Source organism: Gemmatimonadaceae bacterium, assembly GCA_035533755.1.
Lineage (GTDB): Bacteria > Gemmatimonadota > Gemmatimonadetes > Gemmatimonadales > Gemmatimonadaceae > JAGWRI01.
The window spans coordinates 1-57,671 of sequence record DATLTC010000089.1; the positions used below are offsets into that span (position 1 = coordinate 1).

Sequence of the window (57,671 nt, forward strand, 5' to 3'; positions counted from 1 at the left end):
GTACAACACCATCTATTACATCGTCGAATCGCCGCGCGAGGCGGGGACGATCTGGGTGGGCACCGACGACGGCCTCGTGCAGCTCACGCGCGACGGCGGGAAGACGTGGACCAACGTCACGCCCAAGGGCATGGGCCCGGGGTTCGTCAACGCGATCGAGGTCTCGCCGTGGGAGAACGGCACCGCGTACATGACCTACGACGGCTACAAGTACAGCGACTGGGCGCCGCACATCTACAAGACCACCGACTACGGCAGAAGCTGGACGCAGCTCGTGAACGGCATTCGCGACGGCGACCAGGTGCGCGTGGTGCGCGCCGATCCGGCGCGGCGCGGGCTGCTGTTCGCCGGCACCGAGACGGGCGCCTACGTGTCGTTCAACGACGGCGAACGGTGGCAGAGTCTGCAGGCCAACCTGCCACCGGTGCCGGTGACCGACCTCCAGGTCCACGACGGCGATCTCGTCGCGTCCACCGAGGGACGCGCCTTCTGGATTCTGGACGACATCGCCCCGCTCGAACAGGGCGCCGAGGCGGTGTCGAGCGGTGAGACCAGGCTGTTCAAACCGCGCGATGCCTATCGCACGCAGTGGGGCAGCCCCAACGCAGGCCCGGAGTCTGGCGCCAATCCGCCGAGCGGCGCGACCATCTACTACACGGTGGGCGCCAAGGCCGATTCCACCAGCGTGAAGGTGGACATCCTGGGCGCCGACGGCGGCGTGGTGCGCGAGTACAGCAGCAAGGCCAAGCCCACGGCCGCCGGCCGCGGCGGGCGCGGCGGCACGAGCCCCATCGACGGCAAGCCGGGCATGCACCGCATGGTGTGGGACCTGCGTACCGCGCCGTTGAACTCGCCCCCCGGGCTCACCTTCTTCGGGCTGACCGAAGGCTACACGGTGGCGCCCGGCAGCTACACGGTGCGGCTCACGGTGGACGGCAAGAGTTCCAGCGAGCCGCTCACGGTGAAGCCCGATCCGCGCGTGACGCTCACCGCCGCGCAGTACGCCGAGCAGGTACAGGCGATGCGCGACATCCAGGGACGCGCCAACGCGATCTTCGCCGACACACACACGCTGGACGACGTGCGCGACCAGGTGAAGGCCGTCGTGGCGCACGCCAAGGACCTGCCCCGGACCTCCGACGTCGAATCCGCCGGCAAACAACTGGCCGCGCGGCTCGATTCGATGGCCGTGGAACTCGTGCAACCCCAACACACCAACGGCCAGGACATCATCAACTTCCCCAACGGCGTGGTGGACCAGTGGTTGTATCTGGCCAGCGCCGTGAACGACGCGTACATGCCGGTGACCGACGGGGAGAAGACGCGGCTGGGCGACCTGCAGCAGCAATGGACCGCCATCCAGGCCCGCCTCGACGATCTGCTCGGCGCGCAGGTGACGGCGTTCAACGCACTGCTCGGCGGAAAGACGGCGGTGCTCGTACCGCAGCCGAGCCAGAAACCGATTCCATAGAGTCTGACCATGTCGATGTCCCGATCCCATCTCTCGTCGGCGGCGTTCGCGCTGCTGTTGGCGCTCGCTCCGTTGCCCCTGCGCGCCCAGCGGGGGGCGGCGCGACCGGCGCAGCCCCGGCAGGCCGAGGACCCGCGCTTCTCGCAGACCGAGAAGCCGCCGCTGCACGCCACGCACTGGCTGGCCATCACCGGCAAGCCGTTGTCGGCCACGGCCGGCGCGCTGATCTTCGCCGAAGGCGGCAACGCGGTGGACGCCGCGGCGGCGATGCTCGCCGCGGGGTGCACGATGTGGGATACCATCTCCTGCGGCGGCGAGACGCAGGCGTTGATCTACGATCCGCACACCAGGAAGGTCATCGGCATCGACGCGCTCGGCGTGGCCCCCACCGGGGCCACCGCCGAGTTCTACCACAGCAAGGGATATCGCTTTCCACCCGAGTACGGTCCGCTGTCGGCCGTCACGCCGGGCACCGTGGGCGGCTTGCTCACGATGGTGGCCGAGTACGGCAAGCTGTCGCTCAAGCAGGTGCTCGCCCCGGCCATCCAGATGGCCGACGGCTACGCGATCGAGGCGCAGATCTGCAACACGATCGAGCAGTACAAGGACACGCTCGCCCAGTGGAAGTACTCGCGCGCCGTGATGCTCACGCATCCCGGCACGGCGCATCCGGCGCCGGAGCCGGGCGAGGTGTTCGTGCAGAAGGATCTCGCCGCCACCTGGCGCAAGCTCGTGGACACGGAGCAGCAGGCGCTCAGGGCCGGCAAGACGCGCAAGCAGGCCATCTACGCGGCCTACGACCGGTTCTACAAGGGCGACATCGCCCGCGAGATGGTGCGCGGCGTCCGCGAGGAGGGCGGCCTGTTCACGATGCAGGACCTGGCCAACTGGAAGGTGCGCATCGAGGAACCGTTGCACACGAATTACAAGGGCATCGAAGTGTACAAGCTCCCCATCTGGCAGCAGGGCCCGGTGATGCTCCAGGCGCTCAACATGCTGGAGAACACGGACGTGAAGGCGATGGGCTACAACTCGCCCCGGTACATCCATACGCTATATCAGGTGATGAACCTGGCGTTTGCCGATCGCGACTTCTATTACGGCGACCCGTACTTTCCGCCCGAGGAGCCGGTCAAGGGACTGCTGTCCAAGGCGTACGCCAAGGCGCGCTTCGGCCTCATCAACTGGACCCACAACGATCCGAACGTGAAGCCCGGCGATCCCTATCCGTATCAGGGCGGCGTGAATCCGTTCAAGGATCTGCTCGCGCAGTGGAATCCGGCCGACTTCGTACCCAAGGCGTCGCAGCCGCGCGGGGGCCAGCAGGACCGCGTGCCGCCGGTGAAGCCTGACTCGAACCCGGGACGGATGTCGGGCGCCGCGGAGTTCTTGCCCGATCACGCGACGCACGCCGATTCGGCGTTCGACAACGACTTCTACGCGGGGACCACGTCGATCGTGTCGGCCGACGCCGAGGGGTGGGTGGTGTCGGTGACGCCGAGCGGCGGGTGGGTGCCGGCCGTGATCGCCGGACACACCGGCATCGGACTCAGCGAACGCGCGCAGAGCTTCGTGACGTACGCCAAGGACGGCCCGTACAACGTGATCGAGCCCGGCAAGCGGCCCCGCGTCACGCTCACGCCGACCCTCGCGCTCAAGCACGGCGCGCCGTATCTGGCGTTCGCCGTTCAGGGGGGCGATTCGCAGGATCAGAACCTGCTGCAATTCTTCCTGAACGTGGTGGAGTTCGGCATGACCGTGCAGCAGGCCACCGAAGCGCCGAACATGAACAGCTACCAGATGCGGTCGTCGTTCGGGATGCACGAACTGGAGCCGGGCAAGATGCTGGTCGCCACCTCGCTCCCCGACTCCACGCGCGCCGCGCTACGCGCCATGGGCTACACGCTGGAGTTCGCGCCGCGCACCTCGGGGCCGATCAACGCGATCCTGTTCGACCTGCAGCACCACACGATGTGGGGCGGATCGAGCAATCACGGCGAGGATTACGGCATCGCCTGGTGAGGCGCCGGGATGTCCGGCGCGCCGTGTAGGGGTTCGCCGCACGTTGGGGGCACAAAGATCGCTTGATGCCCCGGGCCACGGTGTCGGACCGTGCCCCGGGAGGGTCAAAGGCAGAGAAGCGCCGCAGGATCGCGTTCACCCTTTGCCGAGGTCCCGATGCGTCATGCCGCACCGCTGGTCGCCGCCATGCTGGCCATGGTCCCGACCCCAGTGCCCAAGCGGCTGCAGGCGCGCTTCGACGCCGATCGCGTGTACGTCGAGGTGCGCGCCCGGAACGGCGCGACGCTCGAGATGTACACCGACACGGGCGGTGGGCTGCTCCTCTCGGCCGCGGCCGCGACGCGGTTGGGGCTCACCGTGCGCACGCCCGTCGCGCCTTCGGAGAAGCCCGCGTCGGGCCCCGGCGCGCGGGTGACCGACGTGCCCGCGTTCGCGCGCGACGAGACGGCGCCGCCCATTCCGTCGGACCGGCCGATCGCGGTGGTGTCCAAGGTGGCGGAGATTCCGGGGTGGCCCGAGCAGGGAGACGGGATCCTCGGCCAGGCCTGGTTCGCGGGCCATGTGTGGACCTGGAACTATCCGGCGCACCGCCTCACGCTCCGCCCCGATCGGTGGCGGCCGACGGGCGCCGCGCGGCGCATGCCGATCGGTTTCAAGTCGGCGGGCGGCAAGCGCGAGCTCAACTTTCCGCGCATCGTCGTGCAGGTGGACGGCCGGCCGCTCTCGCTGCTGCTCGACACCGGCGCCGAGACGCTGCTCACGCCGCAGGCGCTGGCCGCGATCCACGACGGCGAGCCGGCATTCCGCGCCACGAGCATGATCGCGCAGAGCGTGTTCGAGGGATGGGAGACCGCGCACCCCGATTGGCGGGTGATCGAGGACGCGCAGATGGTCACGCGCAGCCGCATGATCGAGGTCCCGAGCGTGCGGATTGCCGGCATCACGGTGGGCCCGGTGTGGTTCACCGAGCGCACCGACGCGAGCTTCCACAAGTTCATGTCGGCGATGACCGACGCCCGCGTGGAGGGCTCGCTGGGCGGCAACGCCCTGGCCGGCCTGGTGATGACGCTCGACTATCCGCGCGCCCAGGCCTGGTTCACGTGCAAGGCGCACTGCACGGTGGCGCGAGCGGGCACGTAGCGAAACCGGCGCGGGCGGCGGTCTCGCCGTCCGCCGCGATCAGGCTTCGTCGCCGGCGCCCGAGCGGCGCACCCACGTGAAGAACAATCCCGTCATCACGCTGAACGCGATCGCCGTGCCGCCGAGTTCCATCACCGCGCCCGCGATCTGGAGGTCCATCATCGCCGGCAGGTTCCGGAACGGTGGCGCGAGTTGATAGATACTGTACAACGGGAATTCCGCGAGCAGCATGATGATCGCGATGCCCGAGTGGATGAGCGTGCCCAGGAAGACATACAGCAGCTTCATCAGCACCGGGAAGTCGCGCCGCGGCACGCTCATGATCACGGGCCACCAGAACACGAGGCCGGCCACCAGCCACGCGAGGTCGAGGACGAACGCCCCGCCCTGCGACACCATCAGCCCGTCCACCACACTGGGTACGTGGGTGGCGGCCGCGATGATGTTGAACACGATCGCCGCCATGAGCGGGGCGGTGACCACCCGGAGCGCGAGACCCACGGCCCCCTGCGGCTCGGGCCGGGCCAGCAGGCCGGGTTCGAGGCCGAGCAGCAGGAGCGGACTGGCCCCCATCGTGATGAGCAGGAACTGCACGGCGTGCGCGCTGGCCAAATAGCCGGCCGCCAGCGGACCGAGCGGCCAGTCCAGCGCGAGCCATACCAGGGCCACGCCGATCCATCCGAGCACGTGCCGTCGCCGCGCCGAGGGCGTGTTGGCCGCGCGGCGCGTGAGCGCCCAATAACCGGCCGCCACGCCGGCCACCACCAGCCACACGCCCGGATAGGCGCGCCACTTCCAGCTCCACGGAAGGTCCTGCGCCGAGCACCACCACTGCACCTTGGTCACCATGCCGCGGGTCCTGCGTTCAGTGTGAGATCAATGCGCGCCACGCAGCAGCTCCGGCAGATCGTGCGCCCAATCCTGCTGGAGGGTGCCGAACGGGTACGCGCGATGCGCGCTGTCGTCGGGCGTGAAGGCGTACACCTGCGCCGCGTGCCCCACGGCGTAGCCGCTGTCGGACGCCGTGCTCGATTCCTTGACCGCCAGCGCGACGCCCACGGCGCGCTCCGCGGCCTCGATCTCGGACTCGCTGCCCCGCAGCCCGATGAACGAATGGTTGAACGAGTCGAGCCAGGAACGCAGACGCGACGCGGAATCGCGGGGCGGATCGGTGGTCACGAACACCACGCGGATCCTGGCGCGCTGATCGGCCGGGAGCCGGGCCATGGCGGCAGCGATGTTCGACATCTGCACCGGGCACACGTCGGGACAGTGGGTGTAGCCGAACGCGAGCAGGGTGAGCGTTCCGTGCGTCTCACGCGCGAACGAGAACGGCTTGCCCTCGGTGTCGGTGAGTTGGAAGTCCGGACGCGGAATGGCGTGCGGGAGCACTGCCCCGTGCAGATCCTGCGAGTTGCGCAACGGACCGCCGCACGCGGCGGCCGCGGCAAGGACAGTGGAGAGCAACAGGAGGCGCATGCGCTGCGTGAACGTCGACACCAGGACTCCGAGGCAGAGTGCAACGTAATGCCCGCGGGCGGCGGTTGGTAGCCGCGCCCGCGGGCATGCGTTCCGCGTCGAGAAGTCGTGAAGAATCGCGCTACTGGTCCACGCGCGGGTCGGGGCGCACCTCGAACGTCTGCGTGTAGCTCTGGCCGTTCACGGTCAGCCGCGCCGTGAACATCCCCGTGGTCTGCGGCGGCGGACCCGCCGCGGCGCCGCGCCCGCCGCGGCCCCCGCGTCCTCCTCCACCGAACCCGCGGCGTCCCCCGCCGAGCGGACTCCACGTCACCCGGTGCATGCCCGCCGCCGCCGAGAACGGCTCGGGCGGAACCTGCCAGAGCGGGGAGACGTTCGGGATGCCACCTGCCCGCCCGCGGCCGCGGCCCGCCGGCGCGGCTGGCGTCGCGCCCGGCTCGTTGCTGAACGTCTGTCGCACGGCGCCGGACGCGTCGAGAATCTCGAGCGTCACCGCGCCGGCGGCATTCGCCTTGAGGTAGTAGTCGATGTACGCCCCGTCCGGCGGGTTGGGCGCCTGCGGCTCGTCCTTCTGCAACGGCGTGCCGTTGTCGCCGCCCTGCCGGTAGTTGACGGCCGTGGCCGGCTTGAACAGATAGGCGTCGGACTGCGCGATGGTATCGTTGAGCTGGCGCAGCGCGCTGATGTCGTCGATCACCCAGAAGCCGCGGCCGTGCGTGGCCACGATCAGGTCGTTGCCGTACACCTCGAAGTCACGCGTGGACGTGACCGGGAGATCGAGCTGCAGTGCCTGCCAGTGGTCGCCGTCGTCGAACGAGATGAACGCGCCGCGCTCGGTGCCGGCGAACAGGAGCCCCTGGCGCATCGGATCCTCGCGCACCGTGTGCACGTACACGCCCGCCGGGAGCCCGCTGGTGATCTTCTCCCAGGTGCGGCCCATGTCGCGCGTGCGATAGATGTACGGCTCGAAGTCCTGCAACTGGTGGCGGTCCACGCTGGCATAGGCCGCGTTGAAGTCGAAGTGCGACGCCTCGATCATCGTCACGCGGCTCCACGCGGTGAGCGGCGGCGGCGTCACGTCCTTCCACTGCTTGCCGTCGTCGGTGGTCACGTGGATCAGGCCATCGTCGGTGCCCGCCCAGAGCATCGGCACCAGAATCGGCGACGGGGCCACGGTGTAGACCACGCCGCCGTTGCCGCGGTTGGGGTCGAAGTCGCGCGCCGACGCCTGGTCGAGATTCGACGGCGCGGAGGCATCGGGCCGCGTGAGATCGCCCGAGATCCGCGTCCACGACGCCGCGGTATCGGTGGACTTGAACACGTATTGGTTGGCGTAGAACAGCGCCCGCGGATCGGCCTTGGAGAGCACCAGCGGCTGCGTCCAGTCCGTCCGCACCTTCACGCCCTCCGGCACCGCCGGCGCGGCGGTGCCCGGCAGGTCGCGGTTGAGCGCCAGGTCGTACCGGCCGCCCGTGCCGCCGTAGATGATGCCCGGGTGCAGCGGATCGCCGGCCGTGTAGCCGCTCTCGCCGCCGGCGCCGATCGGCTCCCAGTCGCGCATGGAGATCTCGCCGAACTTGCCGCGCGAACACACGGCCACCGAGCCGCTGTCCTGCTGGGCGCCGGTCACCCAGTACGGGTACCGGTAGTCCACCGAGCAATGATAAATCTGGGCCGTGGGCTGGTTGAGCCACGAACTCCAGGTGACGTTGCGCGGGTCGGCGGTGCGCGCATTGCGCGTGATGATCGTGCCCTGATCGCTGGCCACGATCATCGTGTTGGAATCGTCGGGTGAGATCCACGCCTGATGGTAGTCATCGCCGCCGGGCGACCCGCGCAGGGCCACCCAGGTCTTGCCGCCGTCCATCGTGCGCGATACGGCGACGTTGGACACGTACACGGCGTCGGGGTCCTTGGGATCGCAGACCACGTGTTCGAAGTACCAGCCGCGTCCCCAGAGCGCCGGATCGGCGGACATCTTGGTCCACGACTCGCCGCCGTCGTCGGAGCGGAAGAATCCACCCTGCCCCGACGCGCCGGCGCCGAACGCCCCGGTGGCGGCCGGCGGCTTCTCGCCCGGCGCGAGTTCCAGATTGTCGATCACGGCGTACACGCGCCGAGGATGGCTGGCCGAGATGGCGATGCCGCTCTTGCCGATGCCGTTGGTGGGCAGGCCCTGCGTCAACTCCTTCCACGTGCTGCCGCCATCGGTGGACTTGTAGATGCCGCCGCCGGGGCCGTTGGACGGCGCGTACACGAACCAGGGCGGACGGCGCGTGTTCCAGAGGCTCGCGAACACCACTCGCGGATTGCTCGGATCGATCTGGACGTCGATCGCGCCCACGTTCTCATTCTTGAACAGCACCTTCTCCCAGCTCTTGCCGCCGTCGCGCGAGCGGAACACGCCGCGCTCGGGGTTGGGCCCGTAGAAATGGCCGATCGCGGCCACGAACACGATGTTCGCATTGTGCGGATCGACGGCGATCTTGCCGATGTGCTGCGTGTCCTCGAGCCCCAGGTGCGCCCACGTCTTGCCGCCGTCGGTGGACTTGTAGACGCCATTGCCGAACCCCGTGGAATCGCGGAGCGTGCATTCGCCGCTGCCCACGTAGACGGTATCGGGCGCCGAGGCCGCCACCGCGACGGCGCCGATGGACGCCACCGATTGCGCGTCGAACACCGGCTCCCACACGCGGCCGGCGTCGATGGACTTCCAGAGGCCGCCGTTCACCGAGCCGAAGTAGAACTCGTTGGGACGGCCCGGCACGCCGGTCACCGCATCGGTGCGGCCGCCGCGGAAGGGGCCCAGCATGCGCCAGCGGAGTCCCGAGAAGAGGGCCGGCGACTGCGGACCGGTGGTGGTGCGCAGCACGCCGTGGGCCAGCGCCACGGGGTCGGCGTTCGGCCGCAGCGCCGGCGCGGCGGCCCCGGGCACGCGCGAGCGCAGCCCCCCGCCGCCGAGGAACGGACCGGCGAGCGAGAACGCCGCGCCGTAGATGCCGGCGCGGACGAGGAAGTCGCGGCGCGAGACGGGGGACTCTTCAACCGGGTCGGCGCCGGCGCGGGCTGGATCGGTACCGACAGCGTCGGCGGACGGGCGTTCGTTGGCCACGGATGGCTCCCGATGCGTGATCGACACGCGGGACGAGGAGAGGTCTTAGCACTTTCTTGTGGTTCAACCGGCACATCCGGTGAACGCTCGTCAGATACGCCGCGGCGCACGCGGTGTCAAGCGGCAGCGCTCACTCCAGGTCCCGACCGATCAGCGCTTCGATCTGCGCGCCGGCCGTGCGCGCCTGCAGACGCGCCTGGATGAGCGCCGCGCGCGCCTGCACGAGCGCGGCCTGCGCGGCGAGCACGTCGACGAGCGCCTTGGCGCCCACGCGGTACTGGAGGTCCACCGCTTCCACGTCGGCCTGCGCGGCCGCGATCTGGAGCGCCTGCAGCGCGATCGTCTGCTCGGCGGTGCGGAGGGCGGCCAGGTTCTGCACCATGCCCTCGCGCGCCGCGAGCCGCGCGTCGTCCAGGCTCACCCGCGCATTGTCGGCGTTGGCGTTGGCCTGCACCACGCCCAGCTCTCGCTGGAAGTTGTTGAACAGCGAGTAGCTGACGCCGAAGCTCAGGTTGTTGTGGTTGGACTGCGAGCCGCCGCCCAGCACGAAGTCCCGCGACGTATAGTTGATGCCGAAGTTGTACGAGACGTACACCGTGGGCAGGTACGGGGAGAGCGCCGCCCACCGGCTGGACCGGCTCGCCGACGCCAACGCCGCCGCCTGTTGCACCGTGGGACCGTTCACCGCGAGCTGGATGAGCGCCGCGCTGTCGAGCGCGATGCGCGGCACGGCGGCGGTGTCGGCGGCCATCGCCGTCACTTCGAACGGCGCGCCCACGAGGCGCGTGAGCGCGGCATTGGCGGTGGCGATGTTCCCGCGGGCCGTGATCAGCGCCAGGCGGGCGGTGCCCACCGCCACGAGACTGTGCAGCGAGTCGGCCCGCGAGAGCTGGCCGCCCGCGATCTTGGCCTCGGTCACCGCCATCGCCTCGTTGGCCTGTTCGAGCTGGCGCTCCGCCGCCGCCTCGGATTCGCGCGCTGCGAGCACCGCGAAGTACTGCTGCTTGACGTTGAGGGCCACGGTAAACCGCTGCACGGTCTGGTTCTGATCGGCCGCCTGGAGGCCCGCCTGCGCGGCGCGATAATCGAGCCAGCGCTGCCCCCCGTCAAACAGCTCGAGGCTGGCCGAATATCCCTTGCCGTAGCTCCACGGATCGCCCGTATACGGCACGAGCTTGCCCTGGAAGAACGTCGCGCCGCCCGATCGGCTGGCTCCCTGGTTCAGGCTCAGATTGGGCAGGAATTGGGCAATCGCACTCTTCACGGTGGCGTTCGCCACCCGTGCCGAGTTGCGCGCCTGCGCCGTGACCGGGGAATTTCGGCGCGCCAGCTGCACGGCCTGGTCGAGCCCGATCGGGCGCGGGCCGGCGTCGGGCTGCTGGGCCGCGGCCATCGCCAGCGGCAGGGCGACGAGCGGGACGGCGATACGGGCGAGCAGACGCATGGCTTCCTCGGTGGAGGTGACGTGGCCATGCGTTGCAAGCGCCGTGCCGCTGCCGTGCGCCCGCAAGTGGTCGCTGGGCAAGACGTTGAGCGGGCGCCGCGTGAACGGCATCGCATCGCAGTGGCCGGATATGGGACGCGCCGTCCCATATCCGGACATCGGCGCCGAGATGCTACGCCGAGATCACGTGCCGGGCGAGCAGCAGCAGTTGGTCGATGGCAAACGGTTTCGAGAGGAAGGCGTGGCCGCCGGTGCCCGTCACGGCCTCGGTTCCCTGGCTCGACCCGCTCATGAAGAGCACGCGCATGTCGGCGCGCGTGGGGGCGAGCCGCGCCACGAGTTCGCGACCGTCCATCCCCGGCATGTGAAAGTCACTCACCACGAGGTGGATGGGGCCCTTATGCTCGGCCGACACGCGCATGGCTTCCCCGCCATGGCTGGCCTCGAGCACGGTGTAGCCGTGCCGGCGCAGCGCGCGAGCGATGCTGCCGCGCAACACGTCCTCGTCCTCCACCACCAGCACGGTCTCCGTCCCCATGAGCGTGCGCACATCCACGCTGGGCGGCGGCGTCTTGCGAATGGCGAGGCGGTCCTCCGGCAGTTCGGAGGGCAGGCACACGGTGAACGTCGTGCCCTCCCCCACCCGGCTGTCGGCGCGCACGTGTCCCCCGGCCTGCTTGACGATGCCGTAGACGGTGGACAATCCGAGGCCGGTGCCCTGACCCGGCGGCTTGGTGGTGAAGAACGGATCGAAGATCTGCCGCAGGGTCGCGTCGTCGATGCCGGTGCCGTTGTCGCGCACACTCAGCAGCGTGTAGTTCCCGGGCCTGAGGCCGGCATATCGCTTGGCGTCCTGCTCGTCGAGCGCGGCGTTGGACCCTTCGATGACGATGCGCCCACCGCTGGGCATCGCATCCACCGCATTGATCACGAGGTTCATGAGCACCTGCTCGAGCTGCATGGGATCGATGTGGACGATGCCGAGCGGCTGATCGAGCTGTACCTGCAGTTGTACCGCGTCACCGGTGACACGCCGCAGCATGGGCTCGAGTTCCGTGATGACCTCGCCCACCGCCAGGGCCCGCGGAATGATCGCCTGCTTGCGGCTCATCGTGAGCATCTGCCGCGACAACGCGGCCGCGCGCTCGCCCGCCGACCGGATCTCCTTGATCTCCTCGCGGCCCACCCCGCCCTCCGGGATCTCCAGGAGCACCAGATCGCAGTAGCTGCGGATCACGGTGAGCAGATTGTTGAAATCGTGGGCGATCCCGGCGGCGAGCCGGCCCACCGCTTCGAGTTTCTGCGCGTGATGGAACTGCTCCTGCAGCTCGCGGTGGTCGGTGGTGTCGATGGCGGCCACTCCGAGCCCCAGCATCTCGCCGCCGGCGCCGACGACCGGATACACGTTGAGCAGGAGGTACCGGGCGCGGCCGTTCGGACCCGGTTCGGGCCGCATCATGTCCAGATTGCGCAGCGGCTCGCGGGTGCGACCCACCTGGAGCAGCGCCTTCTCGATGTCCGGACTGAGATGGGGATTCACCTCGCGGAGCGTCTTGCCCACGTGCTCGGCGGCCGAGAGGCCGGTGATCGACGCAATGGCGTCGTTCACCTGCAGGTAGCGCAGTTGGGGATCGAGCAGCGAGAGACCGATGGGCGAACTGTTCAGCGCCGCGTCGAGAAGCGCCGAGCTCCGCTGGCGTTCCTGCGTTTCCCGCACCGCGAGGTCGTGCGCCCGCCGCTCGGCGCCCACCGCCTCGCCAAGCTCGGTGTTCGCCACTTCGAGTTCCTGCACCTGCTGCTCCAGCTCCACCGCCTGCTCTTCGAGCTGTGCCTGCTGCTCCACGACCTGCTCGGCCTGATCGGCAAACCGACGTCCCGACGCGACCACGATTCCGGCCATCAGGCCGCTGGGGATGAGCATCGCGATCACGGCCAGCCACGCGGCCAGGCGGCTGTTGGCGTGGCGGTCGTCGTAGAGCACGTCCTCGGCGGTCAGGAACTCGCCGAAGGCCGTCTCCACCGGCGCGAACAGCTGGTCGCCGAGGGCCGGCGACACGCCGCTGCCGAGCGTTCCGGCCAACGCCGGCGAGGCGAAATCGGAATTCCACGCGCCCACCGCCGCGGCGATGGCGCGCACCCTGGCCTGCTGCTGCGGATTGTCCGCGGTGAGGGTGACGAGCGAGTCGAGGTCGGCGGTGAGCCGCGCGCCCGCGGTGCGGGCGGCCGCGCGGACATCCTGGGTTGCCGACAGGAGGTGGTCGCGCACCGACGCCTGCCGCTCGAGCGCCGCCATCTCCGCGGTCCGCGCCAGCGCGGCCACCTGGCGGCTGTGGTCGGCCCAGTTGGCCGCCGATCGCTGGACCGCGAACACCAACACCTCGGCCACGCCGAAGGCCACGAGCGCCACGGCGAACAGCATCGAGTAGCGGCGGAGTCCGGCAATGCCGCCCTCGCGCCGGCGGCGGCGCAGGGGGCGCGCGGTTGCGTCCATGGGCCTCGGGTGGGATGTTAGCAGGAATCTTTAAGAGAGATCACTCATTTGGCGACGGCTCGCAAGGGCGCCGGCGCCCCCGCCGGCTCGGCAGGGCACGCACCACGTGGAACTTCCGCCCCCTGCGGCCGCTATCAGGGACATCCACGCACGAGTCCCGTCCATGCCCACCGACTTCGCCACCCCCATGCCAGTCCGCCTGATCGCATTCCGTCTCACCGCCTCGGCCGTCCTGCTCGGCGCCGTCGCGGCCTGCAGTTCGAGCGGCTCGTCCGTCACGCCGCCGCCCACCAAAACACCGCCGGTGACGATCACCGCCAATCCATGCTCGGTGAGCGGTACGCTGCAGCTGAGCGTGGCGCAGACCGCGCGCGTGGACTGCAGCAACGGCGGAACCACGGTGACGTTGGCCGGCAACGGCGCCAGCTATCTGGTGGTGCCCGAGTTCGCCACCGACCAGGCCACCAACGCGCTGGTGTCATACAGTCTCAGCGCGGCGAGCGGCGGGTCGGCGTCTATCGCCGCGCTGAAGATGTCGCCGCAGATGAGCCCGTCGGGCGCCGTGGGCACGCTGCCGCCGCTGCATCCCAATCCGCGCCAACTCGCGTTCGAGCAGGCGCTGCGCAAGCGGGGCCGCGCGATGGCGCTGGCCGGCGATTTCCGGGGCCGCACGGCGGCGATTCGCGCGTCGATCGCCCGCGCCGTGGTGCCCGCGCCGGCGGTGGGAAGCGTGCGAACATTCCATGTCCTCTCCAGCTTCGATCCCAACAAGCCGGCATGGAAGGCGGTGGGCGCGCAATTGGAGTACGTGGGCAACAACATCCTGCTGTACGACGACACCCTCTCGCCGGCCGGTGGATTCACGCCGACGCAGTTGCAGCAGTATGGCCAGTACTTCGACGCCACGCTCTACCCCATCGACACCTCGGCGTTCGGCCAGCCGTCGGACGTGGACAACAACGGGCACGTGATCGTGCTCATGTCGCCGGTGGTCAATGCCGACACGCCGGCGTCGGACTGCCAGACGCAGGGCTACGTGGCCGGGTTCTTCGACGAGGAGGACTTCAACACCGCCTCCGACCCCAACTCCAACCAGGGCGAGATCTTCTACACGATCGTGCCAGATCCCAACTCGACGGTGAGTTGCCAGCATACCGTGAGCTCCGTGGACCTCGACGTGCCGTCGGTGTTCCTGCACGAGTTGCAGCACCTGATCAACTTCTCGCAGCACGCCATCGTCCACGGCGGCTCGCCGGAGGCGGGATGGCTGGATGAGGGCTTGAGCATCACGGCCGAGGAGCTGGGTTCGGTGTACTACGAGAACAAGTGCCCGCCGCCGTCCTGCCGCACCGATCCGTCGCAGATCTTCCCCGACTCGTCGGAGGGATTCGTGCAGGGCTTCCTGTACGATTCGTACAAGTTCGCGCAGCTGCCCGACACGGCCAGCGTGACGCTGCACTCCGACGCCGACAACGGCTTCTCGTGGCGCGGTGGCGACTGGGCGCTGGTGCGGTGGCTGGGCGATCAGATGGGCACCGGCGTGTACCGGAAGCTCGAGGACACCTACCTCACCGGCGCGGCGAACATCGAGAATGCCACCGGGCAGTCGTTCCCGTCGCTGTTCGCGAACTTCGGGTTGGCGCTCTACACCGACAGCCTGCCCGGCCTGCCGCGCAGCACGGCGCCGGCGGCCGATCGCTTCGTGTCGCGCAACCTCAAGCAGCTCTGGGCGCGGCTGTACGCGACCTCGGCATCGGCGGATATTCCCACGCCGACGCCGGAGCTGGTCACGCCGATCACGTCGGACACGACCGCGCAGGGGATGGACCCCGGCGCGGTGGCGTTCTACCGGCTCGACACGCCGAGCACGGCGGCCACCGTGACCATCCAGTTCGCGGCGCCCGGCGCCCATCCGCTGCTGTCCGCGCTGCAGCCGCAGTTGGCGATCTTCCGCCTGCCGCCGGGCCAGTAGACCCGGCGGCGGTTGCTGGCCCGCGGTGGGCGCGGCGCGCTAGTTGTCGCGCCCGCCCGCGGGCGTACCGCCCTTCTCCATCCGGGCGATCAACGCGTCGGCCGCCGCCTTCGTGTCGGCGTGCGTCAGCCCGGCGGCCGCGCTCTTGAGCCTGGCCAACACCACTGAGTGGTCGGGACGCGTGAGGGCCACGCGGAACCCCGTGAGCACGTACCGGCGCACGCCGGCCCGTTGGTCGTCGAGATGCGCGGCCAGCGCATCGAGCGCATGCGCGTCGCCGCGCGCCGCCAGCACGCCCAACGCCTGCGCGGGCAGCGCGTCGAGCGCCAGCATCGCGGCCAGGTCGTTCACGCGCGCGGTATCCTGCAGGCGCGCGATGCCCTGGATGGCCGCGTGTTGGATGACCTCGCGATACGACGGCGTGCGCAGGGCCTGCGCCAGCACGTCGTGGGCGTGCGCCGAGTCGGCCTCGACCAGCGCCGTGACCGCGGCCGCGCGCACGTCGTAGCTATTGTCGTGGTCGAACGTGTCGTGGATGAGCGACACGGCGCGATCGCCGCCCAACTTGCCCAGGGCGGCCACCGCCGCGCCGCGCACCGCGGACGACGTGTCCTTGAGCGCCGCGTCCACGGGCCCCATGGCCACGTCGGACGAGAAGCCGCCCAGCGCTTCCACCGCCTGTTGGCGGGTGAGATAGTAGTCGGCGTGGGCCGCGGCGGTGGCGAGCGCCGTGGCGGCCTCGGAGTCCGCGGGCCGCTTGGCGAGCTCGCTGATGGCCCACCCGCGGTCCCACAGATTCTCGTCGCGCGTGAGTTGGGCGGCCAGCCACGCGGTGGGCTGGTCGAAGGTGAGCGCCTTGAGCACGTGATTGCCGTCGTCGAACACCACCATCGTCGGCGCGCTCTTCACCCCGGGGATCGTGATCGTCTGCTCGCGCGCGTCCAGCTGTCCGTGGTACATCACGTCGCCCTGCGCCGTGCCCACGCGCACCGTGACCGGCATCCGGAACACGTCCGGCACGTGGAACTGCACGCCCGCGCTGTCGGCGTGGAGCGTGTCGCGCTGCGTCTGCTTCACCTCGAGACTGAGCGTGGCCTGCGCGCTGTCGTAGCGCGCCGTGACGTCGAACGCCGGATAGCCGGCGCCGTACACCCACTCGCTCCAGAACCAACTCAGGTTCTCGCCCGTGGTCGCGAGGATGGCCTGCCGCAGATCGTCCGAGGTGGCGTTGCCATACGCGTGCCGCGTGAGGTAGGTGTGGATCGACGCCCAGAAGCGCGTCGGGCCCAGTTCGTCCTGCAGCATCTGCAGCACGAGCGCGCCCTTGGGATAGATGTTGTCCGAATGGTACGAGGCGAGCGCCATCGGCTTGCGGGCGTCGATCGCCATGTACTGGCGGTATTCGTCGGCGTAGTAGTCCTGCGCCGCGTGCGCGCCCAGCTTGCGCCCCCAGTACTGGCCCGGCATGAACTCGGCGAAGCCCTCGTTGAGCCAGAGGTTGGCCCAGTCCTCGGTGGTCACGTAGTCGCCGAACCACTGGTGCGCCAACTCGTGCGGGATGAGCAGGGTGAGATACCAGGGCCGGTCCTGATAGGCGCGCGCGTCGGGCAGCCAGTCGACGAGCGTGGTGGCGCTCACGTTCTCCATGCCGCCGAAGAAGTCGGCCACCGTGGTCTGCGCGTACTTGGCCCACGGATAGGGCACGCCGGTGAGTTCGGAATACGTGTTGATCATGTCCGGCGTGGCATGGAACAGCGGCCAGGCGCGCGCGCTGTCGGCGTGATAGACGTAGTAGTCCACGGGCACGCCCTTCCACGAATCGTGGATGCGAGCGAACGGCCCCACGACGAGCGACACGAGATACGTGGCCGACGGACGGTCCTGGTTCCAAGTCATCGTGTGCGTGGCGCCGTGCCGGACGTCGGACACCAGCCGTCCATTGGACACCGCCACGTCCCCGGTGGGCACGGTGGCGCTCAGTTCCCACGTCATCTTGTCATTGGGAAAATCGTACGTGGGAAACCAGAGGTGGTTGTCCATGTCCTCCCCCTGGCTCCAGATCTGGCGCGGCCGGTGGGCGAGGCCGTCGGTGGTGATGTAGGTGAGCCCATGGCCGTTCTCCACCTTGCCGCGATAGGCCACCGTGAACACGAGCGTGTCGCGGAAACCGAGCGGACGCGGCGGGAACACGACCAGCGTATCCCCATGGCGCCCCGTGCGCAGCGGGCGGCCGTCGCGCCCGGTGACGCTGGTATTGGAGAGCAGCGCGCCCTCGTCGAGGATGACCGAGTCGAGTCCCGCGCGCAGCGAGACGAGCGTGGTGGTCACGCGGCCGTCGAACGACGTCGAATCCCAGTCGAACGCGGACACGGCGATCCGCTGATGCACGAGGTCGTAGTTGTGCGAGCGCGCGTACTGATCCACGCCCATGGCGACGGCGTTGGATTGGGCCTGCGCGGCGAGCGGCGCAACGAGGGCGAGGCAGAGGGATGCGAGGGTGAGGCGCATGGACACACCAGGTGAAGGACGACCGGCCGGCGACATGATCGGAGTAAGATCGGTCGCCGGCCGGATCGCAAGTGGCGCGGCGAATCGAGACATCGCCGCTCGTGGCTACCAGATATTCGGCACGAGATCGCGCGGGCGGACCATCGGATCGCCCGGCTTGCAGCCGAACGCCGTGGCGAACGCCTGCATGTTGGAGAGCGGCCCGTTCACCCGCCACCGATCGGGAGAGTGCGGATCCACGGTCACGCGCAGGCGCAACTCCTCGGGGCGCGTGTGCGCGCGGAAACTCTGCGCGAAGGCGATGAAGTAGCGCTGCTCGGGGGTGAATCCGTCGATCAGGCCGGGCCGCCCGTCGCGCTGCAGGGCGTGCTCGAGCGCGTCGTAGGCGGTGAGCGCGCCGCCGTAGTCGGCGATGTTCTCGCCCAGCGTCAGCTGCCCGTTCACGTGGAAGGTATCCACCTGGATGTAGCCGTCGTACTGCTGGGCATCGAGCCGCGCCTGCTTGTCGAACGCCCGGGAATCGGCGGCCGTCCACCAGTCGCGCAGATTGCCCTGGGCGTCGTAGTGCCGCCCTTCGTCGTCGAACCCGTGCGTGAGTTCGTGTCCGGCCCAGCTCCCGCCCAGCGATCCATAGTTGGCGGCGTCGTCGGCCTTGGGGTCGAACGTCTGCGGCACCAGCGCACCGGCCGGGAACACCATCTCGTTCTTGCTCGGATCGTAGTACGCGTTCACGGTGGGAACGGTGATGTCCCACTCGGTGCGGTCCACCGCCTGCCCCGGCCGGTTCACGATTCGGTTCCACTCGAAGCGGTCGGCGTTGCGCACGTTGAGCACGAACGGCCCGTCGGCCACCTGCAGCTTGGAGTAGTCGCGCCACGTATCGGGATAGCCCACCTTCTCGCCCATCTTCGCCAGCTTGTCCAAGGCGTGGGCCCGCGTGGAGTCGGACATCCAGGCCAGGTGCATGAGCCGTTCCTTGAATGCCGCGCGGATGTCGTCGATCACCGACTTGGCCTTGGCCCGCGCCTCGGGCGGGAACGTCCTGGCCACGTACGCCTGCCCCAGCGCTTCACCCATCTCGCCGTCGGTGGCGCGCAGGCAGCGCTTCCAGCGCGGGAGCAGCTTCTTGGCGCCGCTCAGTCGCGAACTGAACGCGAAGTTCTCGTTCACGAACGCCGAGCTGAGCCAGGGCGCGGCGCTGGACAGCGCGTGGTAACGCAGATACGCCCGCCAGTCGTCCAGCGGGCGGCCGGCCACCAGCGCGCTCACGCGCTGGAGGAACGCCGGCTCGTCCACGTTCACGCGCGCCACCGCGGCGGTGAGCCCGATGTCGTGGAAGTACGCCGGCCAGTCGACGTTGGGCGCGAGCGTGTGGAGCGCCGCCATCGGCATCTGGTGGTCCACGGCCTTGGGATCGCGCCGCGCCACGCGCGTGAGCTGCGCCCTGGCCAACTCGGTCTCCACCGCCATCACGCGACCGGCGTCGGCCCGCGCGGCCACGCTGTCCTCGCCGGCGAGCACGAACATCCGGGCCACGTGCGCCACGTACGCCGTGCGCGTGGAGTCGGCGGACGCCGCCTTGTTCAGATAGTAGTCGCGATCGGGCAGCCCGAGACCGCCGCGGTCGATGTCGGCGATGTAGTGGGCCGCGTCGTGCGCGTTCACCGCGGGGTAGTAGCGGAAGAGCACGTTGGCGCCGTCCACCTGCAGCCTCGCGGCCGCGGCCAGGACCGCCGCCGGCGAGGCCACCGAATCGATGGCGGCGAGCGACGGCAGCAACGGCGTGAGTCCCGCCGCCTCGGCGGCGGTGGAGTCCATGCACGTGGCGTAGAAGGTGCCGAGCTTGTGCTGCGTGCTGGTGTCGGGCAGCGACGCGCGCTTGGCCTCGGCGTCGTCGAGCACCGAGCGCACCACGAGTTCGTTGCGATCCGCCATGTCCTTGAACACGCCCGACGACGAATAGGCGGCCGGGATCGTGTCGGTCCTCAGCCAGGTGCCGTTGGCGAATTCGAAGAAGTCGCTGCACGCCTTCACGGTGGTGTCCGTGTAGGCCACGTCCACCACCTTGAGCGGCTTGAGCGCCGTCGTGTCGGACGACGCGGGCTGTTGCGTGACCTTGCAGGACACCGACAGCGCGGCGACGACCGCGGCGAGCACAACGCGAGCACGGCTGGCATGGGCGGACATGGGGGTTACTCCTTCCCTGGGTCGACGTTCTTGACCGTGACGTAGAAGTTCTCGTCCACCTTGAAATCGGCCGGTGCGGCCAGCGTCGTGGACGCGGTCTGCCACTGCGCGGTGGGGTGGATGAACGTGTAGCGATCGGGCGCCAGCGTGACCTTCACCGGCATCGCGAACCCCGGGACGACATCCGCCCAGCGGTACGACACCGTGCGCCCCGCGAACCGGTACTCGAGCGTGGGGATCATCGTGGTGTTGAGGTACTCGTCGAACACCGGGCCCAGATCCATCCCGGCCTGCCGGCTGATGTAGTTCTCCACCTGCTGGCCGGTCACGGTCTGGTGCCAGAAGGTCTTCTGCAGGCCGCGCAGGATATCGCGCCACTTGGCGTCGTCGTTCACGATCTGGCGGATGGTGTGCAGCATGTTGCCGCCCTTGTAGTACATGTCGCCCGACCCTTCGGCATTCACGCCGTACGGGGCCACGATGGGGCGGTCGTTGCGCACGTTGTCCCGCACCCCGATCACGTACCGCGCGCCCGCCTCCTTGCCGTCGAGACACTCTTCGTAGAGGCTCTCGGCGTAGTTGGCGAAGCTCTCGTGCACCCACATGTCGGCCTGGTCCTTCATCGTGATGTTGTTGCCCCACCACTCGTGCGCGCTCTCGTGCACGATGATGAAGTCCCACTTCAGCCCGAGCCCGGTGTGCGAGAGATCGCGCCCCAGATAGCCGTTCTCGAAGTGATTGCCGTACGCCACGCCGCTCTGGTGCTCCATGCCCAGGTGCGGCGCCTCGATGAGCTTGTAGCCGTCCCGGTACCACGGGTAGGGGCCGAACCAGTGCTCGAAGCACCGCATCATGGACGTGGCCTGCGCCCACTGCCGCTGGGCGGCTTGCAGGTGATAGGCCAACGGCCAGAAGTCCATGGTGAGCGTGCCGTCCTCGCCATGATAGATCTGGCTGAAGTGCGTGTAGTCGCCGGCGTTCACCTCGACGTCGTAGTTGTTGATCGGGTCGGCCACGAACCACTCGTACGTGGTCGTGCCGTCGGCGTTCGGCGTGACGGTGCGCAGCCGGCCGTTGGACACGTCGATCATCGGATCGGGCACGGTGATCGCGATCCGCTGGCTGTCGGGTTCATCGGCCAGATAGTCCTTGTTGGGCCACCAGACGCTCGCCCCCAGTCCCTCGTTGGCCGTGGCCACCCAGCGGTGGCCCAGGCTGTCGTGCTGCCAGATGAATCCGCCGTCCCACGGGGGACGGATGGCCGCCCGCGGCTTGCCATGGTAGTACACGGTCACGGTATTCGAGGCGCCCGCGCGCTGCGGCGCCTCGAGCGTGACGAAGAACGCGTTGCCGTCCCGCCGGTACCGCAGGGCCTGGCGGTTCTGCAGCATGCTGTCCACCACCAGCGGCTCCTGGAGGTCTATCTGCATCTCCTGGCGCGGCGCGACCACGCGGTACGTGATGCCGTTGTAGCCGCTGATGCTGCTGTCGGCCGGGTCGACCGTCACGTGCAGATCATAGAACGTGGCATCCCACCAGGCGCGCGCCGGGCCGTTGGACCCGCGGAGCGTGTCGGCGTGGGTGAACACGGGCGCGGGACGCTGGGCGCGCGCGCCGAGCAGTGGAACGGCAGCGAGGACGGCGGCGAGGGCGAGGCGGCGCATGGCGGATCGAAGCTCCGGGAGCGGGGAGTCAGGACCCTAGATCATACTCTCCGTGCGCCGTGCTGTCATCGCGCCGGCTGGAGGGGGGCCTTGTGAAAGAGCCCTTCCTTGGCGCACGCCATGGGCCGCTTGATGCGGTCCTCCTTGTGCACCGTATCCGCCACGAGCTGGACGCCCAGCAGGGTGACCAGGACCAGCCGCCCGCCCACCCAGCGCGGGAGATCGCCCCAGCGGCGCGCCGCCCACCACCCCCCGACGATGCACGGCGCCTCGAGCGCGAAGTCGGCCCACCCCCACCGATACAGGTCGAGGCCCACCACCGGGCCCCCCGGCCAGAGCGCCTTCAGGCCCGTGAGGTAATCCACCAGCAGATGCACCACCACCAGTCCGGCCACGAGCAGCGCCGTCTTTCCGCTACGCGTGCGCCACGCCGCGCCCACGCCGAGCACGAGCGCTGTGACGCCGATCGCGGGCAGCGAATGCGAATAGGCGCCGGCCGCGTTGCAGAATCCGGCCGACGCGAACGCCAGGTCCATGACGTCCGGCGCGAACGAGGCGGCGATCAGCCAGCCCAGCGGCGCATCGCGTTTGACGGCACGCGCGCCGAGCGCGATGCCGAGGTGACCGAGAATCATGAGCGCGGAGTGTGTTGGGACGCCGGCGCGATTCCGGCCGGTCCTCCAACCTAACTACCCCAGCCGTCCAACCGGGTGCGCCCGCGTGCCGCCCGACCTCGCCCGGGCCTCGCCGGCAGCGCCCACCGCTCAGAGCTGCTCGAAGTGGAAGGCTGCCACCGCCCCGCCCGGCGCCGGCGCCAACGACGCGTGCAGCAACAGGCGATCCACCCAATTGCCCGGATGCGTGTGCGCGTACTGCACGGTCTTGATGCCGGAGAAGATGCCGATGCCGGCCCCGAAGATGACGTCGCTCACCCAGTGCGCGTTGTTGTACAGCCGCGAGATTCCGGCCGCCGAGGCCACGCCGTAGGTGAGCACGCCCACCAGCGTGCCGTGCGACGGCCACCGGTCCTGCGCCTCGGCCGTCACCGCCGACGCGATCGAGAACACGGCCAGCGTGTGGCCCGACGGGAACGCCTGCCAGTTGCCGTCCACGCGCATGCCGCGGCCGAACACGTAGCTGTCGGCATCGGCGTTGCGCTGGCGCGGCAGCGGCCGACCCACGATGCCCTTGAGCACGAACCCGGCCACCGACGCGATGGCGAGCGACTCGCTGGCGTGCAGCCCCATGTCGGCCAGCGTCCGATTCTGGAACAGCAGGCCGGCCGCGTACATCCCGGTGCCGATGTACACCGTGCCGGGATCGGCGATATTGCGGAACACGGCCGAGGCGCGAACCAGGCCCGGCTCGTTCTGGTTCTGCGGGAGTTGCAGGTTGTACGCCACGCGCTGATCCAGCGGCAGCGCGGCGGCCGTGGCGGCCACGAAGCCCAGGCCGATCCAGGCGTCACGCCGGGAGAAGAGCGGACCAGGCGCATGCGCGCCGGCGGCATGCGTCGAGTCGGCGGGCATTCGCGCGATGTCGGCCTGCGCGCGAGCCACGGCGGGCGCCGCCGCGAGTAGTACCGCGATCAACCGCACGCCCACCACCCGCGACCCATGACAACCGGCGCCCCGCCCCATGCTCGACCTCGGGTGTAATCGTTGAGCTGACCTCCGATGCGCAGGCCGCGTCACTTGGACCCCGGGCCGCCCGCTCCTGTTCCTTCGGGCTTGGGCAGTGGATTGCGCGGCAACATCGCGCCGCGCTCGGCGGTGAGCCAGGCCATCGCCGCGACGATCGTCGACATCTGTTTCATGTCGCCGGGCTGGACGCGGTCCACGACGTCCATGTTCGTGTGATGCGTGCGCGCCGCGTATTCCAGGCGATCCTGCACGAACTGGAACGACGGCAGCCCGAATCCTGCCGAGAAGGTCTCGTGATCGGTGGACCGCACGGGGCGCGGGCTGAACAGATCCACGCCCAGGTCGCGGAACGGCGCCAGGAACGCCTTGAAGATCGGCGCCACGGCGGCGTTGTCCTCCATCCAGATGCCGCGGATCTTGCCGCTGCCGTTGTCCAGGTTGTAGTACGCGTCGAAGGTGTCGTACCCCGGCTTGAGCGTGCCCGTGGCGGCATCGCCGATGTGTTCCCTGGCATACGCCTTCGACCCGAGCAGCCCCTCCTCCTCGCCGCCCCAGAGCGCGATACGGATGGTGCGGCGCGGCTTCGCGCCGACGGTTTCGAGAATGCGCATGGCCTCCATCATCGCCGCGTCGCCGGCCCCGTTGTCGGTGGCGCCCGTGCCGCCATGCCAGGAATCGAAGTGGGCGCCGATCATCACGATCTGGTGCTTGAGCACCGGGTCGGTGCCCGGGATGTCGCCCACGATGTTGAATCCGCGCGGCGTCGTCTCGTCGTAGAACTTCGTCTGCACGTCGAGCCGCATCTTCACCGGCACGCCCACGTCGAGGATGCGCACCATCCGGTTATAGTGCTCCACCGCGAGCGTGATCTCGGGAAGCCCCTGCCCCGCCGAGGCGTCGTGCGGGCCGCCCGCCTGCACCATGAACGTGCCCCCGTCGGTGTGCTGCGCATACCACGAGAGATCGCTTCCGCCGGTCACGGTATCGGCGTCCATCCCGCGATCGAGCAGCGCCACCACGCCCTCGTCCTTGTAGAACTTCAGCAGCTTGCGTTGGAACGCCTGCGCCGGTCCCGGCCGCCGCACCGGCGGCTTCCACCCCAGCGGCAGCGGCGTCATCATCTCGTCGATCATCTCCGGCGTGTACGTGAGGATGATCTTCCCGGTGAGCATCCGCACCGTGCGCGCCGGCTGCGTGAGCACGATCTTGCCGCGCAACGTGCCGCGATACTTCGCGAAGTCCGCCTCGGTCCGGATGTCGGGCCGCACCACGTCGGCCACCACCGGCCCGTTCGTGCCCGGCGTCCAGGCCTTGGGCATGGCGATGATCGGCTGCTCCTGCGGCGCCACCATCTCGGCGTCGAAGTGCACCAGGGCCCACCCCTTGCCGAACGGGAAGCGCTCCTCGTGGACGTTGGTGAGCCCCCACGACTCGAGGGTCTTCATGGCCCACTCGCCGGCCCGCTCGATGGCCGGACTCCCCTCGAGCCGCGGCCCGTACACGTCGGCCAGCCAGACCATGTGGTTCATGACCTGGGAGTGATTGAGCCCCACGTCGCGGATCTTCGCGATCATCGCGGTATCGATGGATTCGCCCTGCGCGACGAGCGGCGAGAGTGGCGCGACAAGCGCCGCACCCAGGAGGAGGAGGGGCGCGATACGGGACAGATGCGACATGGCGGGACAAGCCTGCAGGCAGGAGACGCATGAACCTACCGCCGTCCGGCCGCCGGCGTCGAGCCCCGTTCGACACGGCCACGGGTTGACATGAATCCCGGGTGAAACCATCGTGTTGCGCTTCCCACCCGCCGCAGTTCCCCCCTACATCCCTCCCCGAGGTTCGTCCCATGCGTGCCCGCATCACGTATGCATTCCTCGCCGCAGCGGTGGCCGCGCTCGCGGCGTGCGCCAAACAGGATCAGTCCACCCCCGCCGCTGCCGCGGCCGTCGCCCCTGCCGCGCCAACGGTCGTCACCATCCATGCCAAGGACTTCGCCTACGTGGCGCCGGATTCGATCGCCGCCGGCTACGTGACGTTCAACCTGGTCAACGACGGGACGACCCTGCATCATGCGACGATCTTCCGCCTGGACAGCGGCAAGACCGCGGCCGATCTCGATGCCGCGCTCAAGCATCCGGGCCCGATCCCCGCGTGGGCCGTGGCGCTGGGCGGACCCAACGCGCCCGTCCCGGGCGCCACCTCCGACGCCACGGTCGAACTCTCCGCCGGCAACTACGCGATGGTCTGCTTCGTGGACGTGCCCGGCGGCGTCCCGCACTTCATGAAAGGCATGCTGCGCGCGTTCGTCGTCACCCCCAGCCAGACGGCGACCGCGGCGCCGACCGTGGATGACTCCATCACGCTCAAGGACTACGGCTTCCAGTTCGCCAGGGCGCTCACCACCGGCCACCATGCGTTCGCGGTCACCAACGCGGCGGCGCAGCCGCACGAAGTGGAGATCGTCAAGCTCGCCCCGGGAAAGACCGGCGAGGATCTGGTCGAGTGGGTCCAGAATCCCCAGGGCCCGCCGCCCGGCGTGGCGATTGGCGGATTGGCCTTCGAGGCACCCGGCGTCACGGGCTACTTCTCGGCCGATTTCACGGCCGGCAACTACCTGTTCATCTGCTTCGTGCCCGACGCCAAGGACGGCAAGCCGCACTTCATGCACGGCATGATGCACACCGAGACGCTGAACTGATCTCGGCGCCGCTCACCCCACCGCTGGAACTCCGGGCGCGCGCTCTCCGTAAGGCACTCCATGCAGACCCCGGCCACGACTCCGCCCGCGAAGGTCCCGTCCGTGCCGGCACCGCAGGCCGGCGCGCCGGGCGCCGCGCCACTGGCCGGCCAGCAGACCCTCGCACGGCCGATGTCTGCCCGCGACGTCGCCGCGCTGCTGCATCGCCGCGACGAGCTGTCCAACCAGCTCTCGTCGGCGCAGTCCCGGCGCGCCAGTCTCGCCCGGCAGCTCCAGAGCCCGAGAGTGGTGAACGCCGCCGGACTCCAGGCCGAGGTGCAGTTCCTGGACAGCCGGATCCTGAACCTCGAGCAGCAGATCGCCGACAATGGGCAGCTCCTGGCCAGCGTGCCGGCCAGCTATCGCGCCGGCACGAGCGTACCGCCACCGTTCACGATCGTGCCGCCGAGCGCCATGCGCGACGCCGTGGACCTCGTGGTGCTCGCCCTGGTCATCCCCCTCGCGATCGCCTGGACCCGCCGGCTCTGGCGCCGCCCCGCTCCACCGTCACTCCCCGCCAACTGGGACGAGAGCGTGAAGCGCATGGAGCGCATCGAGACCGCGGTGGACGCCATCGCCATCGAGGTCGAGCGCGTGTCCGAGGGACAGCGATTCATCACGCGCGTACTCACCGCGCGTGCGCCGGCCACGGACTCCGCCAACGACGAGCCATCGGAGCCGCGCGCCCTTGCCGCCGGAGAAGCGCCCTTCGAGCCCATCCGCGCGCGGGACGCCGCAGCGGCACGGCGCGACGAACGCTAGGCGCGCGAGCGCGCGGCCGACGGTCGCGATGCCGCCGCCCCACGGGACGCGTTACATTGCGAAGTTGCACGAACGCTCACCCGCCGGACAGGCCGCCTGCACGAGGAGAAGGGCCGCACCCCATGAGCCGACCCCGTCAACTGCTCGTCGCCGCCCTCGTGCTGGCCGCCGCCGCGGGCTGCGGACCAAAGACCGGCGATACCTACGTCCGTGGGCACGGGCTCCGCGTGGCCGACCTCCCGGTGCACGACCGCGTGGCCATCTATCAGGCGGCGATCGGCAGCGCGTTCACCATCGGCGATCCGTCGCTGTACCTGCTGCTCGATCCGCGGCTGTTGCCTCGCACCGAGGGCTACGCCGGCACGGCGGGCATGTCGCAGGCGCTGCGCACCGCCGTCCTCGAGAGCCACATCGTGCAGGGCACCTGCCAGCCGCCCATCGAAGAGACGCCGCACATTGCCCATTGCCAGGCGCCGATGGCGGGGTACGTGGTGCGCTTCTCCGAGGTGTTCCGCATGCCGCGCGACACCATGGAAGTGTACCTGGCCGTGCGGCGGTACTCCACGCCCAGCTCCGTCGGGATCGGTCGGCTGGAGTTCGAGCGGGTGTACAAGGTGGTCAAGCACGGCGCGGCGTGGGACGCCGTGGCCGAGGGGCGCATCGAGCACGCGCCCGCCGGAGCCACGCACTGATCTCCCGCGCCCGGCAGCGCGAAACCTCAGCCGTGGGTGGACACGTAGGGAGTTGGTGACCCTCCCCGGGAGTTCCGTTTCATGATCAAGGCCCTGCTGCGACTGTTCGCCCTGCGCCCGTTCTTCACGATGGCGATCCTCGGCATCCCGGTCGCCCTGCTCATCGCGGTCGGACTGGTGACCATTTTCGCGCTCAAGTTCGTCGTGTTCATCGTGCTGCCCATCGTCTTCGTGGTCTGGCTCATGCGACGGCTGTTCCGGCCGGGCGGCAGCACGGCCACCTGAGCGCGGCGCGGCGGCGCTATCCCGCGGCGCGCTTTCGCCGGCTGATCTCGTCGCCGATCACCGCCAGTACGATCACCACGCCCAGCGCGATCTTCTGCACGTAGGGATCCACGTTGGCCAGATTGAGCCCGTTGGTGAGCACGCCGATGAACACCGTGCCCCACAGGGTGCCGCCGATCGTGCCGCGACCGCCGAACAGCGATGCGCCCCCCACGACCACGGCGGCGATCACGTCCAGCTCGTACTGCTGGCCCGCGTTGGGCACGCCGGCCCCGAGCCGCGACGCCAGCGTCAACCCGCCCACGCCCGCCAGCGCGCCGTTGAGCACGTACACCCACCAGATCACGCGCTTGGTGTTCACGCCGGCCAGCCACGCCGCCTCGGGGTTTCCGCCGATGGCGTAGATGTGGCGGCCGAACACCGTGCGGCCGAGCACGAACGCCCCCGCGAGCATGACCGCCACCATCACCAGCACCGGCGCCGGGATGCCCAACAGCACGGAACGCCCCAACGCCCCGAACGACGGCGGCAGATCGCCGATGCTTCGCCCGCTCGACACGATGAACGCCAGCCCGCGCGCGATGGTGAGCATGGCCAGGGTGGACACGAACGCCGGCACCTGCAGATACGCGGTGAGCGTGCCGTTCACGACGCCGGTGGCCACGCCCACGAGCACGGCCGCGACGAGCGCCGCCGTGGCCGGCAGCACGCCGTGCGACGCCGCCATCGCCCCGGCCACGCCGGTGAGCGCCACCACCGACCCCACCGACAGATCGATCCCCGCCGTGAGGATGACCGCCGTCATGCCCACGGCGAGGATGCCCGTCACGGCGATGCTGAGCGCGATGTTGACGGCGTTGGCCAGCGACAGGAACCCCGGCGCGATCGCCGCGAAGACGGCCGCCTCGACGACCGTGGCCACCACCAGCATGTAATCGGTCACGCGCTGCCAGCGCATCGGAGGCGCGTTCATGCGGCGGCGCTCTCGCCCAGAATCAGCGACGCCACCCGGTCGGGCGTCGCGTCGTCGCGCGTCAGCTCGCCCACGATGCGCCCGCCACGCATGGCGAGGAGACGATCCGCCATCCCCAGCGCTTCGGGCAGATCGGACGAGATCATCAGGATCGCGGCGCCCTCGTCCGCGAGGCGCCGCATCAGCCCGTAGATCTCGGCCTTGGCGCCGATATCGATGCCGCGCGTGGGCTCGTCGAACACCAGCAGGCGCGCGTGGCGCAGCATCCACCGCGCCAGCACCACCTTCTGCTGATTGCCGCCCGAGAGCTGCTGCACGGGCCGGTCCACCGTCGGCGTGCGCACGGCGAGCGCGTCGAGCCAGCGCCGCACGTCGGCGCCCTCGCGCGCGCGATCCACCACCCCGCCCCGCGCCAGCGTGGACAGCGAGGGCAGCGCGACGTTCTCGCGAATGGTGGCCATCAGCACCAGCCCCTGCCGCTTGCGATCCTCGGGCAGCAGCGCGACGCCGGCCGCGATCGCGTCGCGCGGCGACGCGGGCGCGTATGGCCGGCCATCCATCCACATCGCGCCCGCCCGCAACGGCGCCGCGCCGAAGATCGCGCGCGCCAGTTCGGTGCGGCCCGCGCCCACGAGCCCCACCAGCCCCACGATCTCGCCGCGCCGCAGGTGGAACGACGCGTCGCGCACCGGCCCCGAGGTCACCCCCTCCAGCCGCAACACCTCCGGGCCCGGGGCGCCCGCGGCCCGCGGATACCCCGCCGCCAACTCGCGCCCCACCATCAGCCGCACCACGTCGCCGCGCGTGAGCTCGGCCACGGGCGCGCTGGCCACCAGCCGGCCGTCGCGCAGCACCGTGGCGCGATCGGCGATGCGGAAGATCTCGTCCAGCCGGTGCGAGATGTAGATGATCGCCACCCCCTCGTCGCGGAGCTGCGCGATCACGCGGAACAGCGCGTCGGTCTCTTCCTGCGCCAGGATGGCCGTGGGCTCGTCCATGATCAGCACGCGGGCGCGCGCGGCCACCGCCTTCGCGATCTCGGTCATCTGGCGCGCCGCCAACGGGAGATCGCCCACGCGCGCGTCGGCGGCGAGCCCCGTCTGGCCCAGGCGGTCGAGCACGGCGCGCGCGGCGCGCGACTGCCGGTCGCGGTCCACCACGCCGCGCCGCGACGGCTCGGCGCCCAGAAACACGTTCTCGGCCACCGAGAGCTGGGGCACGAGGCTCAACTCCTGGTGGATCATCCGGATGCCGGCCGCGTGCGCGGCGTGCGGCGACGTGAACCGCACCGGCTGCCCATCGATGGCCAGGGTGCCGGCGTCGGGCGACACCGCGCCGGCCAGCACCTTCATGAGCGTGGACTTGCCGGCGCCGTTCTCCCCCGCCACGGCGTGCACCTCGCCGCCGCGCACGGTGAGCCCCACGTCATCCAGCGCGAGCACTCCCGGATACCGTTTGACCAGCCCCCGCGCCACGAGCTCCACGCGCTACGGCTTGGCGCTCGGAGCCATGGCGCGCACCGAATCCGCATCGACGATGCGCACCGGCACGCCGATCCGCGCCGGCGGCGCCTTGCCGGCGAAGTAGTCGGCGATCGCGTCGATGGTCTCCTTGCCGATCTCGCCCGGCTGCTGCGCCACGTCCGCCTTGAGCGGTGTGTTGCCGGCGATCGCCGTGCGCGCTTCCGCCCCGGCGTCGTAGCCCACGATCACCAGCTTGTCCGCGTGGTGCGACTGCGCGCTGGACAGCGCGCCCAGCGCCGACTCGTCGTTGATCGCGAAGATGGCGTCGAGCGTCGGATGCGCCTGCAGCATGTCGTCGGCCGCCCGGAGGGCGTGATCGCGCGTGCCCGAGCCGTTCAGGTCCGACACCACCTGGATGTTGGGGTGGCTGCGCAGCGCATCCTTGAACCCGGTCTCGCGGTCGATCGTCGACTGCACGTCGGGTTCGCCGATGATGCCCACCGTCCCGCGGTCGCCGAGCGCCTTGGCGATGTATTCCGCGGCCAGCCGCCCGCCGGCCACGTTGTCCGAGGCCACGTGCGACACCACCTGCCCGCCGTCGGCGGCGATGTCGGCGGTGAACACCGGGATCTTGGCGGCGTTGGCGCGCTGGATGGCGGGGCCGATGCCCTTGGAGTCCACCGGGCAGACGATGATCGCGTCCACGTGCTGGACAATGAAGTCGTCGATCTGCGACTGCTGCTTGGCGAGATCGCGGTCGCCCGAGTTCAGGATGATGCGATAGCCATGGGCGGCGGCGGCCTGTCGCAGCCCCGCTTCGAGTTGCCGGTAGAACTCGTCTTCGCGCGTGAGCAGCGAGACGCCAATCGTCTTCGTGGCCTTGCCCGCGCCCTGCTCGGCGGCGCGGCGGCAGGCCGCCGGGCCCACGCCGAGGACGAGAACGGCGAGCGCGCCCGCCGCCCGGCGGCGCCACCTGAATGCTTGCATGCTGGATTTCACCGTGAGAGGAGAAGCTGGTGCGGAAGCTTGCCACCGGTGAATCCAAACTTCAAGCTCAGGGCATGCGCTGTCTCAACTCGTACGGCACCAGGCTCGGCATGCGCAACGCCGCCGCCGGCCGGTCCGCCGGCTTGGCCGCGAGCAGGGCGCGCATCAGGTCGGAGAGATCTACGGCGGCGTGATACACCCCCCACTTGTTGCCCATGGTGAGGGCCGAGGGCCAGATGTGCAGCGTGTCGGTGTCCGCGTCGTACCGCATGGTGCTGCGGTACCAGGTGCGGATCCCGAGCTGCTTGGCGCGCGCCATGCCGCGCCAGATGACCGGCACCGGGAAGGTGCGCCACGAGGTTCCGTTGTGGCTGATGGCCAGCCACACGTCGTCCGACGCGCAATCGTTGCCGGGAGCGTAGCTGGCCATGAGCGCGAGGTACCCGTGCCGCCGCGGGAGCGCGATCACGTCCATGTGCCAGATCACGGAGCCGGGCTGGACGAGATCGACGTCGGACGCGGGCGACCACGCGGCTTGCTCGAACGTCTGGTCGGGCGTGGGTTGGGCGGTGCGCAGGTGCACCCGCGATTGGCTCGTGCCGCAGCCGCCCCCGGTCTCCACGTACCACATGCGCGCCACACGGTCGGCGCCGATCACGACGGCGGGAGAGACCGCGTTGTGGTTGGGCTCCTCGAACGCCAGTTGCGGCACCGTCCACCGTTGGCCGTCCCCGGTGGACATGACGTAGATCTTGTTGAATCCACCGCTCACCTCGCGATAGAACGTGACGAGGCGGTTGGTGCCGGGATCGAACGCCTGATCGGGGTCCGAGTTGTACCCGCCGCCTGCCGGGCTCGGCACCACCGGATTGGTGACGCCGGGCGGCGTGGCCCACTGCACTTCGGTGCGCGCCACGAGGAACGAGGGATTCTCGACCATCGCGTTCGACCCGAGGTACGGCGTGTAGGTGGCCCAGCAGCGCGAGCCGTTCCACGCCGCGGGGGCGCACGCCACGTCCGGATGCACGGCGTCGCTGGCCTGCGAGAACGCGTCGGGCGGAATGGGTACCGCCGCGAGGGACGACGTCACCATGGCTTCGATGCGCGCCAGCACCGGCGTCGTGTCGACGTCCAGGGCGTTGGTGGGCATCATCGGCCGCGTGTCGGCCGGCTTGCCCTGGATGACGCCCGTCTGATCCTGCGCGGCGGGCGCGCCCGCGCGGGTCGCGGTCGGGGTGGAACGATCGGTACAACCGGCCAGCAGAACAATCGCGAGGATCGCGATGCGGCGTCGCATGGCGCGCTCGATGTCGGCGTCGACGGTGGGAGCGTGGAGGGAGAGGCGGCGGCCGCGGAGTAGCCGCGCCCGAGCCTGCGCATCGCGGGATCGCGGGTCGTGCATCGGGGATCATGCCGGCCACGCGATGGCCCACAATCATACGCCGCGGACCCGCCGCGCGCACCCTCCGGGCCGCATCGTAACTAATTACATGGGAGCACCTTGCATCTTCGCCCCCGAGGCGCCGCCGGCGCATCGGGGCCGGCGCCCACCGACACGCCCGCCCACGGCGCCGATCAGCGTTTCTGACATGGCCTGGACCGCCGGCCGTCGAAGATTAGCGTTTCGATACGTTCCGATTACGACTTCATTAAAGTTGCTGCGCGATCGGCGCGCGCGCCGCATATTGGCTCGTCGGCCCGCACCATTCGCCGTCCCTTCCTGGTGGAGTAGCCATGGCCTTTCTCCGGTCCCGCTGGTTCATCGCCTCCGCCGTCGTCGTCCTGCTCGGCGTGCCGGCCACCTGGTTGTTCGCGCACCACGAGGGCGCGAGCGACCCGACGCTGGACACGACCGTCAAGCACGGCGACTTCCGCGTGCTCGTCACCACCTCCGGCGAGCTGCGAGCCCGCAAGTTCGTGCAGATCTCGGCCCCGCAGGGCGCCATGCAGGCGCAGATCTACCAGATGAAGATCGCGTCGCTCGTGCCCGAGGGCACGCTGGTGAAGGCCGGCGACGTGGTCGCCACGCTCGACCGCGCCAGCGTGGCGCCCAAGCTCGCCGACGTGACCCTCGCCGTGCAGAAGGCCCAGGCCGCTTACGAGCAGGCGATGCTCGACTCGACGCTCACCCTCTCCAAGGCGCGCGAGGACATCCGGTCGCAGGAGTTGGCCCTCGAGCAGAAGAAGATCGTCAAGGAACAGTCGATCTACGAGGCGCCCAGCATCCAGCGCCAGGCGGAGATCGACTACGAACAGGGCGATCGCGCCCTGGCGGAGGCCAAGGCCAATTACAAGACCCAGACGTTGCAGGCGCAGGCCAAGATGAGCGAGGTCGGCGCCGATCTCGGCCGCCAGAAGAACCAGTTGGCGATGGTGCAGTCGGTGATGGCCGGATTCACCATCCGCGCCCCCTCGCCCGGCATGGTCATCTACGTCAAGGAGTGGGACGGCAAGAAGCGCACCGTCGGATCGGCCATCAACGCGTTCGATGCCGCGGTCGCCACGCTGCCCGATCTCACGCAGATGGAATCGGTCACGTACATCAACGAGATCGACGTCCGGAAGGTGGCCGTGGGCCAGCCGGTGACCATCTCGCTCGATGCCGATCCGAGCAAGACGCTCGCCGGCACGGTGGCGAGCGTGGCCAACGTGGGCGAGCAGCGGCCGAACTCCGACGCCAAGGTGTTCGAGGTGCACATCAACGTCGACCGCGCCGACACCACGCTCCGGCCCGGGATGACCACGGGCAACGCGATCCTGACCTACGAGGCCAGGAACGCGACCTACGTGCCGATCGAGGCCGTGAGCAGCGACGCCGGCATCCCGATCGTCTACCGGCGCGCCGGATCGGACCTCGTGATGCAGGAGGTCCAAACCGGCGCGATGAACGACGACGACGTCATCATCGCCCGCGGCCTGAAGACGGGCGACGACGTACTGTTGGCCCCGCCCACCGGCAAGGGCCACCTGACGCTCGTGCGCCTGCCCGGATCGCGGCGCCCCGTCGCGCCGCTCGGCGACACCGCGCTTCCGGAGAAGCCCGCGGCCGCGGCCGCCGGCGGCCCGCGGCCCCGGCCGCGGGACTGACCGGTGCCCACGGAACCGATCCCCCACGTGTCGCGGCGGGCGCGGATCCTCGCCCACGCGGCGTTCAGCCTCCGCACGGCGATGGAAGCCGTGGGGCACAACAAGCTTCGCGCCGGCCTCACCTCGCTCGGCATCCTGTTCGGCGTGGCGTCGGTGATCGCCATGCTCGCCATCGGCCGCGGTGCCGAGCAGGAGATCATCGAGCAGATGCGCCTCCTCGGGTCCAACAACGTGATCGTGACGCCCATCGTCGTGCAGCAGGAGGAGAAGCTCACGTCGGCCGGCGAAGGCGAGAAGCGGCCCACGCGCTACTCGCCCGGGCTCACGTACGAGGACGCCCAGTCCATCGCCGACGTCGTGCCGCACGTCACGGCCACGAGCGGTGAGATCGTACTCAACACCACGCTCACGCGCGAGGGGCTGCGCCGCTCGGGGAAGGTCGTGGGCGTGGACTCCGACTACTTCCGTCTCCTCAACCTGACGATCGCCAGCGGCACCGGGTGGGCGGCGTCGCAGGTGGCGGACGGCAGTCCCGTGGCGATCATCGGCTACGGCGTGCGCACGCGCTTCTTCACCACCGAGGACCCGATCGGCAAGCCGCTCAAAGTCGGGAACGTGTGGCTGACCGTGGTCGGCGTGCTCGCCGATCGCCCGGTGAGCGCGCAGACCTCCCAGCGCCTCGGCATCCGCGACGCGAACATGGACGTCTACGTGCCCACGCAGACGATGCTCGTGCGGTACCGCAACCGCGCCGAACTCACCCAGCGCGACATCGAGGCCGCGTCGCGCACGGTCACGGTCACGCAGACCGGCGACACCACCGACGCCCAGACCCGCGCCGAGCGCGGCAACCGCAACCAGCTCGACCGGATCATCGTCCGCGTGGACGACGGCCGGTACATGCCCGCCGCAGCCGACCTCATTCGGCGCATGCTCGCGCGCCGGCACAACGCCGTGGTCGATTTCGAGATCACCGTGCCCGAACTGCTGCTGCGCCAGGAGCAGCGCACGCGGTCGATCTTCAACGTCGTGCTCGGCGCGATCGCGTCGATCTCGCTGCTCGTAGGCGGCATCGGGATCATGAACATCATGCTCGCATCGGTGCTCGAGCGCATCCGCGAGATCGGGGTGCGCCGCGCCACCGGCGCCACGCAGCGCGACATCCTGTTCCAGTTCCTGAGCGAAGCGCTCCTGATCAGCGTCGCCGGCGGCGTGGCGGGCATCATCACCGGCGCGGCGATCAGCGGCGGCATCCAGCACTTCGCCGGCATCAAGACCATCATCTCGCTGCTCTCCGTGGTGCTCGCCTTCGGCGTGTCGTTCACCGTCGGCCTCGTGTTCGGGATCGTGCCGGCGTGGCGCGCCGCGCAGCAGGATCCCGTCGTCTGCCTCCGCTACGAATAGGCCATGTCCATGATCCGTCACGCGCTCCGCGGGGGATTCCTCGCCGTCCTGTTCGCCGCGGCGCCGCCGCTCGGCGCCCAGCAGTCGCTCACCCTCCAGCAGACCGTGGAGCTGGCCCAGCGGCAGGGCCTGCTGGCGCAGGCGGCGCACGAGAGTCTGGTGGCGGCGCGGGCGCGCGACCGCGCCTACGGGGCCCGGCTGCTGCCGCAGGTGACGCTCGGCGGCACCATCCCCGACTACAGCCGCGCCATCGTGCCCGTGATCCAGCCCGACGGCTCGCAGCTGTTCACGCCGCTCCAGCAGACCACGTCGCAGCTCGGGCTCAACGTGACGCAGAAGCTGCCCTTCACGGGCGGCAATCTCAGCGTCTCGTCGTCGCTGCAGCAGTTCCGGATGAGCGGCGCCCAGCAGATCCACACCTGGACGGCCGTGCCGGTGACGGTGAGCCTCCAGCAGGGCATCCTGCGGCCCAACACCATCCGGTGGGACACCCGCGCGCAGGATCTCACCACCGAGGTCGCCGAACGCCAGTACCTCGAGTCGCGCGAGAACGTGGCGCTGCAGGCCGCCAACGCCTTCTTCGACCTCTATTCGGCCCGGTCGGCACGGGACAACGCCGAGCGCAACGTGGCCGTGAACGACACGCTGTACACGCTCAACAAGGGCCGATTCCAGGTGGGCAAGATCGGCGAGAACGACCTCCTCCAGAGCGAGCTGGCCGTGCTCCGCGCCCGCACGGCGCTGGACGCCGCCAACCTCGACTACGACCGCGCGCTCGCCGCGTTCCGCCTTGCCGTCAACCTGCCCGCCGGCGCCGACGTGCGCATCGTCGTCACGTCCGACCTCCCGCAAATGCACATCGACACGGCCATGGCCGTGCAGCAGGCGCTCCGCAACAGCTCGGCGATCGCGGGGCTGGAGTTGCAGGACGTGCAGGCGCGCCGCGCCGTGACCGAGGCCAAGCTCTCCACCGGCGTCGGCGCCACGCTGCAGGCGAGCTTCGGGTTCAACGCCAGCGGCTCGGGCCCCACCGCCGCCTACTCGAATCTGCTCCAGGCGCAGCAGCTGTCGCTCGGCGTGCAGGTGCCGCTCATCCAGTGGGGGGCGCACTCCGACGACGTCGAGGCCGCCCAGGCGGACCAGTCGCGCATCGCCGCCACGTCGCGCATCTCCCGCGAGCAGACCATCCAGAACGCGCGGTTCGCCGCCCTCCAGGTGACGCTGGCGGCGAGCAACCTCGCCGTGTCGGCCAAGGCGGACACCGTGGCGTCCAAGCGATTCGCCGTCGCCTACCAGCGATACGTGATCGGCAAGATCGGCGTCGACAACCTCTACATCGCCCAATCCGACAAGGACCAGGCGCTCCAACAGTACGTGCTGGCGCTGCGCGGGTACTGGTCCGCGTACTACGTGCTGCGCCAGCTCACGCTGTACGATTTCGCGGAGGACCGGCCCATCCGGCGCTGACGCGCGGCTAGCGGTCGCCTCCCGCCCCGCCACTGCTTCCGCCGCGCCCGCCGCGGCGTCCGCGCCCTCGCTCGCCATCCCCCAGTTGCCCCGCGTCCCGGAACGTGTGAGCGTATAGGATGACCGATCTGCTCGCGGCCCGCTCGCAGATGGCGATCTCGCTCGGATTCCACATCGTGTTCGCCGAGATCGGCATCGCCATGCCCCTGATGATGGTGCTGGCCGAATGGCGCGGGCTCCGAACCGGAGATCGCGAGTACCTGCAATTGGCGCGACGATGGGCGAAGGGGGTGGCGGTCCTGTTCGCCGTGGGCGCCGTGTCCGGCACCGTGCTCTCGTTCGAACTCGGCCTCCTCTGGCCCTCGTTCATGAAGTTCGCCGGGCCGATCATCGGCGTGCCGTTCTCGCTCGAGGGATTCGCGTTCTTCACCGAGGCGATCTTCCTCGGCGTCTATCTCTACGGCTGGGAGCGGATCTCGCCCCGCGCGCACCTGCTGGCCGGCGTCATCGTCCTCTCGAGCGGCGCCGCGTCGGCCGTCTTCGTGCTCATGGTGAATGCGTGGATGAACACGCCCACCGGCGTGACGATGTCCGGCGGACAGATCGTGGCCGTGGATCCGGTGGCCGGCATGCTGAGCCCGGCCGCGTTCCCGCAGGCCCTGCATATGCTGCTCGCCGCCTACGCGTCCACCGGGCTCGCCGTGGCGGGCGTGCATGCCTGGATGCTCCGGCGCGGCGCCGCGCCCGGCTTTCACCGCCGGGCGCTCATCGTGGCGCTCTGGGTGGGCGCGCCGGCCGCCGTCCTGCAGCCCCTCTCCGGCGACATCAGCGCCCGCCTCGTGGCCCAGACCCAACCCGTGAAGCTGGCCGCCCTCGAGGGGCAGTTCCACACGGAGCGCGGCGCGCCGCTGCGCCTTGGCGGCTGGCCCGACGAACAGGCGGCGACCACGCGCTACGCCCTGCAGATTCCGCACGGCCTGTCCGTACTCGCATACCATCAATGGAACGCCGAGGTCCAGGGCCTCACCGCGTTTCCACGCGCCGACTGGCCGCCGGTGGCGCCGGTGCACGTGAGCTTCCAACTGATGGTCGCGCTGGGAACGGCGATGGCGCTGGTGGCGCTCTGGGCGGCGTGGGTGGGGTGGCGCCGGCGCGACATCGCCGAACAGGCATGGCTGCTCCGCGCGCTGATCGTGGTGGCGCCGTTCGGGTTCATCGCCACCGAGGTGGGGTGGATGGTCACCGAGGTCGGGCGCCAGCCGTGGGTGGTCCAGGGGCTCCTGCGCACCGCCGATGCCGTGACGCCGATGCCGGGGCTCATCGTTCCACTCACCGTGTTCACGCTCCTCTACGTGGTGCTGGGCGCGGTGGTGGTGGCGGTGATCACCGGCATGGTGCGCGACACGGACGGCGCGGCGAACGGGGTGGACGCGTGACCGGCGCGTTCGCGCACTTCGGGCTGCCCGAACTGTTCGCCGCGATCATCGTCGTGGCGCTCAACGTGTACATCCTCACCGGGGGCGCCGATTTCGGCGGCGGCGTGTGGGACCTGCTCGCCAGCGGGCCGCGACGCGACCGGCAGCGCGATCTCATCGCCCACGCCATCGGGCCGATCTGGGAAGCCAATCACGTATGGCTCGTGCTCGTGGTGGTGCTCACCTTCACGGCGTTCCCGGCCGCATTCGCCACGCTGGGCACGGTGCTGCACATCCCGCTGGCGCTGATGCTCGTGGGGATCGTCATGCGCGGCTCGGCGTTCGTGTTCCGCAGCTACGGCAGCCGCACGTGGGAGCAGCGCCGGAACTGGGGACGCGTGTTCGCCGTGGCCAGCACCCTCACCCCCCTGCTGCTCGGCGTCGTGATCGGCGCCGTCTCCACCGGCGCCGTGGGCGAGGCGCAGACGCGGGTCGGCGCGGCGGGGTTCCGCAGCGTGTACGTGGCGCCCTGGTGGTCGCCGTTCCCGATCGCGGTGGGCGTACTGGCGCTCGCGCTGTTCGCGATGCTGGCCGCCGTCTATCTGGCGTACGAGACGCGCGACGAGGCGCTGCGCGAAGACTTCCGGCGGCGCGCGCTCGCGGCGGCCGCCGCGGTATTCGCGGCGGCGTTCGGCGCCCTGGCCGTGGCGCACCTCGAAGCGCCGATGGTGCGGGCCGGGCTCGAGAACTCGGTATGGGCCCTGCCGTTCCAGCTCGCCACCGGCGTGGCCGCGCTCACGGCCATCGGCGCGTTGTGGCGGCGACGCTACGCCGTGGCCAGGCTGGCCGCCGCCGCGCAGGTATCGCTCATTCTCTGGGGCTGGGCGTTTGCCCAGTTCCCCAATGTGGTGCCGCCGGGCCTGACCATCGAGAACACCGCCGCGCCGCGGATCACCCTCGAACTCGTGGCCTGGGCGCTGGGGGCCGGCGCCGCGCTGCTCATTCCGTCGCTGCTCTATCTGCGCCGCACCTTCGCGGCGCGACGGACGCGCTGACGCGCCGGCCCCCCGCCCTCGATCGCTAGAACGCCGCGCCGGCCGGCAACGGCGGCTCGGCCACGTACCGCACCGGGATCTCGCCGGTGAGCGTGCCCAGGAACGCGCGAATGTCCTGCACCTGCGCCGGCGTGAGATCCACCCCGAGCTGGTACCGGCCCATCATCACGATCGCCGAATCGAGCGAGCCCACCGACCCGTCGCTGAAATACGGACCGGTCTTCGCCACGTTGCGTAGCGTCGGCACCTTGAACACGAACAGGTCGCTGGCCGCCTTGGTCACGGCAATGCGCCCGCTATCGGCCGTGGTCGGCCACGCGCGCACCAGCCCCGCCTTCTGGAACAGCTGGCCGCCCACGTACGCGCCGGCGTGACACGCCGTGCAGCCCGCGGCGATGAACGTCTTGGCGCCCCGCTTCTCCTGCGCCGTGAGCGCCGCCGTATCGCCTTTCAGGAAGGCGTCCCACCGGCTCGGCGTCACCAAACCGCGTTCGAACGCCCCGATGGCGCGCCCCACGTTGTCGTACGTCACCGGATTGGGCTGGCCCGGGAACGCGGCTGCGAACGCCGCGCGATACTTGGCCGACGCCTTCAGATGGTCCAACACCGCGCTGCTGCCCGGCATGCCCATCTCCGCCGGATTGAGGATCGGCCCCTTGGCCTGCTCTTCAACATTGGGAGCGCGGCCATCCCAGAATTGCGCCACCTGTCCGGCGGCGTTGTACACGGTGGGGGAGTTGCGCGAGCCTTCCTGACCCTTGTGGCCAAAGCTCACCCGGCGTCCATCGGCGCCGTAGCCGTTGAGCGCGTGGCACGAATTGCACGACACATCGTGTCCATTGGACAGCAACGTCTCGTAATACAGCGTCCGCCCGAGCGCGATCTCGGCATCGCTCGGCGGCTGGCCGGGCGCGTCCATGCGCGCCGGCAACGGCGCGAACATCGCCAGGTCGGTGGGGGTGAGTTGCGCGTCCTGAGCCGTGGCTACCGTGCGGCCTTGCGTGGCTGCCGGGGCCGCCTGTCTGGATTCCTGCTGGGTACCGCAGGCCACCGCCACGAGGAGCGTGGCACCAATGACCGAGAATCGTATCGTACGCATGAGGGGCCTCCCTGAGCTGTCATCCTGCCGTCCATAGCAGAGGATAGACGGAAGGAGGGCGGTCCCCTGTCAGGCGAATCACGCCGCGCGTGTCAGGGGCGCACCGCACACGGGCGGCGGCGCCATGCGCCGCCGCCCGTTGCCTGCCCGCCACCACCGGCGGCTAGCGCAGCGGCACCGGCACCCAGTTGGTGTGCGGGAACAGGATGCCCGCCACCGCGCCGGCGATCACGCTGAGCCCGATGACCACGTCGTGGTCGTTGTGCGACGTGACCGGGTAGAGTGCCGCCCCGAGCGCGATGCCGAGGGCCGTGCCCACGAGGATGCTCTTGGTGTAGGCCGGCCGGGCCTGCTCCACGCGGAGGATGAGCGGCACCGCGATCGACCGCGTGATCTGATTGGCCCCGCGGGGCCGCAGCCACACCGAGTCCATCGACTGCTGCTGGAGCACGCCGGTGATGGCCGTCTGCGGCCCGTGAATGCGCAGGGTCACGCCCGACGGCAGCGGAGCGATGCCCTGTGCCGACGCGGGACGGGCCGCGACGGCCAGACCGACGAACAGGAGCGCGAGCGCGAGGATTCGACGCATCATGAAATTCCCTGGGAGTCCTGGATTGAGCCACGGGGCACTGTGAGGAATACGCACCACGCGCGGGAACGTTGCCGCCGCGTGCATCCCGCGAATGCGATAAGCCTCACGGGCGGACATCGCCGGGTCAAGGCCCGGCCCCCGGCACGCCGCGACGCGGATCACCCCACGTGGAACAGCTCCACCGCCCGCGCGTACCGCTCGCCGAGCACGCGCCGCAATGGCGCGCTCTCCCGGGTGGTGAGCCCGGGATCCCGGGCCAGCAGCGCCTCGGCCATCTCGCGCGCCCAGTCGCTCAACGCGGCGTCGCGCAGCGGATCGGCCACCTTGAACGTGGGCACGCCGCTCTGCCGCTCGCCGAACAGATCGCCCATGCCGCGCAGCCGCAGATCCGCTTCGGCGATCGCGAATCCGTCCTCGGTGTCCACAAAGATCTGCAACCGCTGCTTGGCCTCGCGCCCCACGTCGCCGAGCAGGATGCAGTAGCTCTGCTCCCCGCCCCGCCCCACGCGGCCGCGCAGCTGGTGAAGCTGCGACAGCCCGAACCGCTCGGGGTGCTCGATCACCATCACCGTGGCGTTGGGCACGTCGATGCCCACCTCGATCACCGTCGTCGCCACGAGGACGTCCACCTCGCCGTCGCGGAACCGCCGCATGATGTCGTCGCGCTCGTCGTTGGGCACCCGCCCGTGCAGCAGCGCCACGCGCCGGTGCGCGAACGCCGTCGTGCGCAGCGATTCGTACATCGTCGTCGCCGCCTTGAGATCGAGCTTCTCCGATTCCTCGATCACCGGATACACGATGTACGCCTGCCGGCCCTTCTCCACTTCGCGGTCCACGAACTGCATCACGCGGTCGCGCGACCCATCGGCACGGAAGATCGTCGTGACCGGCCGTCGGCCCGGCGGCCGCTCGTCCAGGAAGCTGAGGTCGAGGTCGCCATAGATGGTGAGCGCCAGCGAGCGCGGAATGGGCGTGGCGCTCATCAACAGGATGTCCGGCATCTCGCCCTTGCCCGTGAGCGCCTTGCGCTGCTCGACGCCGAATCGGTGCTGCTCGTCGATGGCCGCGAACCCCAGCCGCGCGAACTCCGTGGTCTGCTGCACCAGCGCGTGGGTGCCAATCACCAGCTCCGGCCACTCCTGCGCCAACGGCGGCTCGAGCTGCGCCAGCCGCTTGGCGATCGCCTTGCGTTCGCGCGGCGCCACGCTGCCGGTGAGCAGCAACGGCGCCACGCCGAGCGGGGCCAGCAGCGCCGTCATCGTGCGGTGGTGCTGCTCGGCCAGCAGCTCCGTGGGCACCATGATCGCCGCCTGGAAGCCGTTCTCCAACGCCAGCAGCGCCGCGAACACGGCCACGATCGTCTTGCCGCTGCCCACGTCGCCCTGCAGCAGCCGGTGCATCCGGCGGTCGCTGCACATGTCGCCCACGATCTCGCGCAGGGCGCGCACCTGCGCGTGCGTGAGCTCGTAGGGCAGCGACTCGCGCAGCCGCGTGGTGAGATTCCGCCGGTTCTCGAATCGGATGCCGCGCCGCGTCTCGCGCGCCAGCGCCTTCACGCGCTGATGCAGCAGATGCACGAAGAACAGCTCCTCGAACGCCAGCCGGTCGCGCCCCCGGTACGCGTCGGCCAGCGTCTGCGGGCGGTGCACCATGCGCAGCGCGTCGCGAATGCCCACCACGCCGGCGCGCTCCAGGATCTCCGGCGGGAAGTACTCGTGCACCTGCGGCAGCAGCGCGTCGAGGTGGGTGTCCACGATCGTGCGGATGACCTTGAACGACAGCCCCTCGGTGGCCGGATACACCGCCAGCACCCGCCCCTTGGCCGTGCCCTCGTCGTCGGGCCCGAGGTTGACGAACTCGCGCGGCGCCAGTTGGCGGCCGTGATAGAAGCGCACGGTGCCCGACGCCAGCAGCACGTCGCCCTTGTCGATGCTGCGGTCCAGGAACGGCTGGCCCGGCCACGCCGCCTCGATCATCCCGCTGTCGTCCTGCAGCACCGCCTGGAAGATCCGCAGCCCCTTGCGCGTGGGGAGCACGCCCTTGGAGATCACCCGCCCGATCACCGTGGCGTCCTCCCCCGTGCGCAGCGAGGCGATGCGCGACACCGTGCTCGCGTCCTCGTAGCGGTGCGGGATGAGCCACACGAGATCGCGCGCCGTGGTCACCTGCATCTTCTGGAACGCCACGGCGCGCCGGGGGCCCACCCCCTTGAGAAAGGTGACGGGCGTGTCGAGGGCCACCCGCGGACTCGCCGTCGCCATCCTATTCGTCGCTCAACAGCTCCCGCGCGAACTCCGCAGGATCGAACGGCGCGAGATCCTCGGCCGCTTCGCCCACGCCGAGGAATTTCACCGGCACGTCAATGGCTTCGTGCACCGCCACCACCACCCCGCCCCGCGCCGTGCCGTCGAGCTTCGTGACCACGAGGCCCGTCACCGGCACCGCCGACGTGAACGTCCGTGCCTGGACCACCGCATTCTGTCCGATCGTTCCGTCGAGCACGAGCAGCGTCTCGTGCGGGGCCCCCGGCAGCCGCTTGGTGATCACGCGGGCCACCTTGCGCAACTCGTCCATGAGCCCGCTCGACGTGTGCAGCCGCCCCGCCGTGTCCACGATCAGCACGTCCACCCCCCGCGTGATCGCCGCGTCGATCGCGTCGAAGGCCACGGCCGCCGGATCGCCGCCCGCCTGCGCCCCGATGAACTCCGCCCCCGTGCGCTCGGCCCACACCCGGAGCTGGTCGATGGCGCCGGCGCGGAACGTGTCCCCCGCCGCCACCATCACGCGCTTGCCTTCGGCCCGCAGCTGCGCGCTCAGCTTGCCGATGAACGTGGTCTTGCCCGCCCCGTTCACACCGATGATCAGGATCACGGCCGGCTTGGCCTCGGGCAGCACGAGCGCGGGATCGCTGCGCCCCGCCCGCAGCGCCGCCTCGACGCCCTCGGCCAGCGCCTCGCGGAACTCCTCGTCGGTCTTGACCTGCCCGCGCTTGGCGCGCGCCTCGACCTCGGCCACCAGGCGGAGCGTCACCGGCACCCCGAAGTCGGCCTCGAGCAGCAGCTCCTCGAGCCCCTCCAGCGACCCTTCCCTGACCCCGCCGCGCACCAGCACGCCCACGTCGCGCAGCGCCACGTCCTTGAGACGCTGCCAGATGGAGCGACGCGGCGTATCGCCGGATTTCCGGAGCAGGCGTGGCATGGCAGGCAATCTAACGGAGGCCCGGGCGCCCCATCACCGAAGTCCCGCGCGCCGGCGCAACACCCACTCCGCGCACAGCAGCAGCACGAGCAGCACGTACGGCCAGCCGGCGTCCCGCGCCGGGGGCGGCCCCCCGCGCACCACGGCGCCGCCCACCGTCCCCGAGGCCATCCGCGGCGGCCGCGGCACCAGCTCCGCCGGCGCGTTCACCACGAGCGTGGCCGTCCCGCCGACGACCGCCGCGTCGTAGGTGCCCTCGGGCAGGGGGCCCGACGTCGTCGTGGACGACGTCGCAGCGAATCGCAGATGGAGCGTGTCCGCGCGCCCGCCCCCGCGCGGCGTGAGCGCCACGATCACCACCGAGTCGCCGGCCGCGCCGCGCCGCCAGACGATCGGATCGCCGGCCCGCACCAGCCGCGCGTCGGGCACCGCCGCCCGGCGATCGGCCCGCTGCGACGCGAGGTAATCGAAGATGCTCCCCCAGAGCGCCGTGTAGGCATCGGCCGATCGCCCGCCCCGGAACTCCCAGCGCCACAGATCCGACGCCGCCACCACGACCACGCGGCGCGGCGCATCATCCCCGGCAATGATCGTGCGCGTGAATGCCTCGCGCCCGCGCCGGGCTTCGAGTCCGCGCCATGCCCCCCTGGGCTCCGCGCCCCCACCCACCAGCAGCGGCGGCAGCGAGTCCCATGGCAGGCCGCCCAGCGCCGGGCTGAGCGGCGACACCGGCGCGCCGCTCACGTACCACTCGTTGCCGTCGCCCACCGTGGGGACGATGAGCGCCAGCGGAGCCCGCGTGGCCTGCCGCGGCGGCCCGAAAATGGCCGTGTCGCCCTGCAGGATGGCCACCGGCGCATCCCGGAACGCCGCCCGCACGTTCGCGTCGGTCACCTTCTGGTAGGTGCCGTCCACCACCCAGTTGCCGGGCGAAACGTGGTAGAATCCGCGCGTGGGAAGCGCCACCGCCCCCCGCAGCACGGCCAGCGCGTAGCGCGCGTCGTAGTCCGGCGATGTGGACACGAACACCGCGCCCGGCTGACGCGACACGTCAATGCCCACGCCCAGCGAGTCGTTGCGCGGTTCGGAGTCGCCGGACGACGCCACCACCGCCCGCAGCACCGCCGGCCCTTCGGGCGCGTCCACGCGCACGCGGAACTCCAGGGCCCGCTCGGCAAACGGGGCCAGCGCGTCGAACCGGAGCACGGCCAGCACGCGCGTTCCCAGGAAGAGCGTGGCGGCGCCGGCGGCCGCCCCCGCGGATCCCGCCGCGATCGTCAACCGCGGCTCGATCGTATCGCCGCCCACCACCGCCCGCGGCGCGTCCAGCGAGAGCGCGGCCGCGTCGCGCACCGCGGCATGGCCGATCACCACCACGCGCGATCCGGCCGGCAGCGCGCGCAGCGCGGCCGCGCCGGGCAGCACGCCGTCGGTCACGACCACCACCGGCCGGCCGGTGGCCAGCGCCCTATCCACCACGGGTTGAACGTCGGAGTGCCGGTCGGCCGGAACCGTGGGCACGGGCGCCGCGCGCAGCGAGTCGCCGAACAGGAACAGCGAGTCGCCGCGCGCGGCGCGGGCCGAATCCACGGCCACGCGCCAGGCCGCGCCGCCGCCCGCGGCCGCCATGCTGGCCGAGGCGTCGAGCGCCACCCACGGCGGGATCACGCGCGACATTCCCACCGGCGCGTCGAGGAGCAGGGCCATGACCAGGGTCAGCGCGGCGGCCCGGAGCGCGGCCGGGAGCGGCGTGGCGGGCAGGCGGCGCGGGCCGCCCCAGCCGTACTGGAGTGCCGCACCCGCCGCGCCGACGAGCGCCGAGATGAGCCAGAGCATGGGGGGCGCCTAGTGGAGCACAGCGCCGGCGCCGGCGCGCCTAGCGCTGCGCGAGCGTCGTGACGTCGTCGCCGCTGCCCTGCAGTTCGGCGAGCACGCGGTCACGCACCTGATCGAACTGCGCCACCTGCGTGGTCGGGATCGGCTCGCCACCCACGTTGCGCAGCGCCAGCCGCGGATCGCGTTGCACGCCGTGCACGAGGAACTCGAAGTGCAGGTGCGGGCCGGTGGCCAGGCCCGTCATGCCCACGAAGCCGATCGTCTCGCCGATCGAGACGCGCGCCCCCGCGTGGATGCCGCTGGCGAACGCGCGCAGGTGCCCATACCGCGACGAGAAGCCGTTGGGATGCCGGATCTCGATGAGGTTGCCGTACCCGCTGGCCCACCCGGCGCGGACCACGACGCCGTTGCCGATGGCGCGCACCGGCGTGCCGGCGTTGGCCGCGTAGTCGATGCCCTTGTGGTCGCGCCAGAGCTTGAGAATGGGATGGAAGCGGTTGCCGAAGGCGCTCGAGATGTACTTGAAGCGGAGCGGCACCCGCAGGAACGCCGCCTTGAGCGACCGCCCCTTCTGATCGAAATAGTCGCCCTGCACCTTGTCGTTGGTGTAGTGCACGGCGTCGATCGTGGTGCCCGACAGCACGAGCTGCGCGGCCACGATGTCGCCGATGCGCACCGTGCCGTTGGAGGCCACCGACCGCGGCACCATGACGCGGAAGGAGTCGCCATTCTGCAGATCGCGGCTCATGTCCACGCGGTACTGGTAGACGTTGTCCGCCATCTGCACGACCACGGCGTCCTGCGCGTCGCGCGGGAGGAGCGAGTCGGCGGCCGCGTACACGGCCTGGTACAGGTTGGAATGGATGGTGCCCTGGATGACCAGGGTGTCGGTCTTCCACGGCAGGCGCTCGTCCTTCTCGGTCCAGCCGGCAGCGCCCCGGATCAGATGCAGGAAGTGATCGGCGGCCAACTGCAGCACGATCTCGGTGGGCTCGGAATCGGAGGGCGAGGCGTTGATCACCGCCACACGCATCCCGGCCGGAATGCGGCGCGGATTGATGGAGGTGGCCGCCTGGACGGCGTTGCCCGCCGCCGTGTCGCTGAGCCCGCCCCGTTCCAGCACGCCCACCAGCGTCTCCCCGCGGGCTACGGTGTCGAACGGCAGCTCCCAGCTGGGCTTGGCGACGCTATCGGAAAGCACCTGCGCCACCGGAGGAGCAATCGGCGGCGTCGCGCGCATGGCGAAGACGGCAAGAACCGCCACCACCAGATAGGTGATGGCGCGAGCGGCGCGTACCGTCAATCCATCTGCCTCCGTATGAAGGTCGGGATCTCCATGTCGCTGAGATCGTTTCCGGCCTTGTCCTTGTCCGCGGCCGCCGGCCGGGCCGGACGCGTCGCGTCCGAGTTGCCCTGCGTCCCCGTCCCCCGCGGCGGCACGGCGCTGGGCCGCGTCGTCCGCGTGCCGGGGAACGGAATCACCGGCGCGCCGCGGCCCATCAGCGGATGGTCGTGCGACGGCGTGATCCCCGTCTGCACGGTGCGGTCGAACCCGGTGGCGATGACCGTGACCCGCAACTCGCCCTGCATGGCCGGTTCGTGCACGGCGCCGAAGATGATCTCGGCGTCGTCCCCGGCCGCGTCGTGCACGATGTCGCTGATCTGGGTGACCTCGCCGAGCGTCAGGTCGCCGCCGCCCGTGATGTTGAGCAACACGCCCCGCGAGCCGGAGATGGACACGTTGTCGAGCAGCGGGCTCGAGATGGCCTGCTGCGCCGCTTCCATGGCCCGGTTCTCGCCGCGGCCGATCCCGGTGCCCATGAGCGCCGACCCGCCCTCACGCATCACCGTGCGCACGTCGGCAAAGTCCACGTTCACGAGACCCGGCTTGGTGATCAGCGTGCTGATGCCCTGCGTGGCATGCAGCAGCACTTCATCGGCCTTCTTGAGCGCATCCTGGAACGGGATCCCCTTGCCGACCACGGCCAGCAGCCGCTCGTTGGGGACGACGATCATCGTGTCCACGTTCTTGCGCATCTCGGCGATGCCCTGCTCCGCCTGCCGCATGCGCTTGCGCCCCTCGAACAGGAACGGCTTGGTCACGATCCCCACGGTGAGCGCGCCGGCCTCGCGAGCCAGTTCCGCCACGACGGGCGCCGCACCGGTGCCGGTGCCGCCCCCCATGCCGCAGGTGATGAACACGAGGTCCGCCCCCTGGAGCGCCGCCCCGACCTCATCGCGATTCTCCTCGATGGCCTGGCGCCCGATCTCGGGTCGCGCCCCGGCGCCCAGTCCGCGGGTCAGCTTCTTGCCGATCTGGACCTTGATGTCCGATCGCGAACTCAGCAAGGCCTGATTGTCGGTGTTGACCGAGATGAACTCCACATGCTCGAGGCGCTCCTCGATCATGCGGTTGACGGCGTTGCCGCCACCCCCGCCCACGCCCACGACCTTCATCCGGGCGTGCTGATTCGCGCTTTCTTCGAACTCGAAGACCATGCGAGTGGAACTCCCGCACTTGCAAGGTGGGAACGATCGGCGGTACAGCCTCCGACCGCACGTCGGGATCACGCCGGCGGTGTCGCGACGATGCCGCACACCGTAGTCGTGCAAGCAGTTGCGGCAATATAACGCTTTTACCGCAACCGACTACCCCTGTTTCAAGGACGACGCATGCATGGAAAGAGCACGCGACTCTTATCCACAATCAGAGCGGTGACAGCAGTTTTTTGACATGACTTTCTCGACCGCCCCGCCTTGCGCGCACCACGACGCCGCGCCACTCTGCACAATCGCCGAGGCCGATCGCTCAGACCCCGCGTGCCCCGGTGCGGTTCCACCCTGCACCGATCCCGCCGCCATCCATGCCCGACGCCGTTCGATTTCTCACCATGCCCAGTCCGGTGGGCGCGCTCACGCTCGCTGCGAGCGCGGCGGGGCTCGTCGGCGTGTACTTCGAGCGCCACCAGCATGGGCCGCCGCCGCGCCAGCAATCGCGCTGGGTGCCCGATCGCGGGCAAGCCAACCCGGGATCCGTCGTCTTGGCGCGCGCCCGACACCAACTGAACGCCTACTTCGACGGTACCCTCACGCGATTCGACCTACCCCTCGCCGCGGAGGGCACGCCCTTCCAGCGCCAGGTATGGGACGAGCTGCGCCGGATCCCCTTCGGCTCGACGATGTCCTACGGAGAGTTGGCCCGCGCGCTGGGGCGCCCGACGGCGGCACGCGCCGTGGGCGCCGCCAACGGACGCAACCCGATCTCGATCGTGGTGCCCTGCCATCGCGTGATCGGCGCCGACGGATCGCTCACGGGCTTTGGCGGCGGCATGGAGCGCAAGCGCTGGCTCTTGGAGCACGAACGACGGTAGGAGGGTAGGACGGAAGGGGGGTAGGACGGATGACTGCGAACGCAGTGCCGTCCTACCCCCCTACGCCCCTACGCCCCTACCGTCGTACGCCCCGCCCGTCCTACCATCTCTCAGAAAAAATCCTGCAGCCAAAATTTGAGCTTCTGCACCCACTTCTCCATGCCGGCGCCGCTCACCCCGTGGCGCTTGGCGGTGGACGAGGCGCCGAGCGCCAGCCGCGTGGCGCCGAACTGGGCGAGTCCGACCACGGTGGCGAACCGCGGAGCTTCCACCGAATCGCTCAACCCGCCGATGTTGTCGGCCGGCGCGCCCACCCGGACGCCGGTGCCGAACGCATCGGCCGCGAGTTCCCCCGCGCCCTGCATGGCGGCCGCGCCCCCCGAGAGCACGATGCCGGCGCTCAGGCGGTTGGCGTATCCGGCGTCGGCGATGTCGTGTTGCACGAGATCGAAGATCTCGTCCATACGCTGGTGGATGATGTGCGCCAGCAACTCGCGCGGAATCTGGCGCTCGCCCTGGGCCACCGTGCTCGGCAGCTGGATGATGTCCAGCGGGTCGACCAGCGGTTCGTACGCGCAGCCGTAGCGCTCCTTGAGCCGCTCGGCGTCGGCCTGCGTGACCCCCAATCCGTGCACGATGTCGCTGGTCACGTTGTTGCCGCCGAACGGGATCGTGCCCAGGTGGCGGATCTTGCCTTCGTGGAAGACGGCGACATCGGTGGTGCCGGCGCCCATCTCCACGAGCGCCACGCCCAGTTCCTTCTCGTCCTCGGTGAGCACGGCGAGCGCGCTCGCCAGCGGCTCGAGCACGAGGTCGCGCACCTTGTAGCCGGCGCGCTCCACGCTCTTGCGCAGGTTGATGGCCGGCGAACTGCCGATCGTCACGAGGTACATCTCCACCTCGAGACGCATGCCGCTCATGCCGATCGGATCGCGGATCCCGGTGTTCTTGTCCACCGAGTACTCCTGCGGGATGGCGTGCAGCAGTTCGCGGTCCTGCGGGATGGCCTGGGCCCGCGCCACTTCGTTGGCGCGCTCCACGTCGGCCCGGGTGATCTCGTCGCCCGACACGGCCACGATGCCCTTGCTCGTCATCGCCTGCACGTGCTCGCCGGCGATGCCCGCGTACACCTCCTGCACCTGCACGCCCGCCATGCGCTCGGCATCCTGCAGCGCCTTGCGCAGGGAGCGGGTCGTTTCCTCGATGTCGGACACGAGGCCGCGCCGCATGCCGGTGGTGCGCGCTTGCCCCACCCCCAGCACCTTGATCGAGGGATGCCGCGGAAGATCGCCGACCACTTCGGCGATGATGGCGGTGGTCTTGTTGGAGCCGATGTCGAGACCGGCGACGAGGCGTTCTGCGTTCATTTGAGTCGGGCGATCACTTGGTCACGGAATCGTAGGTCCAACTCGGCAACCGCGAGCTGGCGTCGCGCGAGGTCGCGCTCCACCGGCCCCAGGTCCTCCAAGCGGTGAACGGTCACATCAGCCATCGCGCGAACGAGGAGCGTGGGCAGGGAGAAGTCCACCTCGTCTCCCTCCCGCCGCACGTCGCTCACCCGCTGGTACAGCTCGGGCGCGCTGCGCCGCAGTTCGCCCAGCAATCGCAGAACCGCCGTGTCGCGGCTCGCCAGAATCGGCACGTCCACCGCGGCCTTCGACGGATCGATCGGCAACGGCAACCCCGATGCGTCGTACGGACGCAGTCCCTGCGGGGTCGGCACCATCGCCACCGGCACCCGCTCGACGATCGTCACGACGAGCGTCCCCGGAAGCTTACGCCGAATCGCGGCGCTGCGCACCTCCGGCAATTGCGCGACCCGCGCTTCGAGGGGACGGAGCGCGGTCCACACCGATACCGTGGTATCGACGTGCAACTGGCGCAGAATGTCACGAGTCGAGGTGTACCGCGCGCCGACGATCGACACCCGGCGCACGCGAAAGAAGGCCATCCGCGACAGCACCGGCGGCCCCCACCAGGGCGCAGCGGCCGCGGCCAGCACGAGGAGCGCGATCGCCACGCGCTTCCAGCGGCGCCGGCGAGCGGGCCCCGGCGCGGCGGGTGCCGGCGCGTCCACGGCGTCGCCGGTCACCTGGCCTCCAACAGCTTCACCAACTCGCCGCCCGTCTTGGTCACGTCGCCGGCGCCCATCGTCAGCACCACGTCCCCCGAGCGCACGAAGGCGCCCAGCGCCGGCGCCAGCGCCTCGCGCGCCCCGCGCCACGCCAACCGGTCGCCGGCCGCCCCCAGCGCGTGGGCGATGAGGTCCGCCGTCACGCCGGGAATCGGCTGCTCGCGGGCCGGGTAGATCTCGGCCAGGAAGATCACGTCGGCGCCCGACAGCGCGCGCGCGAACGCGGGCGCGAAGTCGCGCGTCCGCGAGTACAGATGCGGCTGGAAGGCCGCGATCACGCGACGCCCGGGATACGCGCTGCGGGCCGCCGCCAACGAGGCCGCGATCTCGGTGGGATGATGGGCGTAGTCGTCCACCACGACCACGCCGGCCGCGTCGCCCACGCGTTGGAACCGCCGCTCCACGCCGCGAAACGCCTCGAGGCCGGGCGCCATTTCCGCCACCGTGCGCCCCTCCGCCAACCCCGCCCCGAGCGCGGCCAGTGCGTTCTGCACGTTGTGCAGCCCGGGCACGCGCAGCGCGATCGCGCCCAGCCGCCGGCCGTCGAACCGCACCTCGAATCGCGCCCCCCCGTCCACGAACGCCACGTCGGCGGCCGTGAGCCGCGCGTCGGGCGAGCGAATGCCGAATCGCACCACCTCGGCGGTGTCGGGCAGCGCCAGCGTGCGCGCCTGTTCGTCGTCGGCGGAGATGACGATGGCGCGCGCGTCGCGCACGAACTGCGCGAACGCGCCCCGGATGTCGGCCAGGTCGGCGTAGATGTCCAGGTGGTCGGCCTCGATGTTGGTGACCACCGCCACGGAGGGGCTGAGCGCGAGAAACGACCGATCGTATTCGTCCGCCTCCACGACGTAGAGCGCGTCGCCGCCGGCCCGCAGGTTGCCGCGCCACTCGCTCACCCGGGCCCCCACGAGCGCCGTGGGGTCGCTCCCGGCGGCCGCCAGCGCCAGCGTGGTCATGACGGTCGTCGTGGACTTGCCGTGCGTACCGGCCACGGCCACCAGCTCGCGTCCGGCGGTGGCCTCGCCGAGCGCTTCCGCCCGGCGAATGACGGGGATGCCCAGGACGCGGGCCCGCTCGAGCTCCGGGTGGTGCCGGGCCACCGCCGAGGTGACCACCACGGCCCGCGCGCCTTCGACGTGGGACGGATCGTGGCCCTCCCACACGAGAATGTCGAGCGTCCGCAGGTCGCCGGTATCGGCCACGCTGGCGTCGCAGCCCGTGACCGCGGCGCCGCGCCGCGCCAGCAGTTCGGCGAGCGCGCGCATGCCCGCGCCGGCGATGCCAACGAAGTGGATCGGACGCGGGTCGGTACGGTCGATGAGGGACATGACGGCGCGGGCAATATAGGGGCCGCGCGCCCGGCCGCTCAAGGCTGGCGCGACGTTCGGTCGATCACGCCCAGGATGTGCCGCGCGATGTTCTCGGCGGCGTGCGGACGCGCGCGGCGGCCGGCGCCGGCGGAGAGCGCCGCGAGTTTGACCGGATCGCCCAGCAGACTGGAGATCAGCTCGTGCAGCCGCGGGCCGCTGAGCGTTTGCTGCGGGAGGTGGATGGCGGCGCCGGCGTGTTCGAGGGTGGCCGCGTTCGTGGTCTGGTGCTGCGCCGCGGCCGAGGGCAGCGGCACGAGGATCGCCGGGATCCCCCAGGCGAACAGCTCGCTCGTGGTCATCGAGCCGGCGCGGGCCAGCGCGAGATCGGCGGCCGCATAGGCATCGGCGATCGGCGACAGGTATTCGCGCACGCGCACGCGCTCGCTCTCGTAGCCCGCGAACTCGCCGTAGGTGGCCTTCCCGGTCATCCAGATCACGTACAGATCGTCGGGCAGCCGGCCATTGATCCAACTGGCCACGGCGCGGTTGATCGCGAGCGCGCCCTGGCTTCCGCCGTAGATCAGCAGCACGTGCCCCCCCGTGGGCGGGAACCCCCAGTGCTCGCGCGCCTGGGCCCGCGAGGGGCGCTCGGCGTTGGGCGGGTCGATGGGCGCCCCGGTGTCCACGATCACCCGGGGATCGCGCACCCGGAGAAATCGCGCCGCTTCGGGAAACGTCACGTAGATCTCGGCGCAATCGCGGCTATAGCGCCGCGCGGTGAGCCCGGGAAAGCTGTCGCCCACCTGCTGGACGATGGGGATCTTCCGCCGTCGCGCGTATTCGAGCATCAGCCCCGACGCGTAGCCGCCCGTGCCCACGACGAGCGCGGGCCGCTCTTCCTTGACCAGCGCGCGGATGCGGCGCCAGACGGCGACCGCGCTGACCACGGTGCGCCAGTTCTTCCACGGCGAGCGCCGGTGCAGCGGATGCAGATCGAGCAGCAGGTACGGGAACTCGGCCTTGGGCAGCACCTCGCGCTCGATGCCCCGCTGGGCGCCCACGAAGAACGGCTCGATCCCCGGCCGCTCGCGCACCAGCGCGCGCGCGATGGCGAGCCCCGGATAGAGGTGCCCGCCCGTGCCGCCGCCCGCGAAGATCACGCGCATGGCGGTCAGTCGGCGAGTGGATCGGTGGCGCCGGCCCCGACCACGCGCTCCTTGGTGCTGCCGATGTTCACCAACACGCCCGTGGTGAACAGCGTGAGCACCAGATTGGAGCGGCCGTACGAGACGAACGGCAGCGTGAGGCCGGTGGTGGGCAGCAGCCCGACCACCACCCCCACGTGCAGGAGCGCCGTGAGCACGGTGACGAACGTGAGCCCCACGGCCACCAGCTGCAGGAACGGCGAGCGCGCCTGGCGCGCGATCCGGAACCCGAACAGCGCGAACGCGGCGAACGCGAGCGTGATCGCGGCCAGTCCCAGGAACCCCCATTCCTCGCCGATGTTGCTGGCGATGAAGTCGCTGTACGGGAACGGCAGGAATCCGTACTGCTGGCGGCCCTCGCCGAATCCCACCCCGAACAGGCGTCCCGATCCCACCGCCACCAGCGACTGCTGGAGCTGGTAGCTCACCGTGGTCGGGGCCGACCCGGGATCGAAGAAGCTCGTCAGGCGCAGCAGGGCGTACTGCAGCTTCTCGGCCTCGGTCCACAGGAGCGGCGTGACGATGATGCCCAGCGCCACGAAGTGTCCGATGCGCACGCCGCCGGCGTAGAGGATCACCGCCATCAGCAGCGTATACAACATGGCCACCGAGAGGTCGGGCTCGAGCGCCGCCAGCACGTCGAGCACGCCGATCACGAGGAGGATCGGCAGCACGCCCTTGGTGAGACGCCGCAGCTGCTCGCCCTTCTTCACGGTGAGCATCGCCACCCACACGATCACGCCGAACTTGCCCAGCTCCGACGGCTGCAGCGAGGTCCCGAACAGGAAGCGTTTGGAGCCGTGGACCCGCGGCGCGATGCTCGCCGGCAGGATGAGGCACGCGATCATCGTCGCGATCGTGAGCCACATCAGCGGCCACGCCCATCGTTCCCACTTCTGGGCGTCCATCTTGGCGGCGATCGCGAACGCCACCACGCCCACCGCCGCGCCTTCGAGCTGGCGGATGAGGTAGTAGGCGCTGGAGTGATTCTCGTTCATCGCCACGATCGCGCTGGCGCTGTAGAGCACGGCCAACCCGAACGCCAGCACGGCGGCGGTGATGAACACCAGCGCCTTCGCCTCGGGCTCCATGCGCCAGCGTTCGCGGACATCGCGGCGCGCGCGCTCGACCGGTCGCGACCCGACGCCCGCGTCGCCCATCGCATCGAATCCGGCGTGCTCCGTCACGGCGCCACCGCCAGACGCTTGAACTCGGCGCCGCGCTGCTCGTAGTTCGCGAACATGTCGTAGCTCGAGCACGCGGGCGACAGCAGCACCACGTCGCCCGGGGCGGCGGCGCCGCGGGCCTGGGCCACGACGTCGGCGAACGACGCTCCCGCCGGCACCCGCGTCACCGGCACCAGCGCCTGCAGGTCCTGCACGATCAGCGGCGCCGCCTCGCCGTACGCGATCACGCGCTTCACCGTCCGCCGGAGTTCGTCGGCCAGCGCCGTGTACGGCTCGCCCTTGTGGCGGCCGCCCAGCAGCAGCACGGTGGGGCGCGTCATGCCGCGCAGCGCGACGAGCGTGGACATCACGTTCGTGGACTTGGAGTCGTTGATCCACGCCACGCCGCCCGACGTCCCCGCCGGCTCGATGCGGTGCTCGAGCGGCCGGAACTCCCGCAGGCCGGCGGCCAGCTGCGCCACCGCCTGTCGCGTGCGGTGCGCGGGATCGGCGAGCATCACCGCCAGCGCCGCGCTCAATGCGTTCGCCACGTTGTGGTCGCCCATCAACGGCAGCTCGCGGCGCAGGATCAGCGGCTCGCCCAGCACCACCAGCCGCTCGCCCGCGCGGTCGTAATAGGCATCGGCCCGCTGCGCCACCGAGAAGTCGGCGTGCACGCCCGCCACGTCGCGCACCAGCGCCTGGCAAGCCTCGTCGTCGCGGTTGGTCACCCACGTCGCCGCCGCCGTCGCGTTCCGGAACAGCAGGGCCTTGTCGCCGTAGTACGCGTCCACGCTCGCGTAGCGGTCGAGGTGGTTGGCCGAGAGGTTGGTGAGGATCCCCACCTCGGGCGCGATGCCCGGCGTGTCGTGCAACTGGAACGACGACACCTCGAGCGCCACCCACGGCGCCGGATCGGGCGAGGCCGCGAGTTCGGTGAGCGGCCGGCCGATGTTGCCGGCCGCTTCGGCGCGCAGCCCGAGCGCGCGCAGCAGGTGCGCCGTGAGCGCCGTGGTCGTCGTCTTGCCGTTGGTGCCGGTCACCGCGATGTACCGCAACGCCGGCAGGAACCGCAGCCCGATCTCGATCTCGCTCACCACCGGCACCCCGCGGGCGCGGGCGGCCGCCAGGGGCGGCGCCTCGGGCGGCACGCCCGGGCTCGCCACCACCAGCGATGCGCGCGCCACGCGCTCCAGATCGTGGCGCCCGAGGTCCACCTGGACGCCGTCGGCGCGCAGCGCAGTGGCCGCCGCTTCGAGCGCCGGCGACGAGCCGGCGTCCGACGCGTAGACGCGAGCGCCGGCGCGCGCCAGCAGCACGCCCACCGCGCGGCCGCTGCGCGCCAGTCCCACCACGGCGACCTCGCCGTCGAGCCACCCCAGCGCCATCGCCGGCTCCGAGACGCGGATCATCGCGCGTTCACCGAACCTTGAGCGTGGCCAGCGCGAGAAACGCGCAGAGCAGTCCCAGGATCCAGAACCGCACCACGACCTGCGTCTCCGGCCACCCCTTCATTTCGAAATGGTGATGGATGGGCGCGCGCAGGAAGACGCGGTGCGCCTTGGCGTACTCGATGCCGTACCGCCGCCGGCGGTACTTGAACACGGCGCGCTGCATCATCACCGACAGCGTCTCGCACATGAACACTCCACCCACGAATACGAGCAGGAACTCGGACTTGAGCAGGATCGCCACCGCGCCCAGCCCGCCGCCCAGCGCCAGCGAACCGGTGTCGCCCATGAAGATCTCGGCGGGGTGCGTGTTGAACCAGAGGAAACCCATCAGCGCGCCCACCACGGCCGTGCAGAAGACGGTCAGTTCCCCGGAATCGCGCAGGTAGAACACCCCCAGATAATGGCTCGTGTCCACGCGTCCGATCACGTAGGCGAACACGGCGAAGGTGGCGAACGCGATCGCCCCCAGCCCCGCCGCCAGCCCGTCCAGCCCGTCGGTGAGGTTCACCGCGTTGCTCACCCCGGTGAGCACGAACGTCGTGAACAGCACGTATACCCAGGCGAACGCCGCCGAGATCGGCACCACCAGCAGATACTTGAAGAACGGCAGCGTGGTGGACGCGCCCGGCAGATCGGGCGCCAGCGGATACTGCCACACGTACCATCCGAGCAGCAGCCCGATCGTCACCTGCCCCGCCAGCTTGTAGCGCTCCACGAGCCCTTCGTTCTTCCGGCCGGCGCGCTTCTGCCGCAGCTTGAGCACGTCGTCCACGAGCCCGATCGTTCCCATGCTGGCGGTGACCGCCAGCGCCAGCCAGATGTAGCGGCTGCCCAACCGCGCCC

General features: G+C 70.4%; 43 protein-coding genes (1 of these 43 running past the window's edge). 14 read left to right on the forward strand and 29 right to left on the reverse strand.

The window, feature by feature from the left end; translation table 11 throughout:
- The 3 genes from VNE60_12325 to VNE60_12335 all read left to right on the forward strand — a co-directional run.
- A partial coding sequence (locus VNE60_12325) for a hypothetical protein (protein ID HVB32307.1) occupies positions 1 to 1,471 on the forward strand: 1,471 nt, incomplete at its 5' end.
- Between the two features lie 9 nt (positions 1,472 to 1,480).
- The gene (locus VNE60_12330; GenBank protein HVB32308.1) at positions 1,481 to 3,493 is read left to right on the forward strand and encodes a gamma-glutamyltransferase; all 2,013 of its coding nucleotides are present in this window, start codon (positions 1,481 to 1,483) and stop codon (positions 3,491 to 3,493) included.
- 156 nt (positions 3,494 to 3,649) lie between these two features.
- On the forward strand, positions 3,650 to 4,633 hold the full coding sequence (locus tag VNE60_12335; protein HVB32309.1) for a hypothetical protein: 984 nt from the start codon (positions 3,650 to 3,652) through the stop codon (positions 4,631 to 4,633).
- Between the two features lie 39 nt (positions 4,634 to 4,672).
- On the opposite strand, the gene VNE60_12340 is transcribed toward VNE60_12335, so the two are convergent.
- From VNE60_12340 to VNE60_12360, 5 genes are all read right to left on the reverse strand, one after another.
- Positions 4,673 to 5,482: a cytochrome c oxidase assembly protein gene (locus tag VNE60_12340; protein HVB32310.1), complete on the reverse strand. Its 810-nt coding sequence runs from the start codon at positions 5,480 to 5,482 to the stop codon at positions 4,673 to 4,675.
- 27 nt (positions 5,483 to 5,509) lie between these two features.
- The gene (locus VNE60_12345; protein HVB32311.1) at positions 5,510 to 6,133 is read right to left on the reverse strand and encodes an SCO family protein; all 624 of its coding nucleotides are present in this window, start codon (positions 6,131 to 6,133) and stop codon (positions 5,510 to 5,512) included.
- A gap of 100 nt (positions 6,134 to 6,233) precedes the next feature.
- Entirely contained in the window at positions 6,234 to 9,224 is a 2,991-nt protein-coding gene (locus VNE60_12350; protein HVB32312.1) for a hypothetical protein, read from the reverse strand.
- Between the two features lie 130 nt (positions 9,225 to 9,354).
- Complete coding sequence (locus VNE60_12355) at positions 9,355 to 10,668, reverse strand: TolC family protein (protein HVB32313.1); 1,314 nt, start codon at positions 10,666 to 10,668, stop codon at positions 9,355 to 9,357.
- Positions 10,669 to 10,840: 172 nt separating this feature from the next.
- Complete coding sequence (locus VNE60_12360) at positions 10,841 to 13,159, reverse strand: ATP-binding protein (protein HVB32314.1); 2,319 nt, start codon at positions 13,157 to 13,159, stop codon at positions 10,841 to 10,843.
- 187 nt (positions 13,160 to 13,346) lie between these two features.
- Here VNE60_12360 and VNE60_12365 point away from each other — a divergent pair, with 187 nt between their 5' ends.
- A complete protein-coding gene (locus VNE60_12365) occupies positions 13,347 to 15,131 on the forward strand; it encodes a hypothetical protein (GenBank protein ID HVB32315.1) in 1,785 nt (594 codons plus the stop codon).
- 39 nt (positions 15,132 to 15,170) lie between these two features.
- On the opposite strand, the gene VNE60_12370 is transcribed toward VNE60_12365, so the two are convergent.
- The 6 genes from VNE60_12370 to VNE60_12395 form a co-directional block, all read right to left on the reverse strand.
- Positions 15,171 to 17,639, reverse strand: coding sequence for a M1 family aminopeptidase (locus VNE60_12370; protein HVB32316.1), 2,469 nt, complete (start codon positions 17,637 to 17,639; stop codon positions 15,171 to 15,173).
- Between the two features lie 105 nt (positions 17,640 to 17,744).
- Complete coding sequence (locus tag VNE60_12375) at positions 17,745 to 19,826, reverse strand: M13 family metallopeptidase (GenBank protein HVB32317.1); 2,082 nt, start codon at positions 19,824 to 19,826, stop codon at positions 17,745 to 17,747.
- Between the two features lie 5 nt (positions 19,827 to 19,831).
- The gene (locus VNE60_12380) at positions 19,832 to 21,490 is read right to left on the reverse strand and encodes a M1 family metallopeptidase (GenBank protein HVB32318.1); all 1,659 of its coding nucleotides are present in this window, start codon (positions 21,488 to 21,490) and stop codon (positions 19,832 to 19,834) included.
- Between the two features lie 65 nt (positions 21,491 to 21,555).
- Positions 21,556 to 22,125 carry a hypothetical protein gene (locus tag VNE60_12385; GenBank protein HVB32319.1) on the reverse strand — a complete coding sequence of 190 codons (570 nt, stop codon included), beginning with the start codon at positions 22,123 to 22,125 and terminating at the stop codon, positions 21,556 to 21,558.
- Positions 22,126 to 22,254: 129 nt separating this feature from the next.
- Entirely contained in the window at positions 22,255 to 23,130 is an 876-nt protein-coding gene (locus tag VNE60_12390; protein HVB32320.1) for a phosphatase PAP2 family protein, read from the reverse strand.
- A 50-nt stretch (positions 23,131 to 23,180) separates the two neighbouring features.
- Positions 23,181 to 24,809: a M20/M25/M40 family metallo-hydrolase gene (locus tag VNE60_12395; protein HVB32321.1), complete on the reverse strand. Its 1,629-nt coding sequence runs from the start codon at positions 24,807 to 24,809 to the stop codon at positions 23,181 to 23,183.
- A 170-nt stretch (positions 24,810 to 24,979) separates the two neighbouring features.
- Between VNE60_12395 and VNE60_12400 the strand changes: the two genes are divergently transcribed.
- The 4 genes from VNE60_12400 (at position 24,980) to VNE60_12415 (ending at position 27,609) form a co-directional block, all read left to right on the forward strand.
- Complete coding sequence (locus VNE60_12400) at positions 24,980 to 25,831, forward strand: hypothetical protein (protein HVB32322.1); 852 nt, start codon at positions 24,980 to 24,982, stop codon at positions 25,829 to 25,831.
- A 102-nt stretch (positions 25,832 to 25,933) separates the two neighbouring features.
- On the forward strand, positions 25,934 to 26,632 hold the full coding sequence (locus VNE60_12405; GenBank protein HVB32323.1) for a hypothetical protein: 699 nt from the start codon (positions 25,934 to 25,936) through the stop codon (positions 26,630 to 26,632).
- A 122-nt stretch (positions 26,633 to 26,754) separates the two neighbouring features.
- Positions 26,755 to 27,324 (forward strand): hypothetical protein, encoded by a 570-nt coding sequence (locus VNE60_12410; protein ID HVB32324.1) that lies wholly within the window; start codon positions 26,755 to 26,757, stop codon positions 27,322 to 27,324.
- A gap of 81 nt (positions 27,325 to 27,405) precedes the next feature.
- On the forward strand, positions 27,406 to 27,609 hold the full coding sequence (locus VNE60_12415; GenBank protein HVB32325.1) for a hypothetical protein: 204 nt from the start codon (positions 27,406 to 27,408) through the stop codon (positions 27,607 to 27,609).
- Between the two features lie 16 nt (positions 27,610 to 27,625).
- Here the strand turns inward: VNE60_12415 and VNE60_12420 are convergent, their stop codons facing one another.
- The 4 genes from VNE60_12420 to VNE60_12435 all read right to left on the reverse strand — a co-directional run bounded on the left by VNE60_12420 (position 27,626) and on the right by VNE60_12435 (position 32,434).
- Positions 27,626 to 28,582, reverse strand: coding sequence for an ABC transporter permease (locus VNE60_12420; GenBank protein HVB32326.1), 957 nt, complete (start codon positions 28,580 to 28,582; stop codon positions 27,626 to 27,628).
- Positions 28,579 to 30,066: a sugar ABC transporter ATP-binding protein gene (locus VNE60_12425; GenBank protein ID HVB32327.1), complete on the reverse strand. Its 1,488-nt coding sequence runs from the start codon at positions 30,064 to 30,066 to the stop codon at positions 28,579 to 28,581. Before VNE60_12425 ends, VNE60_12420 begins: the two co-directional genes overlap by 4 nt.
- 3 nt (positions 30,067 to 30,069) lie before the next feature.
- Positions 30,070 to 31,032 (reverse strand): substrate-binding domain-containing protein, encoded by a 963-nt coding sequence (locus VNE60_12430; protein ID HVB32328.1) that lies wholly within the window; start codon positions 31,030 to 31,032, stop codon positions 30,070 to 30,072.
- 67 nt (positions 31,033 to 31,099) lie between these two features.
- Entirely contained in the window at positions 31,100 to 32,434 is a 1,335-nt protein-coding gene (locus VNE60_12435; GenBank protein HVB32329.1) for a hypothetical protein, read from the reverse strand.
- 332 nt (positions 32,435 to 32,766) lie between these two features.
- On the opposite strand from VNE60_12435, the gene VNE60_12440 reads away from it, so the two are divergent.
- From VNE60_12440 to VNE60_12460, 5 genes are all read left to right on the forward strand, one after another.
- The gene (locus tag VNE60_12440; protein HVB32330.1) at positions 32,767 to 34,119 is read left to right on the forward strand and encodes an HlyD family efflux transporter periplasmic adaptor subunit; all 1,353 of its coding nucleotides are present in this window, start codon (positions 32,767 to 32,769) and stop codon (positions 34,117 to 34,119) included.
- Between the two features lie 3 nt (positions 34,120 to 34,122).
- The gene (locus VNE60_12445) at positions 34,123 to 35,523 is read left to right on the forward strand and encodes an ABC transporter permease (protein ID HVB32331.1); all 1,401 of its coding nucleotides are present in this window, start codon (positions 34,123 to 34,125) and stop codon (positions 35,521 to 35,523) included.
- Between the two features lie 3 nt (positions 35,524 to 35,526).
- Positions 35,527 to 36,990 carry a TolC family protein gene (locus tag VNE60_12450; protein HVB32332.1) on the forward strand — a complete coding sequence of 488 codons (1,464 nt, stop codon included), beginning with the start codon at positions 35,527 to 35,529 and terminating at the stop codon, positions 36,988 to 36,990.
- A 119-nt stretch (positions 36,991 to 37,109) separates the two neighbouring features.
- The gene (locus tag VNE60_12455; protein HVB32333.1) at positions 37,110 to 38,426 is read left to right on the forward strand and encodes a cytochrome ubiquinol oxidase subunit I; all 1,317 of its coding nucleotides are present in this window, start codon (positions 37,110 to 37,112) and stop codon (positions 38,424 to 38,426) included.
- Positions 38,423 to 39,460 (forward strand): cytochrome d ubiquinol oxidase subunit II, encoded by a 1,038-nt coding sequence (locus tag VNE60_12460; protein ID HVB32334.1) that lies wholly within the window; start codon positions 38,423 to 38,425, stop codon positions 39,458 to 39,460. The genes VNE60_12455 and VNE60_12460 overlap by 4 nt, the downstream gene beginning before the upstream one ends.
- Positions 39,461 to 39,485: 25 nt before the next feature.
- Here the strand turns inward: VNE60_12460 and VNE60_12465 are convergent, their stop codons facing one another.
- The 7 genes from VNE60_12465 to ftsZ form a co-directional block, all read right to left on the reverse strand.
- Positions 39,486 to 40,559: a cytochrome c peroxidase gene (locus VNE60_12465; protein ID HVB32335.1), complete on the reverse strand. Its 1,074-nt coding sequence runs from the start codon at positions 40,557 to 40,559 to the stop codon at positions 39,486 to 39,488.
- A 163-nt stretch (positions 40,560 to 40,722) separates the two neighbouring features.
- Positions 40,723 to 41,151 (reverse strand): hypothetical protein, encoded by a 429-nt coding sequence (locus tag VNE60_12470; GenBank protein HVB32336.1) that lies wholly within the window; start codon positions 41,149 to 41,151, stop codon positions 40,723 to 40,725.
- Between the two features lie 158 nt (positions 41,152 to 41,309).
- Positions 41,310 to 43,412 carry an ATP-dependent DNA helicase RecG gene (gene recG / locus VNE60_12475; protein HVB32337.1) on the reverse strand — a complete coding sequence of 701 codons (2,103 nt, stop codon included), beginning with the start codon at positions 43,410 to 43,412 and terminating at the stop codon, positions 41,310 to 41,312.
- 1 nt (position 43,413) lies between these two features.
- Positions 43,414 to 44,349: a signal recognition particle-docking protein FtsY gene (ftsY, locus tag VNE60_12480; protein HVB32338.1), complete on the reverse strand. Its 936-nt coding sequence runs from the start codon at positions 44,347 to 44,349 to the stop codon at positions 43,414 to 43,416.
- A gap of 33 nt (positions 44,350 to 44,382) precedes the next feature.
- Complete coding sequence (locus VNE60_12485; protein ID HVB32339.1) at positions 44,383 to 46,185, reverse strand: hypothetical protein; 1,803 nt, start codon at positions 46,183 to 46,185, stop codon at positions 44,383 to 44,385.
- Positions 46,186 to 46,225: 40 nt separating this feature from the next.
- Positions 46,226 to 47,488 carry a M23 family metallopeptidase gene (locus VNE60_12490; GenBank protein ID HVB32340.1) on the reverse strand — a complete coding sequence of 421 codons (1,263 nt, stop codon included), beginning with the start codon at positions 47,486 to 47,488 and terminating at the stop codon, positions 46,226 to 46,228.
- Entirely contained in the window at positions 47,485 to 48,684 is a 1,200-nt protein-coding gene (gene ftsZ / locus VNE60_12495; GenBank protein HVB32341.1) for a cell division protein FtsZ, read from the reverse strand. Before ftsZ ends, VNE60_12490 begins: the two co-directional genes overlap by 4 nt.
- A gap of 365 nt (positions 48,685 to 49,049) precedes the next feature.
- On the opposite strand from ftsZ, the gene VNE60_12500 reads away from it, so the two are divergent.
- Complete coding sequence (locus VNE60_12500) at positions 49,050 to 49,556, forward strand: methylated-DNA--[protein]-cysteine S-methyltransferase (GenBank protein ID HVB32342.1); 507 nt, start codon at positions 49,050 to 49,052, stop codon at positions 49,554 to 49,556.
- Positions 49,557 to 49,666: 110 nt separating this feature from the next.
- Here the strand turns inward: VNE60_12500 and ftsA are convergent, their stop codons facing one another.
- The 7 genes in view from ftsA to mraY are tightly spaced (at most 38 nt apart) and all read right to left on the reverse strand, a layout consistent with a single transcriptional unit that may run on beyond the window.
- Complete coding sequence (ftsA, locus tag VNE60_12505) at positions 49,667 to 50,923, reverse strand: cell division protein FtsA (protein ID HVB32343.1); 1,257 nt, start codon at positions 50,921 to 50,923, stop codon at positions 49,667 to 49,669.
- Positions 50,920 to 51,648 (reverse strand): FtsQ-type POTRA domain-containing protein, encoded by a 729-nt coding sequence (locus VNE60_12510; GenBank protein ID HVB32344.1) that lies wholly within the window; start codon positions 51,646 to 51,648, stop codon positions 50,920 to 50,922. The genes ftsA and VNE60_12510 overlap by 4 nt, the downstream gene beginning before the upstream one ends.
- Positions 51,645 to 53,021 (reverse strand): UDP-N-acetylmuramate--L-alanine ligase, encoded by a 1,377-nt coding sequence (gene murC / locus VNE60_12515; protein HVB32345.1) that lies wholly within the window; start codon positions 53,019 to 53,021, stop codon positions 51,645 to 51,647. Before murC ends, VNE60_12510 begins: the two co-directional genes overlap by 4 nt.
- Positions 53,022 to 53,059: 38 nt before the next feature.
- Positions 53,060 to 54,169, reverse strand: coding sequence for a UDP-N-acetylglucosamine--N-acetylmuramyl-(pentapeptide) pyrophosphoryl-undecaprenol N-acetylglucosamine transferase (locus tag VNE60_12520; protein ID HVB32346.1), 1,110 nt, complete (start codon positions 54,167 to 54,169; stop codon positions 53,060 to 53,062).
- 5 nt (positions 54,170 to 54,174) lie between these two features.
- Positions 54,175 to 55,395, reverse strand: a complete 1,221-nt coding sequence (locus VNE60_12525) for a putative peptidoglycan glycosyltransferase FtsW (GenBank protein ID HVB32347.1) — start codon at positions 55,393 to 55,395, stop codon at positions 54,175 to 54,177.
- The gene (gene murD / locus VNE60_12530) at positions 55,392 to 56,786 is read right to left on the reverse strand and encodes a UDP-N-acetylmuramoyl-L-alanine--D-glutamate ligase (protein ID HVB32348.1); all 1,395 of its coding nucleotides are present in this window, start codon (positions 56,784 to 56,786) and stop codon (positions 55,392 to 55,394) included. The genes VNE60_12525 and murD overlap by 4 nt, the downstream gene beginning before the upstream one ends.
- Before the next feature lie 7 nt (positions 56,787 to 56,793).
- Positions 56,794 to 57,671, reverse strand: the 3' portion of a protein-coding gene (gene mraY / locus VNE60_12535) for a phospho-N-acetylmuramoyl-pentapeptide-transferase (protein ID HVB32349.1). 268 nt of this gene lie beyond the right edge of the window; 878 of the gene's 1,146 nt are visible here — the last part of the coding sequence; its start codon lies off the right edge, out of view; the stop codon is at positions 56,794 to 56,796.

Excerpts from the sequence above, each read along its gene's own strand:
- VNE60_12455 (HVB32333.1), top strand. The coding sequence starts at position 37,110 with ATGACCGATCTGCTCGCGGCCCGCTCGCAGATGGCGATCTCGCTCGGA.
- VNE60_12395 (HVB32321.1), bottom strand. The coding sequence starts at position 24,809 with ATGTCGCATCTGTCCCGTATCGCGCCCCTCCTCCTCCTGGGTGCGGCG.
- VNE60_12375 (HVB32317.1), bottom strand. The coding sequence starts at position 19,826 with ATGTCCGCCCATGCCAGCCGTGCTCGCGTTGTGCTCGCCGCGGTCGTC.
- VNE60_12365 (HVB32315.1), top strand. The coding sequence starts at position 13,347 with ATGCCAGTCCGCCTGATCGCATTCCGTCTCACCGCCTCGGCCGTCCTG.
- VNE60_12485 (HVB32339.1), bottom strand. The coding sequence starts at position 46,185 with ATGCTCTGGCTCATCTCGGCGCTCGTCGGCGCGGCGGGTGCGGCACTC.
- recG (HVB32337.1), bottom strand. The coding sequence starts at position 43,412 with ATGGCGACGGCGAGTCCGCGGGTGGCCCTCGACACGCCCGTCACCTTT.
- VNE60_12410 (HVB32324.1), top strand. The coding sequence starts at position 26,755 with ATGAGCCGACCCCGTCAACTGCTCGTCGCCGCCCTCGTGCTGGCCGCC.
- VNE60_12415 (HVB32325.1), top strand. The coding sequence starts at position 27,406 with ATGATCAAGGCCCTGCTGCGACTGTTCGCCCTGCGCCCGTTCTTCACG.
- VNE60_12450 (HVB32332.1), top strand. The coding sequence starts at position 35,527 with ATGTCCATGATCCGTCACGCGCTCCGCGGGGGATTCCTCGCCGTCCTG.
- VNE60_12465 (HVB32335.1), bottom strand. The coding sequence starts at position 40,559 with ATGCGTACGATACGATTCTCGGTCATTGGTGCCACGCTCCTCGTGGCG.
- VNE60_12385 (HVB32319.1), bottom strand. The coding sequence starts at position 22,125 with ATGATTCTCGGTCACCTCGGCATCGCGCTCGGCGCGCGTGCCGTCAAA.
- VNE60_12500 (HVB32342.1), top strand. The coding sequence starts at position 49,050 with ATGCCCGACGCCGTTCGATTTCTCACCATGCCCAGTCCGGTGGGCGCG.
- VNE60_12420 (HVB32326.1), bottom strand. The coding sequence starts at position 28,582 with ATGAACGCGCCTCCGATGCGCTGGCAGCGCGTGACCGATTACATGCTG.
- VNE60_12390 (HVB32320.1), bottom strand. The coding sequence starts at position 23,130 with ATGGGGCGGGGCGCCGGTTGTCATGGGTCGCGGGTGGTGGGCGTGCGG.
- VNE60_12370 (HVB32316.1), bottom strand. The coding sequence starts at position 17,639 with ATGCGCCTCACCCTCGCATCCCTCTGCCTCGCCCTCGTTGCGCCGCTC.
- VNE60_12335 (HVB32309.1), top strand. The coding sequence starts at position 3,650 with ATGCGTCATGCCGCACCGCTGGTCGCCGCCATGCTGGCCATGGTCCCG.
- ftsA (HVB32343.1), bottom strand. The coding sequence starts at position 50,923 with ATGAACGCAGAACGCCTCGTCGCCGGTCTCGACATCGGCTCCAACAAG.
- ftsY (HVB32338.1), bottom strand. The coding sequence starts at position 44,349 with ATGCCACGCCTGCTCCGGAAATCCGGCGATACGCCGCGTCGCTCCATC.
- murC (HVB32345.1), bottom strand. The coding sequence starts at position 53,021 with ATGTCCCTCATCGACCGTACCGACCCGCGTCCGATCCACTTCGTTGGC.
- VNE60_12520 (HVB32346.1), bottom strand. The coding sequence starts at position 54,169 with ATGCGCGTGATCTTCGCGGGCGGCGGCACGGGCGGGCACCTCTATCCG.
- VNE60_12470 (HVB32336.1), bottom strand. The coding sequence starts at position 41,151 with ATGATGCGTCGAATCCTCGCGCTCGCGCTCCTGTTCGTCGGTCTGGCC.
- VNE60_12340 (HVB32310.1), bottom strand. The coding sequence starts at position 5,482 with ATGGTGACCAAGGTGCAGTGGTGGTGCTCGGCGCAGGACCTTCCGTGG.
- VNE60_12355 (HVB32313.1), bottom strand. The coding sequence starts at position 10,668 with ATGCGTCTGCTCGCCCGTATCGCCGTCCCGCTCGTCGCCCTGCCGCTG.
- ftsZ (HVB32341.1), bottom strand. The coding sequence starts at position 48,684 with ATGGTCTTCGAGTTCGAAGAAAGCGCGAATCAGCACGCCCGGATGAAG.
- VNE60_12360 (HVB32314.1), bottom strand. The coding sequence starts at position 13,159 with ATGGACGCAACCGCGCGCCCCCTGCGCCGCCGCCGGCGCGAGGGCGGC.
- VNE60_12380 (HVB32318.1), bottom strand. The coding sequence starts at position 21,490 with ATGCGCCGCCTCGCCCTCGCCGCCGTCCTCGCTGCCGTTCCACTGCTC.
- murD (HVB32348.1), bottom strand. The coding sequence starts at position 56,786 with ATGATCCGCGTCTCGGAGCCGGCGATGGCGCTGGGGTGGCTCGACGGC.
- VNE60_12330 (HVB32308.1), top strand. The coding sequence starts at position 1,481 with ATGTCGATGTCCCGATCCCATCTCTCGTCGGCGGCGTTCGCGCTGCTG.
- VNE60_12430 (HVB32328.1), bottom strand. The coding sequence starts at position 31,032 with ATGCAAGCATTCAGGTGGCGCCGCCGGGCGGCGGGCGCGCTCGCCGTT.
- VNE60_12435 (HVB32329.1), bottom strand. The coding sequence starts at position 32,434 with ATGCACGACCCGCGATCCCGCGATGCGCAGGCTCGGGCGCGGCTACTC.
- VNE60_12440 (HVB32330.1), top strand. The coding sequence starts at position 32,767 with ATGGCCTTTCTCCGGTCCCGCTGGTTCATCGCCTCCGCCGTCGTCGTC.
- VNE60_12400 (HVB32322.1), top strand. The coding sequence starts at position 24,980 with ATGCGTGCCCGCATCACGTATGCATTCCTCGCCGCAGCGGTGGCCGCG.